Source organism: Lysobacter sp. TAB13 (assembly GCF_052113885.1).
Classification (GTDB): domain Bacteria; phylum Pseudomonadota; class Gammaproteobacteria; order Xanthomonadales; family Xanthomonadaceae; genus Lysobacter; species Lysobacter gummosus.
Genome location: NZ_JBFRDR010000011.1, coordinates 1 through 55,553, shown reverse-complemented (window position 1 = coordinate 55,553; position 55,553 = coordinate 1). Strand labels below are relative to the sequence as shown.

51 protein-coding genes and 1 pseudogene (1 of these 52 running past the window's edge) are annotated in these 55,553 nt (G+C 67.4%); 23 read left to right on the top strand and 29 right to left on the bottom strand.

What is annotated here, in order from left to right:
- The 8 genes from AB4Y92_RS14515 to AB4Y92_RS14480 form a co-directional block, all read right to left on the bottom strand.
- Positions 1-1,094 carry the 5' portion of an FAD-binding oxidoreductase gene (locus tag AB4Y92_RS14515; RefSeq protein ID WP_441820307.1) on the bottom strand. 379 nt of this gene lie to the left of the window's left edge, so 1,094 of the gene's 1,473 nt are visible here — the first part of the coding sequence; it begins with the start codon at positions 1,092-1,094; its stop codon lies off the left edge, out of view.
- Between the two features lie 72 nt (positions 1,095-1,166).
- Complete coding sequence (locus AB4Y92_RS14510) at positions 1,167-1,892, bottom strand: class I SAM-dependent methyltransferase (protein WP_441820306.1); 726 nt, start codon at positions 1,890-1,892, stop codon at positions 1,167-1,169.
- A 76-nt stretch (positions 1,893-1,968) separates the two neighbouring features.
- On the bottom strand, positions 1,969-2,772 hold the full coding sequence (locus AB4Y92_RS14505; RefSeq protein ID WP_441820305.1) for a M15 family metallopeptidase: 804 nt from the start codon (positions 2,770-2,772) through the stop codon (positions 1,969-1,971).
- 108 nt (positions 2,773-2,880) lie between these two features.
- A complete protein-coding gene (locus AB4Y92_RS14500; RefSeq protein WP_057942254.1) occupies positions 2,881-3,060 on the bottom strand; it encodes a hypothetical protein in 180 nt (59 codons plus the stop codon).
- The gene (locus AB4Y92_RS14495) at positions 3,057-3,239 is read right to left on the bottom strand and encodes an Arc family DNA binding domain-containing protein (protein WP_441820304.1); all 183 of its coding nucleotides are present in this window, start codon (positions 3,237-3,239) and stop codon (positions 3,057-3,059) included. Before AB4Y92_RS14495 ends, AB4Y92_RS14500 begins: the two co-directional genes overlap by 4 nt.
- Positions 3,236-3,628 (bottom strand): hypothetical protein, encoded by a 393-nt coding sequence (locus AB4Y92_RS14490; protein ID WP_441820303.1) that lies wholly within the window; start codon positions 3,626-3,628, stop codon positions 3,236-3,238. The genes AB4Y92_RS14495 and AB4Y92_RS14490 overlap by 4 nt, the downstream gene beginning before the upstream one ends.
- Positions 3,629-3,638: 10 nt before the next feature.
- Complete coding sequence (locus AB4Y92_RS14485; RefSeq protein WP_441820302.1) at positions 3,639-4,502, bottom strand: SPFH domain-containing protein; 864 nt, start codon at positions 4,500-4,502, stop codon at positions 3,639-3,641.
- Positions 4,503-4,721: 219 nt separating this feature from the next.
- Entirely contained in the window at positions 4,722-5,729 is a 1,008-nt protein-coding gene (locus AB4Y92_RS14480) for a hypothetical protein (protein WP_441820301.1), read from the bottom strand.
- A 103-nt stretch (positions 5,730-5,832) separates the two neighbouring features.
- Between AB4Y92_RS14480 and purT the strand changes: the two genes are divergently transcribed.
- The 3 genes from purT to AB4Y92_RS14465 all read left to right on the top strand — a co-directional run bounded on the left by purT (position 5,833) and on the right by AB4Y92_RS14465 (position 7,965).
- Complete coding sequence (purT, locus tag AB4Y92_RS14475; protein WP_441820300.1) at positions 5,833-7,032, top strand: formate-dependent phosphoribosylglycinamide formyltransferase; 1,200 nt, start codon at positions 5,833-5,835, stop codon at positions 7,030-7,032.
- A gap of 45 nt (positions 7,033-7,077) precedes the next feature.
- Positions 7,078-7,497 (top strand): hypothetical protein, encoded by a 420-nt coding sequence (locus AB4Y92_RS14470; protein ID WP_441820299.1) that lies wholly within the window; start codon positions 7,078-7,080, stop codon positions 7,495-7,497.
- 108 nt (positions 7,498-7,605) lie between these two features.
- Positions 7,606-7,965: an ADP-ribosylation/crystallin J1 gene (locus tag AB4Y92_RS14465; RefSeq protein WP_441820298.1), complete on the top strand. Its 360-nt coding sequence runs from the start codon at positions 7,606-7,608 to the stop codon at positions 7,963-7,965.
- A gap of 109 nt (positions 7,966-8,074) precedes the next feature.
- On the opposite strand, the gene AB4Y92_RS14460 is transcribed toward AB4Y92_RS14465, so the two are convergent.
- The 4 genes from AB4Y92_RS14460 to AB4Y92_RS14445 all read right to left on the bottom strand — a co-directional run bounded on the left by AB4Y92_RS14460 (position 8,075) and on the right by AB4Y92_RS14445 (position 11,346).
- Complete coding sequence (locus tag AB4Y92_RS14460) at positions 8,075-8,422, bottom strand: hypothetical protein (protein WP_441820297.1); 348 nt, start codon at positions 8,420-8,422, stop codon at positions 8,075-8,077.
- Positions 8,423-8,478: 56 nt separating this feature from the next.
- Positions 8,479-9,726 (bottom strand): endonuclease/exonuclease/phosphatase family protein, encoded by a 1,248-nt coding sequence (locus AB4Y92_RS14455; protein WP_441820296.1) that lies wholly within the window; start codon positions 9,724-9,726, stop codon positions 8,479-8,481.
- Between the two features lie 327 nt (positions 9,727-10,053).
- A complete protein-coding gene (locus AB4Y92_RS14450; RefSeq protein ID WP_441820295.1) occupies positions 10,054-10,488 on the bottom strand; it encodes a hypothetical protein in 435 nt (144 codons plus the stop codon).
- Positions 10,489-10,611: 123 nt separating this feature from the next.
- The gene (locus AB4Y92_RS14445; protein WP_441820419.1) at positions 10,612-11,346 is read right to left on the bottom strand and encodes an arginyltransferase; all 735 of its coding nucleotides are present in this window, start codon (positions 11,344-11,346) and stop codon (positions 10,612-10,614) included.
- A gap of 210 nt (positions 11,347-11,556) precedes the next feature.
- Here AB4Y92_RS14445 and AB4Y92_RS14440 point away from each other — a divergent pair, with 210 nt between their 5' ends.
- Together AB4Y92_RS14440 and AB4Y92_RS14435 are read left to right on the top strand one after the other, a co-directional pair.
- Entirely contained in the window at positions 11,557-12,189 is a 633-nt protein-coding gene (locus tag AB4Y92_RS14440) for an EF-hand domain-containing protein (RefSeq protein WP_441820294.1), read from the top strand.
- A 600-nt stretch (positions 12,190-12,789) separates the two neighbouring features.
- Complete coding sequence (locus AB4Y92_RS14435; RefSeq protein WP_441820293.1) at positions 12,790-15,087, top strand: prealbumin-like fold domain-containing protein; 2,298 nt, start codon at positions 12,790-12,792, stop codon at positions 15,085-15,087.
- Positions 15,088-15,221: 134 nt separating this feature from the next.
- Here the strand turns inward: AB4Y92_RS14435 and AB4Y92_RS14430 are convergent, their stop codons facing one another.
- Positions 15,222-16,529, bottom strand: a complete 1,308-nt coding sequence (locus AB4Y92_RS14430; RefSeq protein ID WP_441820292.1) for an RNA polymerase sigma factor — start codon at positions 16,527-16,529, stop codon at positions 15,222-15,224.
- A 348-nt stretch (positions 16,530-16,877) separates the two neighbouring features.
- Between AB4Y92_RS14430 and AB4Y92_RS14425 the strand changes: the two genes are divergently transcribed.
- Positions 16,878-17,462: a hypothetical protein gene (locus tag AB4Y92_RS14425; protein WP_441820291.1), complete on the top strand. Its 585-nt coding sequence runs from the start codon at positions 16,878-16,880 to the stop codon at positions 17,460-17,462.
- A gap of 162 nt (positions 17,463-17,624) precedes the next feature.
- Here the strand turns inward: AB4Y92_RS14425 and AB4Y92_RS14420 are convergent, their stop codons facing one another.
- The 4 genes from AB4Y92_RS14420 to AB4Y92_RS14405 all read right to left on the bottom strand — a co-directional run bounded on the left by AB4Y92_RS14420 (position 17,625) and on the right by AB4Y92_RS14405 (position 21,736).
- The gene (locus tag AB4Y92_RS14420; protein WP_441820290.1) at positions 17,625-18,476 is read right to left on the bottom strand and encodes a hypothetical protein; all 852 of its coding nucleotides are present in this window, start codon (positions 18,474-18,476) and stop codon (positions 17,625-17,627) included.
- 1 nt (position 18,477) lies between these two features.
- Complete coding sequence (gene tesB / locus AB4Y92_RS14415; protein ID WP_441820289.1) at positions 18,478-19,377, bottom strand: acyl-CoA thioesterase II; 900 nt, start codon at positions 19,375-19,377, stop codon at positions 18,478-18,480.
- A gap of 93 nt (positions 19,378-19,470) precedes the next feature.
- Positions 19,471-20,850: a hypothetical protein gene (locus tag AB4Y92_RS14410; RefSeq protein ID WP_441820288.1), complete on the bottom strand. Its 1,380-nt coding sequence runs from the start codon at positions 20,848-20,850 to the stop codon at positions 19,471-19,473.
- A 313-nt stretch (positions 20,851-21,163) separates the two neighbouring features.
- Entirely contained in the window at positions 21,164-21,736 is a 573-nt protein-coding gene (locus tag AB4Y92_RS14405; RefSeq protein ID WP_441820287.1) for an N-acetylmuramoyl-L-alanine amidase, read from the bottom strand.
- 40 nt (positions 21,737-21,776) lie between these two features.
- Between AB4Y92_RS14405 and AB4Y92_RS14400 the strand changes: the two genes are divergently transcribed.
- From AB4Y92_RS14400 to AB4Y92_RS14375, 6 genes are all read left to right on the top strand, one after another.
- Positions 21,777-22,289 carry an MOSC domain-containing protein gene (locus AB4Y92_RS14400; protein ID WP_441820286.1) on the top strand — a complete coding sequence of 171 codons (513 nt, stop codon included), beginning with the start codon at positions 21,777-21,779 and terminating at the stop codon, positions 22,287-22,289.
- 444 nt (positions 22,290-22,733) lie between these two features.
- Entirely contained in the window at positions 22,734-23,261 is a 528-nt protein-coding gene (locus AB4Y92_RS14395; protein WP_441820418.1) for a hypothetical protein, read from the top strand.
- A 13-nt stretch (positions 23,262-23,274) separates the two neighbouring features.
- Positions 23,275-25,584, top strand: a complete 2,310-nt coding sequence (gene rlmKL, locus AB4Y92_RS14390) for a bifunctional 23S rRNA (guanine(2069)-N(7))-methyltransferase RlmK/23S rRNA (guanine(2445)-N(2))-methyltransferase RlmL (protein WP_441820285.1) — start codon at positions 23,275-23,277, stop codon at positions 25,582-25,584.
- A gap of 43 nt (positions 25,585-25,627) precedes the next feature.
- A complete protein-coding gene (locus tag AB4Y92_RS14385; RefSeq protein ID WP_441820284.1) occupies positions 25,628-26,221 on the top strand; it encodes a class I SAM-dependent methyltransferase in 594 nt (197 codons plus the stop codon).
- A 427-nt stretch (positions 26,222-26,648) separates the two neighbouring features.
- The gene (locus AB4Y92_RS14380) at positions 26,649-27,503 is read left to right on the top strand and encodes a pirin family protein (RefSeq protein ID WP_441820283.1); all 855 of its coding nucleotides are present in this window, start codon (positions 26,649-26,651) and stop codon (positions 27,501-27,503) included.
- Between the two features lie 250 nt (positions 27,504-27,753).
- Positions 27,754-28,014 (top strand): hypothetical protein, encoded by a 261-nt coding sequence (locus AB4Y92_RS14375; protein WP_057942279.1) that lies wholly within the window; start codon positions 27,754-27,756, stop codon positions 28,012-28,014.
- 88 nt (positions 28,015-28,102) lie between these two features.
- On the opposite strand, the gene aqpZ is transcribed toward AB4Y92_RS14375, so the two are convergent.
- From aqpZ to mfd, 7 genes are all read right to left on the bottom strand, one after another.
- Entirely contained in the window at positions 28,103-28,816 is a 714-nt protein-coding gene (aqpZ, locus tag AB4Y92_RS14370; RefSeq protein WP_441820282.1) for an aquaporin Z, read from the bottom strand.
- Between the two features lie 211 nt (positions 28,817-29,027).
- A complete protein-coding gene (locus AB4Y92_RS14365; RefSeq protein ID WP_441820281.1) occupies positions 29,028-29,393 on the bottom strand; it encodes a hypothetical protein in 366 nt (121 codons plus the stop codon).
- A 212-nt stretch (positions 29,394-29,605) separates the two neighbouring features.
- Positions 29,606-30,466 (bottom strand): pirin family protein, encoded by an 861-nt coding sequence (locus AB4Y92_RS14360; protein ID WP_441820280.1) that lies wholly within the window; start codon positions 30,464-30,466, stop codon positions 29,606-29,608.
- 284 nt (positions 30,467-30,750) lie between these two features.
- Positions 30,751-31,173, bottom strand: coding sequence for a hypothetical protein (locus tag AB4Y92_RS14355; protein WP_441820279.1), 423 nt, complete (start codon positions 31,171-31,173; stop codon positions 30,751-30,753).
- Positions 31,174-31,260: 87 nt separating this feature from the next.
- Positions 31,261-31,773: a SixA phosphatase family protein gene (locus AB4Y92_RS14350; protein WP_441820278.1), complete on the bottom strand. Its 513-nt coding sequence runs from the start codon at positions 31,771-31,773 to the stop codon at positions 31,261-31,263.
- A 74-nt stretch (positions 31,774-31,847) separates the two neighbouring features.
- The gene (locus AB4Y92_RS14345; protein WP_441820277.1) at positions 31,848-32,261 is read right to left on the bottom strand and encodes a GlcG/HbpS family heme-binding protein; all 414 of its coding nucleotides are present in this window, start codon (positions 32,259-32,261) and stop codon (positions 31,848-31,850) included.
- Between the two features lie 773 nt (positions 32,262-33,034).
- The gene (gene mfd / locus AB4Y92_RS14340) at positions 33,035-36,490 is read right to left on the bottom strand and encodes a transcription-repair coupling factor (protein ID WP_441820276.1); all 3,456 of its coding nucleotides are present in this window, start codon (positions 36,488-36,490) and stop codon (positions 33,035-33,037) included.
- Positions 36,491-36,794: 304 nt separating this feature from the next.
- Here mfd and AB4Y92_RS14335 point away from each other — a divergent pair, with 304 nt between their 5' ends.
- Positions 36,795-37,064 (top strand): hypothetical protein, encoded by a 270-nt coding sequence (locus tag AB4Y92_RS14335; RefSeq protein ID WP_441820275.1) that lies wholly within the window; start codon positions 36,795-36,797, stop codon positions 37,062-37,064.
- Positions 37,065-37,224: 160 nt separating this feature from the next.
- Here the strand turns inward: AB4Y92_RS14335 and AB4Y92_RS14330 are convergent, their stop codons facing one another.
- Positions 37,225-37,821 (bottom strand): GNAT family N-acetyltransferase, encoded by a 597-nt coding sequence (locus tag AB4Y92_RS14330; RefSeq protein WP_441820274.1) that lies wholly within the window; start codon positions 37,819-37,821, stop codon positions 37,225-37,227.
- A gap of 965 nt (positions 37,822-38,786) precedes the next feature.
- On the opposite strand from AB4Y92_RS14330, the gene AB4Y92_RS14325 reads away from it, so the two are divergent.
- The 3 genes from AB4Y92_RS14325 to AB4Y92_RS14315 all read left to right on the top strand — a co-directional run bounded on the left by AB4Y92_RS14325 (position 38,787) and on the right by AB4Y92_RS14315 (position 41,321).
- Entirely contained in the window at positions 38,787-39,701 is a 915-nt protein-coding gene (locus tag AB4Y92_RS14325) for a cation diffusion facilitator family transporter (RefSeq protein ID WP_441820273.1), read from the top strand.
- Positions 39,702-39,840: 139 nt separating this feature from the next.
- Positions 39,841-40,842 carry a YwqG family protein gene (locus AB4Y92_RS14320; RefSeq protein ID WP_441820272.1) on the top strand — a complete coding sequence of 334 codons (1,002 nt, stop codon included), beginning with the start codon at positions 39,841-39,843 and terminating at the stop codon, positions 40,840-40,842.
- On the top strand, positions 40,842-41,321 hold the full coding sequence (locus AB4Y92_RS14315) for a GNAT family N-acetyltransferase (RefSeq protein ID WP_441820271.1): 480 nt from the start codon (positions 40,842-40,844) through the stop codon (positions 41,319-41,321). The genes AB4Y92_RS14320 and AB4Y92_RS14315 overlap by 1 nt, the downstream gene beginning before the upstream one ends.
- Before the next feature lie 115 nt (positions 41,322-41,436).
- Here AB4Y92_RS14315 and AB4Y92_RS14310 read toward each other — a convergent pair whose 3' ends face one another.
- Entirely contained in the window at positions 41,437-41,631 is a 195-nt protein-coding gene (locus AB4Y92_RS14310) for a hypothetical protein (RefSeq protein WP_441820270.1), read from the bottom strand.
- A 536-nt stretch (positions 41,632-42,167) separates the two neighbouring features.
- Here AB4Y92_RS14310 and AB4Y92_RS14305 point away from each other — a divergent pair.
- Together AB4Y92_RS14305 and AB4Y92_RS14300 are read left to right on the top strand one after the other, a co-directional pair.
- Positions 42,168-42,797 carry a hypothetical protein gene (locus tag AB4Y92_RS14305; RefSeq protein WP_441820269.1) on the top strand — a complete coding sequence of 210 codons (630 nt, stop codon included), beginning with the start codon at positions 42,168-42,170 and terminating at the stop codon, positions 42,795-42,797.
- Entirely contained in the window at positions 42,794-44,233 is a 1,440-nt protein-coding gene (locus tag AB4Y92_RS14300; RefSeq protein ID WP_441820268.1) for an XVIPCD domain-containing protein, read from the top strand. Before AB4Y92_RS14305 ends, AB4Y92_RS14300 begins: the two co-directional genes overlap by 4 nt.
- Before the next feature lie 61 nt (positions 44,234-44,294).
- Here AB4Y92_RS14300 and AB4Y92_RS14295 read toward each other — a convergent pair whose 3' ends face one another.
- Positions 44,295-45,155: a 23S rRNA (adenine(2030)-N(6))-methyltransferase RlmJ gene (locus tag AB4Y92_RS14295; protein WP_441820267.1), complete on the bottom strand. Its 861-nt coding sequence runs from the start codon at positions 45,153-45,155 to the stop codon at positions 44,295-44,297.
- Between the two features lie 191 nt (positions 45,156-45,346).
- Between AB4Y92_RS14295 and creB the strand changes: the two genes are divergently transcribed.
- Entirely contained in the window at positions 45,347-46,018 is a 672-nt protein-coding gene (creB, locus tag AB4Y92_RS14290; protein WP_215056559.1) for a two-component system response regulator CreB, read from the top strand.
- A 7-nt stretch (positions 46,019-46,025) separates the two neighbouring features.
- Positions 46,026-47,468 carry a two-component system sensor histidine kinase CreC gene (gene creC, locus AB4Y92_RS14285; protein ID WP_441820266.1) on the top strand — a complete coding sequence of 481 codons (1,443 nt, stop codon included), beginning with the start codon at positions 46,026-46,028 and terminating at the stop codon, positions 47,466-47,468.
- A 17-nt stretch (positions 47,469-47,485) separates the two neighbouring features.
- Here the strand turns inward: creC and AB4Y92_RS14280 are convergent, their stop codons facing one another.
- Entirely contained in the window at positions 47,486-49,507 is a 2,022-nt protein-coding gene (locus AB4Y92_RS14280) for a DUF4034 domain-containing protein (protein WP_441820265.1), read from the bottom strand.
- Positions 49,508-49,539: 32 nt separating this feature from the next.
- A complete protein-coding gene (locus AB4Y92_RS14275; RefSeq protein ID WP_441820264.1) occupies positions 49,540-51,411 on the bottom strand; it encodes a DUF1266 domain-containing protein in 1,872 nt (623 codons plus the stop codon).
- Between the two features lie 239 nt (positions 51,412-51,650).
- Here AB4Y92_RS14275 and creD point away from each other — a divergent pair.
- From creD to AB4Y92_RS14260, 3 genes and pseudogenes are all read left to right on the top strand, one after another.
- Positions 51,651-53,015, top strand: a pseudogene (creD, locus tag AB4Y92_RS14270) (cell envelope integrity protein CreD); the annotation flags it as partial.
- A 278-nt stretch (positions 53,016-53,293) separates the two neighbouring features.
- Complete coding sequence (locus AB4Y92_RS14265; RefSeq protein WP_441820263.1) at positions 53,294-53,902, top strand: GNAT family N-acetyltransferase; 609 nt, start codon at positions 53,294-53,296, stop codon at positions 53,900-53,902.
- A complete protein-coding gene (locus AB4Y92_RS14260) occupies positions 53,899-54,786 on the top strand; it encodes a carbon-nitrogen hydrolase family protein (RefSeq protein ID WP_441820262.1) in 888 nt (295 codons plus the stop codon). The genes AB4Y92_RS14265 and AB4Y92_RS14260 overlap by 4 nt, the downstream gene beginning before the upstream one ends.
- Positions 54,787-55,553 lie beyond the last annotated feature (767 nt).

Here is a 55,553-nt window from a genome sequence, read left to right as displayed (position 1 = left end):
AAGGCCGGCACCGGCACGAAGTATTCCTGCAGCAGATAGGTCGAGTAACGGCGCGTGCGCGGCTCCAGCGAGGCGATGTCCAGGCTGGCTTCGTGATTGCGCCACACCACTTCGCGTTCGCGCAGCATCTGATCGATCGAGTAACGCTTGCGCAGCCACGAGCCGCCGGGCAGTTCCGACACGCTCCAGATCATCTTGCGGTCGTGGCGATAATCGCCGTCGCGCGGCACCAGCCGTTCGCTCAGCGTCAGCGGTTCCTCGCAGCGGGTCCAGGTCACCGCCACCGGCGCGTCGAAGCGCGGCGGCAGCAGGTCGGCGTTGTGCAGCACGCTGGCCGGATCGGCGAGCACGCGCTGGGCGAACCAGGCCGGGTAGTCGTCCAGCGCCACGCGCTCGGCGCGGCGGGCGATGCGGTGGTTGGCGACGAGGTCGAACTCGGCTTCGGTGATCACGCCCAGGCCGCCGTAGCCGCCGACTGCGGCGCGGAACAAGTCCGGGCGATGCTCGCGGTCGAGCTCATGTACCTGGCCATCGGCGTCCACCAGTTGCAGCGTGCGCAGGCTGTGGATCAGGCTGCCCTTGCCGACGTAGCGGCCGTGGCAATTCACCGACAGCGAGCCGCCGATGCTGAAACTGCTGTAGCTCTGCATGATCGACACCGCCAGCCCGTGCGGGTCGATCAGTTCCTGCATCTCGCGCCAGCGCATGCCGGTCTGCACGCGCACGCGCCGCCGCGCGAGGTCGAGCGCGACCGGCCGGTTCAGGCCGCGCATGTCCAGATGCAACGAGTTTTCGCAGGCGATCTGCCCGCCCATGCTGCAGCGCGCGCCGCCGATGGAGACGCCACCGCGGCTGGCGCGCAACGCGGCGGCGACGGCGGCGACCGAAGCCGGCTTGAGCACGCGCGCGACGTTGGTTTCATCGATGCCGCTGATGTCGTGCAGGCGGCGTTCGTCGTGATCGGACGATTCGCGCGCGCATCCGGCGGCGGCGAGGGCGGCGGAGGCGGCCAGGGCTTGCAGCACTCTGCGCCGGTCCGGATCGGCGCAGGAGGCGTGCGAGCGTTCCAAGGTGCGGCGGGTGTCGGCGTCCATTGCCTCTCCGGTGTGCAGCAGGTGTCGGTACGACTGCGATCTTTACGGCGGAGTTTTCCGCGCCGTCGCGGCTCAGCGCGGCTCCGGCGCCGCCGCGACCAGGATCAGCGACGCCGGTTGCTTGGTTTGCGGATGCAGCGGTTCGGACAACTCGCGCAGTTCCAGGCCGCTGCTGCGGATCAGGCTGATCCAGCTGCCGATGGTGCGGAAATACCACGGCGCCGGTTCGCCGAATGCGGCGGCGCCGGCGGACTTGCCGCAACCGGTCCAGTCGCCGTCGCGCCAACCGTCGCGATACGGCGCATCGCCGCCGGCCAGCGGCGGGTGCAGGGTTTGAATCAGCACGCTGCCGCCCGGCGCCAGCAAGCCGGGGATCGCGGCCAGCAATTCGGCGACCACTTCGAAACCCAGCAGCGAGAAATTGCACAGCACCAGGTCGTAGCGGGCATCCAGCGCGCCGCGCGCGATGGCCTGGTAGCTCAGGCAGGCGTAGCGGTCGGCGGGCGCGCCGGGATCGGCCTGACGCGCGGCCTCGACCAGCGCCGGCACCGCGTCCACGCCGTAGGCGCGGATGTCGCACTCGGCCAGCGCGCGGGTCAGCCAGCCTTCGCCGCAGCCCAGGTCCAGGGCCGAGCGCGGCGCCAGACGCAGGGCCGCATCGACGATGGCGTGGTCGGTGACCAGGCGCCGGCTTTCGATCGCCTTGCTGCGCACCGTTTCGGTCCACGGTTCGGCGTTCTCGTGCCAGGCTTCGAGTACGCCGGCGTCGCTGTAGTGTCTGGTATCGGGCGGCATCATGATTCAGGGCGAACGAAAGGGAAGGGAGTGCCTCGGCGCACGGCGCGCGACGGCTGACACGCGCACCGCGGCCGTCTCAGACCGGCTCATAGCGCCAATGCCAGGGTTCGTAGACGATGCCGTGCGGGTTGCCGCGCGGATAACTCATGACGAAGCCGTATCCGCCGGCTTGCTCGCGCAGCCAGGCGAAAGCGCCGGTGTGTTCGAAGGATTCTTCCGCCGGCGGCTCGCCGGGCGCGCCGATGTCCAGCGCCAGCCCGCTGTGATGTTCGCTGTAACCCGGCGCGGCGTTGACGTTGAGGATGTCGCCGACGCTTTGCCCGCGCGCGAGTTTGCGTTCGAAGATGCCCAGTTGGTAATCGTGGCTGCGATAGCCGGAGATCGCATCGAGCACGACGCCGTCGCGCATCGCGGCCTCGCGCAGGTGCGTCCAGGCGCGCGCGGCGGCCGGATGCAGCCACAGCGGGCGGCGGAAGCGGTCGAAGCCGGCCAGGGCGAGGCGATCGGGTTCGGCGATCAGCGCAAGGCCGGTGCGCGACTCGTAGCCGTCCGCGTCCAGGCCCAGCCCGTCGAGGCGTTCTTCGAGCCGGCCCAGCGGCAATTCGCCGACCCGGACCAGGCCTTCGCGCCGGTATTCGACGATGCAGTCCAGGGCGTCGAGCGCGGCGTCGATGCCGTCCTCGCGCATCAGCCGGTGCACCAGCGGCAACAGGCCTTCGGGCAGATCGGCGGCGAGGAAGCGGCCGTCGCGTTTGCGCCGCAGCACATGGCGCGCGCGCGACAGGGCGCGCGCATCGTGATTGCTGCGCGCGCGCAGCAGGCCGCCCGGCCATAGTTCGATCTCGGGCGTGTTGATCAGAAGGTTGCCGTGGCCGCGCATGCAGGCAGGTTAGCCGCTGCGGCGGTGGCATGCCAGATTGGCGGCGCGCGAGAGCGTGCCGCGATTCATGCGCTAACGATTTGTTTACGTGTTTGTTTGTTGCTTTGTCTACGCCGGCTGCTTGAAATACAGGCGCGTGCCGAGAATGGCCGGATCGTGCTCGACCGCGACCAGTTCCCAGCCCTGCGCGCCGCGCTGGTCGAGTTCGGCCTGGATGCGTTCGCGCATCGGCGCCTCGAACAATTGGTAGGTCAGTTCGGTGACGTGGTGTTTCCACTGCGGGCTCATGCGTCTTCCTCGGGCGTGGCGGGGTCCTGGCGCGGCAGCCGGCCGCTCTTGCGCAGCGCGTCGCGCAGCACATATTCGATCTGGGCGTTGAGCGAACGCAACTCATCGTCGGCCCAGCGCTGCGCGGCGGCGAGGACGTCGGCGCTGATGCGCAGCGGATAGGCTTTCTTCTCGCTCACCGGCCGCGCGTCCGCTCGCTGCGAGTTCCCTTCGCGTCGCCTTGCCCGGGTTCGCGGTAGTCGCGCTTGAGCGCGGCCAGCGCCAGCAGCATCGCCACCGCGACCGCGTTGACCGCGACCAGCAGCGCGACGGTGACGATCATCATGTGGTTCTGGTTGCCGTGCGCCCAGTAGTAGCCCAGCGCGGCGGCGAACATCGAAATGGCGACCAGCGCCAGCAGCCGCGCGAAGCGCGCGCAGGCCGCCGCCGGATCGCGCAGGCGCGAGGCGTCCAGGCCGTTGATCAGGTGCAGGTTGCCGCGCGCGACCAGGACCGCGGCGACCAGGATTGGGACGGCGCTGATCACCATCACGCCGGGGACGATGAATGCGTTGGCGGGCATGCTCATTCGCGCGTCCTCAGTACAAGGTGCCGGCGTTGACGATGGGCTGGGCGCCGCGATCGCCGCACAGCACCACCAGCAGATTGCTGACCATCTGCGCCTTGCGTTCTTCGTCGAGTTGCACCACGCCGTTCTTCTGCAGCTCGGCCAGGGCCATCTCGACCATGCCCACCGCGCCGGCGACGATGCGCGTGCGCGCGGCGATCACCGCGTTGGCCTGCTGGCGCTGCAGCATGGCGTGGGCGATTTCCGGCGCGTAGGCCAGGTGGCTGATGCGCGCATCGACGACGTTGATGCCGGCGTCGGCCAGGCGCTCCTGCAGTTCCTGGCGCAGGTGCAGGGAAATCTCCGCGGCATGGCTGCGCAGCGACAGCTGGCCGTCCTGGTGCTGGTCGTAGGGATAGCTGGTGGCCATCGCGCGCAGCGCCGATTCGGACTGGATGTGGACGAAGGTTTCGTAGTCGTCCACGTTGTAGACCGCTTCGGCCGAATCCACGACCTGCCAGACGATCACCGAGGCGATCTCGATCGGGCTGCCGTCGAGTTCGTTGACCTTGAGCTTGCCGCTTTCGAAGTTGCGCACGCGCTGGCTGACCTTGCGCTTGGCGTACAGCGGGTTGTTCCAGCGCAGGCCGTTTTCCTTGACCGTGCCGATGTAGCGGCCGAACAGGCTCAGGACCGCGGCCTGGTTGGGCTCGATCTTGTACAGGCCGAACAGGACGAAGAAGGTGCCGGCGCCGAGCAGCAGCGACAGCACGATGCCCAGGTCGTGGTTGCTGGCGACGCCGCCGAAAAATCCCGAGGCGGCCAGCGCGCCTGCGGCGAGGCATCCCAGCAGCACCGGGATGCCGGGGAGGGACTGGGTCGGGTTCTCTTTCATGGCAGTGGCTCGGTCGTTGTCTGAGATATTGATATCAGATTGATATCAGATGTATTCGACCGCTCGTCGGCATGGCGCCTGAAGTGGGAGGGGCCGCTTTTGTGGGAGGGGCTTCAGCCCCGATGCTTTCCGCTCAGACCTCGCAGCCTTCCGGGTTCGGACCGGAAAGCATCGGGGCTGAAGCCCCTCCCACAAAAGATTCGGGAGCTGCGTCGTGGCCTACGGCGCGATCTGATACAGCGGCGCCGGAATGAACTCGCCCGTCGCATACAGACTGCGGCCGTCGGCGGCCCAGCCCAGGGCTTCGGCCTGCGGCAGCCACGGCAGGTCGCGGACCCGCGGCGTGCCGGCCGCGGCCTGGGCCCAGTTCTGGCGCGGCTGGCGCGGGTACAGCAGCAGATAGCGGTAGGTCATCACCGCCAGGGTGCTGCCGTCGGGCGAAATGTCGGCGGCGGTGATCTGGCCCTGCAGCCGCGCCCGCATCGGGTTATCGCGCTTGAGCTGGGCGTCGGGTTGCGGAACGCCGGCCAGCTCGCCGAGCTTGGTTGCGGTCTGCAGCGCGTTGCCGGCCGGCATCAACGGCAGCGAGAACAGCTCCGGCGGCTGACGCTTCTTGGAAATCAGCAGCACCTGGCGGCGCGCGATGTCCACCGCCACCGCCTCGCAATCGCGCGCGCCGTCGGGCCAGCGGAAGGCGATGGACCACGCCGGCTTGAGCCGCGCGTTCTCGATCTTCTCCGGTTCTTCCACGATATGCAGTTGCAGGGTGCGGCGCAGGCCGCCGTTGTCGCCGGTGTCGGCGATCAGCAGGTAATGGCGGCCGTCCAGGTCGAAGGCGGCGATGTCTTCCCAGTCGGTCTTGGTCACGCCCTCGATGCGCAGCGTGGCCAGGCGGTCGCCGTGGGTGTTGACCGCGAACAGGCGCTCGGGATTGCCGCCGTCATCGTGCATCCACAGCACGTCGGCATGCCGGTGCGAGGCGGCCAGGCCGCTGATCTCGGACAACTGCGGGTCCAGCAACATGCCGCTGAGCTGGCTGCTGCCCGGCTCGGGCGGGCCGGAGCGGCCCGAGCACGACACCGCCGCGACGCCGCCCAGCACCGCCGCGACCAGGGCCGCCAGCGCCAGCGTTCGCCAGCGCCACGGCCGCGCCGCACCTGGCGCGCGCGCGGTTTCGGAGGCGGAAGCGGCGGCACGCGCAGGGTGCCGTACGGGGGAGGAGGGCATGCTTCACAGCATCGCATGCGGGCCGGTGTCGCCATAGCCCGCGGCCGCGGGGCCGTCATGGAAAGTTAGACTAGGCACATCCCCACGCTTCGAGGTTGCACGCATGACCACGCTCGGTACGCCGCTGTCCCCGCACGCCTTTCGCGTGCTTCTGCTCGGTTCGGGCGAACTGGGCAAAGAGGTGGCGATCGAGCTGCAGCGTTTCGGCGTGGAAGTGATCGCCGCCGACCGCTACGCCGACGCACCGGCGATGCAGGTGGCCCATCGCAGCCACGTGCTGGACATGCTCGACGGCCAGGCCGTGCGCGCCCTGATCGCGGCCGAGCGCCCGCACCTGATCGTGCCGGAGATCGAAGCCATCCACACCCAGACCCTGGTCGAGCTGGAGCATGAGTTCGCCGAGCGCGGCACCGACACCCGCGTGATCCCGACCGCGCGCGCCGCGCGCCTGACCATGGACCGCGAAGGCATCCGCCGCCTCGCCGCCGAGACGCTGAAGCTGCCGACCTCGCCGTACCGCTTCGTCGATACCGTCGAGGACTACCGCGCCGCGGTCGCCGAACTCGGCCTGCCGTGCGTGATCAAGCCGGTGATGTCGTCCTCGGGCAAGGGCCAGAGCCTGGTGCGCAATCCCGGCGACATCGACAAGGCCTGGGACTACGCCCAGACCGGCGGCCGCGCCGGCGCCGGCCGCGTCATCGTCGAAGGCTTCATCGACTTCGATTACGAAATCACCCTGCTGACCGTGCGCCACGCCGCCGGCACCACCTTCTGCGCGCCGATCGGCCATCTGCAGCGCGACGGCGATTACCGCGAGAGCTGGCAGCCGCAGCCGATGAATCCGGTCGCGCTGGCGCGCGCGCAGGAGATCGCGCGCACGATCACCGACGATCTGGGCGGCTGCGGCGTGTTCGGCGTGGAGTTGTTTGTCAAGGGCGACGAGGTATGGTTCAGCGAGGTTTCCCCGCGCCCGCACGACACCGGCCTGGTCACCCTGATCTCGCAGGACCTGAGCGAATTCGCCCTGCATGCGCGGGCGATTCTCGGCCTGCCGATTCCGACCATCCGCGAACACGGCGCCTCGGCCTCGTGCGCGGTGCTGGCGCAGGGCCACGGCGTGCCGGTGTTTTCCGGCGTCGATGCCGCGCTGGGCCAGACCGACACCCAACTGCGTTTGTTCGGCAAACCGCGCGTGGAGGGCCATCGCCGCGTCGCGGTGACCCTGGCGCTGGGCGCCGACATCGACCACGCTCGCGCCAAGGCGCGCGAAGCGGCCGCGCAACTGCGGATCGAATTGCGCTGAGCGCGGTCCAATCGAACTGAAGCACCCGTCCCGACCGGAGCGACGATGAACGATACACAGGGGTACGCCGTTTTCTTTTTCCCGCAAGCGCTGGAAGCACTCGGCGAAGCGATTCGTCCTTATCTGCTGGACGGCCCGGCCGGCATGCACGTGCTGTGCAAGGAGATCGACACCGGCGGCGCGTTCACCGAGATGACCCTGGAAGGCCGCACCTCCGACGGTCGCGACCTGTCGCTGGAGTTGATGGTGCCCGGCAGCATGGTGCGCATGATCGTCTCCGCGCACGGCGAAGCCTCGTTCGGCTTCGGCTCGCGCCTGGCGCGCAATGCGACGATCGCCGCGGCCAAGAGCGCCGCCGTGCCCGCCGCGCCGGGCGCACCGCCGGTGGTCGCGCCCGAGGCCGAGCCCGCGCCTGCGGTGCCGGCGACGCCGGAGCCGGTGATCGCGGCGAAAAAGCCGGAGTGATTGGTTGACGATGCATTCGATTCCGGCGATCGCCGGAATCGGTTGCGCGATCGCGGATCGGTAATCGACACAGCGCCGGCCGAGCCGGCGCCCACAAGGATTCGAGAGATGAGCAAGGAAGACACCGTCACCCTGTATCGCCCGGTCGGCCCGAACGAGCTGGCGAAATTGCGCGAGAACGAGTTCAAGCGCTGGCCGGCGCGTCTGCCGGATCAGCCGATCTTCTATCCGGTCACCAACGAGCAATACGCGGCCGAAATCGCCGAGCGTTGGAACGTCAAGGACAGCGGCTACGGCGCGGTCACCCGCTTCGAAGTGCGCGCGGCGTTCATGGATCGCTATCCGATCCAGAAAGTCGGCGGCGCGCATCACACCGAGTGGTGGGTGCCGGCGGAGGAACTGGAAGCGCTCAACGACGAAATCGTTGGACTGATCGAAGTGATCCGCGAGTTCCGCGCGGAGCCGTGAGCTTCGGCGAGCCCGGTAGCTTGCGCTTTTGTGGGAGGGCCTTCAGGCCCGATGCTTTCCGATCCGGCGCGCCGGAACCGCAAATCCCGGCACTCAAGTGTCCGCGCTGTCAGCCGACGGGACAGCCGTCGGCGATCCAGTCGTGCAGATCGGCGCCGACCTCGACGAAATCGTCTGCGCTCATGCTGCCGTGCCCGACCACGAACACAGCCGGCGGCTCAAGCGCGCCGTGGACCACGACCGCGCGACCGCCGCCGTCGTCGCCGATGGTCACGTAACCCGGGCAATACACCTGAGTCTCGTAGGTCTGGTTGCGTTCGACGATTTCGTCGGCGGCATACAGGCGCACTTGGCCGATCTCATCTCCGCCATGCGCGGCGATCGCGGCGCGCAGCGGCTCGCCGATCGGCGAGCCGTACCAGTGTTCGAAGGCGGTGAAAGCCGCGTCCCTAGCCATGCCTTTCTGTCCGTCGCTGTTTTCGTCGCGGCAGGGCAAAGCGATATCACTGCTGGTCAGTTGCTCAAATCCACCCAAACCAAATGATGATCGCTGGCCTCGGAAATCTTCGCCTCTTCGCTATCGGACCTGGGCCAGAAAACGCCGGTTTCGCGCACGGTCCAGCCGCGGGAAGGCAGCACGTAGTCCAGGCGCAGGGTGCCGGCTTTCGGGCCGAAGTCGCCGGTATGTTCGTTGATGTTGCCCTTGCGCGGGAAGCCGTAGAAGGTCGCGCGTTGCGCCGCGCCTTCGCTGCTCGGCACGTGGCTTGAATCGACGCGCGGATGATCCAGCAATTGCTTGATCGAGCCCGGCACGCCGTCGCCGTCGATGGGGTCGGCATTCATGTCGCCGACGATGACGAAGCGCGCGTCGCCGGCCAATCCGCCGCAACGGCCCTGGTCGTCGCACAGCCACGACGGGGTGCCGCCGTCGAGGTAACGCGCCCATAGTGCGATTTCGTCGTGGTTGCGCGCGCCGTTGCGGTCCTCGGGGCCGTCGAATACCGGCGGGGTCGGATGCGCGGCGAGGAAATGCAGCACGCCCAGCGGCGTGCGCACCGGGACGTCCCAATGCGATTTCGACGACAGCCGCATCTGCGGCCAGACCTTCGCCGCGTACCAGGGCTTGCCGGTCTTCGGATCGCGCGGCTGGCGCGCGCCGGGCAGCGCGCTCCACTTGAACTTCTGGAAGCTGCGCACGGCATCGGCGTCGATGGGATAACGCGACAGCACCAGCATGCCGTATTGGCCCGGATGCAGGCCGTAGCCCCAGGCGTCGTTGCCGCGCGCGCGGTCGGCGCGCTGCGCGTCGCCGGACTGGCCGTCGCCGTCTAGGTCCAGTCCGCTCGGCACGCCGGTATTGACCGGGGCGAGATAGCGATAGGGATAACGCAGCGCTTCGCCGCCGCCGGGCTGGGCGACTTCCAGGTAGTCGTGCTGGAACAGATCGGCCGCGCGCTGTTGCGCGTCGTAGTCGAATTCGTTGAGTAGCACCAGATCGGGCCGCACGCGTTGCAGCACCGCGGCGATCTTGCGCGCGTTGCCGTCGCCGGCTTGCAGGCGGCGGATCAGGCCGCCGTCGGCGTCGTCGTAGAGCGAGGTGTTGTAGGTCGCCACGCGCAGGCGCGCGTCGGCGGCGCTTTCCGTGGTGTCGTTCTGGGACTGCGCCCAGGCTTTGGGATCGCCGTGTACGTTCACTTGCGTGCAGGCCGCGAGCAGGGCCGCGATGAGGGCGGCGCAGTAGGGGAGATGGGGTCTGGACATGGGGGCATGATCGCATGGGTGGTGGCGGGCTTCGTGACAACGTTTGTCGGGCGACGCCGCGCCGTTTTTCTGCGTCTGCCGTTGCTGTTCCCCCCTTTGAAAAAGGGGGGCAGGGGGGATTTGCTTTTGTCGCGCCGAACGGCAAATCCCCCGGCGCAGCCAGGTTCGTCTGCAGCGGGGCTGCGCAGGCGCCAGCCCCCTTTTTCAAAGGGGGCGAATTTACGATGACCTGCGCCAATCCCCACAAACAACAACGCCCCGGCAAGCCGGGGCGTCGAATGCTGCCAAACACCGCCGGCTAAACCACCGCCGGCGCCATCGCCGCTATTACAGCGTGCAACCGAACGAAGCGTACTGAGCCTTGCTCTGGTCCAGCGCGGTCTTGCAGGCGGTGGCCAGCGCGGCCTTGCCCTGCGGGGTGGCGGCCGCCTGGGCCCAAGCGTTGCGGCTCTGGTCCAGACCGCTCTGGAACGCGGCGCGCTGGGCTTCGGGCACCTTGTCGTTCAAGCAGGCGCTGATCTTGGTCAGGTAGTCGTCGCACTCGGCGACGCCGACGCTGGCGGCGGCCGGAGCGGCAGCCGGGGCAGCGGCATCGGCCGGCATCGCGGCCGGAGCCGGAGCGTCGGTCGGGGACGGCGGGGTCGCGGCCGGAGCGGCGGCGTCGGCGGCCGGGGCAGCTTCGGCCGGCTTGTCGGCCGGCTTGTTGCACGCGGCCAGGGACAGGGTGATCGCGGCAGCCAGGAACAGGGTGTTCAATTTCATTGCGGACTCCATGTGGCGAAAGGTGATGAGGGTGGCGACTCCATGCCATGCCTTGAGGGGCGCCGTCCCGCACGTCGTGGTCACGACGGGGCTACGAGATACACGACCTGAACGAGACGAGTGTTACAAATGTGTAAAAACGCGCCAATCGCGACCGTCGAATGCCTCCAACGGTCGGTAGCGGCGCTTGTAGTCCATCTTCGGGTGCCCGGCGATCCAGTAGCCGAGGTAGAGATGGCTGCGCCGCTCGCGCCGCGCCCATTCGATCTGGCGCAGGATCGCCAGGGTGCCCAGGCTGCGTTCGGACAGCTCGGGGTCGTAGAAGGTGTAGACCGCCGACAGCGCCTGATCGACCACGTCGGTGACCGCGACCGCGAGCAGGCGGCCGTGGCCGGGCTCGCGCAGCTCCAGGAAGCGGTTCTCGCTCCAACTGCCGATCAGAAATTGGTCGAACTCCACCGCGCCGTGGCTGTCCATGCCGCCGCCGGCGTGGCGCGAGGCCAGGTAGCGCTTGTACAGATCCAGTTGTTCTTCGCTGCGCTCGGCCGTGCATACGCGCATTTCCACGTCGGCGTTGCGCGCCAGGCAGCGGCGCTGGCTGCGGTCGGGCACGAAGCGATCGACCGGAATGCGCACGGCCACGCAGGCGCGGCAACCGCTGCAGTGCGGGCGGTAGACGATGTCGCCGGAGCGGCGGAAGCCCCAGCCCAGCGCGTGCGGATACCAGTCGCGCAGGCGCGGGTCGCGCGGGTCCAGCACCAGATCGCGGGCGGTGCGCTCCGGCCAGTAGCCGCAGGCGTGCTCGCCGGTGTGGAACAGGCGGAGGTCGTCGCTGTCAGGCTGCGGTTGCGTGCCCATGGGCTCAGCATAGCGCTGCGTTCGTGTGTTGCGCATGCAGGCGGCTCCGGTTTCGGCGATCGGGGCGGAAAGGCAGGCGGCGGGGTGAACCCGGCGTTCACCGCGCCTGTCGCGGCGATGAATATTCCCACCGCCTTGTCAACCGCCACGTGGCCAGGGCGTTGATCCGGACATCGGCGCCACGGTGGCACCGACCGCAGGAGTCAACGCATGAACCGTTCCCCCTTCTATGTCGCCGCGCTGGCCGCGGCCATGTTCGCCGGTGCGGCCATCGCGGCGCCGCAGGACGACGCCGCTTCGCAGCAGCGCCCGCGCATGAAGATCGACACCAACCAGGACGGCGTGATCACGCGCGAGGAAGCTTCCAAGTTCCCGCGCCTGGCCGAGCACTTCGACACGCTCGACAAGAACCACGACGGCAAGCTCGATGCCAGCGAACGCCCGCAGCGTCGCGGCGGACGCGAGCACGGCGGCCATCGCGGCGGTCCGGGCGGCGCGGCCAAGCTCGACAGCGACGGCGACGGACGAATCAGCAAGGCCGAGGCCGCCAAGTCGCCGCGGTTGAGCGAGTCCTTCACCCAGATCGACGCCAACCACGACGGCTACATCGTGCGCAGCGAACTGCGCGGTTACTTCGAACGCGAGCGTCCCAAGCGCGAAGCCGAGCGCGCCAAGCGTTTCGACGAGAAGTTCGCTCAGGCCGATCTCAATCACGACGGCAAGCTGAGCAAGCTGGAAGTGCAGGAAAAGATGCCGCGCCTGGCGAGCGAGTTCGCGTTCCTCGATGAGGATCGCGACGGTTTCCTGACCAAGGCCGACCTCAAGCCGGGCCCGCATCACTAAGCGCGGGCGATCGGTTTAACCGCGCCGGAACCCGGCGCGGCGCATGCCGGACGAATGGCGCGGATGCAGGCCGGGAGCGCCCGTCCGGTGTCCGAGGCAGTTACAGGCAACGAACCCAGGCGCAAGTCGGCGATGACAGCACAAGCCGACGCGCCGGATTTTCCGGAACAAGCATACTGAGGCGTGTGCTTGTTTTCCCCTAGCGGGCGCACTGATGTGCGCCTTTTTTTGTGGTCGATGCCGAGCGGCGCGAGCGCGTCGGTGTCATCGATTTCGACATGTGCGTATTGGCGCGTTCTGGTCGATAGTTACGCACCAATTTTGCGGAATAGTCCTCGCGATGCCGGCGCGATTTCGCGCGCAACCCGTTTCGATGCCGGACGTGACGGCGCGTAAATCCCCGCGATTGAAGGCATATCCGCGACTTTTGCATCGTTACTACTTACTTAGTGTGTACTTCGTACACGCTTAGTGCGGACAACTATTTTATTTTCGAAAACGGCCGTGCACAGGCTTTTGTTTTCTATGTTTTGCGGATAAGAGTGGTGCCGTGGCATCGCAAAATCGTGATGCCAAGATGTTGCATAAGGGGAATGCACCATGGCGCCGTGGCACACAGGGAATGAGTGTTCCGCAAGACCAGATCGCCTGCCGGTCTGGCGCCGCGCCGGCCTCATCGCGATGCTGGCCTTGTGCGGGTCGCTGCTGGCGCCGCAGGCCCGCGCCGATCGCGCTTTCGCCCCGCGTTATCAGAACCCGGCGACCAACGGCGACATCGTCGGCATCGGCAACATCAATCTGCATTGCGGCGGCAACGCGGCTCTGTGCGCGCAGGCGCGCAACGGCAGCGGGACCGTGGTGAACCAGGACCCGGCCATCGCGATGGTCTACGTCGATGTCGATACCGATGCGACCACCTTCAACTCCAGCAGCGCCACCCTGGCCTTGCCGGCCGGCTCGACCGTGTTGTTCGCCGGTCTGTACTGGAGCGGCGTCAGCGCGTCGTTGTCGCGCAACGCGGTGCGGCTGCGCACACCGGGCGCGGCGGCCTACAGCGCGCTCAGCGCCGACGAACTGCTGACCAATTCCGCCGGCGCGTTCGGCGACTCGGCCTACCAGGGATTCGACGATGTCACCGCGCTGGTGCGCGCCGCCGGCAACGGCGCCTACACCGTCGCCAACGTGCAGACCACGCCGCGCGCTCTCGGCTCGGGCGGCAGCAGTTGGGGCGGATGGGCGCTGGTCGTGGCGTATCGCGATCCGGCCCAGACCGCGACGCGCAACCTCAACATCTACGACGGCCTGCTCAGCGCCAGCGACGCCTCGGTGCCGGTGGATATCGCCTTCAGCGGCTTCGTCACGCCGGCCAGCGGGCCGGTCAACACCACCCTGGGACTGCTCGGCTGGGACGGCGACGCCACCGTCGACGGCAGCGCCGGCCTGCAGTACGGCCGCAACGTGGCCACGCTCAGCAATGTGTTCAACGCGGTCAATCCGGTCAACAACTTCTGGAACAGCACGATCAGCCGCAACGGCGCACTGCTCACCGCGCGCACGCCCAACTATGCGGACACGCTGGGCATGGATCTGGATTTCACGCCGCCCAACGTGCCCTTGCCCAACAGCGCGACCTCGGCGCTGATCCGCGCGCGCGGCAGCAGCGATGAGGTGTTGATCTTCGGCATGATCAGCCGCGCCACCGACGTGTCGCGGCCCAATCTCAAGGATCAACTGCTCAAGAGTTCGACCGATATCAACGGCGGCAGCCTGCTGCCGGGCGAATTGCTCGAATTCACCATCGCCAGCCAGAACATCGGCAGCGACGCGTCGCTGCAGAGCGTGCTGACCGATGCGATTCCGGCCAACACCACCTTCGAGCCGGGCAGTCTGAGCATCGTCAGCGGCGCCAACGCCGGTGGCAAGAGCGATGCCGCCGGCGACGATCAGGCCGAATTCGATGCGGCCAACAATCGCGTGGTGTTCCGCCTGGGCACCGGCGCCAACGGCGCGAACGGCGGCACCATCGCGCCGGGCGAGAGTTTCAGCCTGCGCTTTCGCGTGCGGGTCAACGCCGGGACCGCCGCCGGCACGGTGATCAACAACACCGCCAGCGTGGCGCATCGCGCCGCGACCATGGGCGACAACCTGCTCGACGTGTCCGACGCCGATTTCGCCACGCCCGGCGATCAGCCCACGCGCAATGTCGTCGCCGCGTTGCCGCGGATCGCGCTCAACAAGATCAGCCTGCGCGGCGTGGACAGTTTCGGCTTCACCCTGAGCAACACCGCGCAGGCCGCCGGCACCGTCACCACGGTGACCGCGGGAACGCCGGTGCAGGTCGATGGCGACAGCAACAGTGCCGGCCTGCAGCCGTACACGGTGAGCAGCCTGGGCACCGACGTGACAATCGCCGAGACCGCGCTGGCGGCCGGCTACAGCCTCAGCGCCGCGGTCTGCCGCAATGCCGGCGGCAGCGTCGTCGGCACGCTGGCGGGCACGGTCTACACGATTCCCGCCGCGAGCCTGGTCGCCGACGACCTGCTGACCTGCACCTTCACCAACAGCCGCAATCAGGCGGCCTTGTCGATTACCAAGGACGACGGCAGCGCCAGCTATACGCCCGGCGGCGCGGCCAGCTACACCATCACCGTGCGCAACGACGGGCCCGATCCGGTCAGCGGTGCTTTGATAGAGGACAACCTGCCCAACGGCGCCACCCTCGCCGCGGTCTGGAGCTGCGCGATCAGCGCCGGCACCGGCGCGTGCACGCCGGCCAGCGGCGGCGCGATCGGCGGCGCGGCGGTGAATCTGAGCGTGGATCTGGTCAGCGGCGCGAGCGCGACGATCACGGTGCCGGTGAACTTCGCCCCGGCGCCGGAGGCTTATCCGCCGCCTTGATCGGATTCGCGGCGGGCGGTGCGTGTGCAATCGGGGAGCAGAGCAAGGCGCGGGGGCGCGCCACGCCGCGGCGGCGGGCCAGGGGACGCCGCCGCGGCGTGGTTTTTGCGATGCGCGCGGCAGCGAAGCCGCGATCAGCCGAAGCGGCCTTCGCGCCAGAGGATGAAAGCCATCGCCGCGACCAGAATCACCATGCTGTAGACCAGCGCCTGCGGTCCGACCAGCCAACGGTAGGCGCAGCTGTCGCGCGGGTCGTAGCCGTGGTTGCGGCGGATGCGCTCGACGCTCGGCGCCAGCGCGCGCGGTATGTAGGTCAGCCATTGCCAGGTGGTGACCGCCACGGTGAGCGCGGTGCACGCGACCGGCAGCACCCAGCCGCGGCTGGCCTCCAGGCTGACCAGGACTGAGGCCGCCATCGCCGCGCCGCTGATCGAGACCATCCGGATCATGCGGCGGATCGCGCGGCGTTCGGCGTCGTTGCCGGCGTAGGACATCAGATAGCGGTTCATCAGCATCATCGTCACCGCGCCGCCGACGATGCCGCCGATCACGCCGCTCAGGCCGTAGGCGCCGGTGTACTGCGACAGCAGGTGGATGCGCGCGCTCAGCGAGGCGCCGTCGATCGGATCGCCGCCGATCGCCTGCGACATCGGCGACAGCACGCGTTCGGCGAAGAAGGCCAGCATTCCACCGAGCACGCCGCCCGATGCGCCGGCCGCGCCCATGCCGCCGGCGCCGAGCTTGCTGGCCAGACCCGAGCCTAGCGAACCGGCGCCCAGGATCGCCGCGCTGGTTGCGCTGGGCGTGATCACGCCCAGCGCGCTGGCGACCATCGTGGTGAAGCCGACCGTCGGCGCGCTGGCGGTGGCGAAGGCGGCGAAGCGGTCCATGAGTTCCTCGCGCACGCTGCTGCGCGCGCGCGACAGGCGCTTGCGCACGGCGGCGTCGCTGAGGCCGAGCAGGGCGGCGACCTGCTGCGAACTCTGGCCTTCGCGGTAGTACAGCAACAGCACCTCGCGGCTTTCGTCGGGCAGGGCCGAGATCAGCTCGGCGGCGACTTGCGCGCGTTCGCCTTCGATCAGGCGCTCGATCGCGCTGGGCTGCGGATCGGCGGCCGAGGCGATCGCCGCTTCCATGTCGTCCACGCCGCGCGGCAGGCGCTGGCGCGCGCGCAGATGGTCGCGTGCCAGATTGCGGGTGATCTGGCGCAGCCACGGCAGGAAGCTGGACGGGTTCTGCAGCTTGCGGATGTTCTGCCAGGCGTTGAGGAAGGCCTCCTGGGCGATGTCCTCGCTGGCGTGGACGTCGCGCACCATCGCCAGGGCGATGGCGGTGACCGAGTTCTGGCAGGCACCGACGATGCGCGAATACGCCGCGGTGTCGCCGCGCGCCGCCGCCGGCAGGTCGTGGCCGATCAGCGAGTTGAGGGCTTCGGCGTTCATCGCGCGCAGTGTCCGGCCGAGGGGCGGTGGCGGAGATCGGGACGGTAGCGCATATGTGCGGTTCCTGGTGCGGCATCGGGCGAGGTCTGTGAACCATGACGGCGCGTGGCGGCGGATGTGACCGGCCCATGCCGCCGCGGGCGAGGGTGCCGGAACCGCCGCGCGGGGATAGGACGAATACGAAAACCGGCGCACTGCGATGGCCTTGGCGAAAATCGCTCGCTCCGGGCGGGGCGGCCGATGCCGGGAGAGCCGGGTTTGCGAGTAAATGATCCGCCTTCGCCGACGCGCGAAGGCGGCGGCTGCATCGCCGCGGCCGTCTAATCGGATCACTACAGGAAAACTTCCATGACCGCGAAATCGTTTCTTGCCTCGGCGCTGCTGTCGGTGCTCGTGCTGGCACCGGCGTCGGCGCCGGCCGCAGATAGCGACCCGATCGTCGTCCCGGCCACGACGCCCATTTCCCAAGCCTATGAAGGCCTCTACGTCCAGCTTTTGCAGCGAGTCGTGCGCGATGGCTCCGGTTCCACGACGCAGAGCCATCTGGTGATCTCCAACGACGAACTGGGCTGCGAGTCTGTCGTTTACGACAAGCGCTTAAGGGGGTGGCGCTATCCGCGAGAGCAAGGGCCTTGGGTAAGCTGCGCCGAATCCAATGGCGCCATCAACGAGATTTTTTTCGTGACCTCGTTCGACGGAATCAGGCTGCCTCCGGCTGGAAAGGTGTTCGTCATGCCCATCACCCGCAAGCTCAGGCCGGGCGAGACCGCGCCGCTGCAAGGGCTGGTAGCGAGCAACGATTCGCTGGGTTGCTTGCTGGTCGTGGCAATGAGGCGGATTTCGCCGGACTGGAGCGCAGATATGTCGGGCCGCATCTGCACGGAAACCCAGGCCACACTGGTGGTCAACGGCAGAGTGATCGGACGCTCGTGATCGGCCTGCGCTCAGCGCGCCGGTCGAGCCGGTAAAGCGGCTACGTCGCGATTGAAGCCGCGCGACTGCGGCGGCAGCTTCCAAAACAATCCGGCCGCGATCTTCGCGGCCGGATTGCCGCGGCGAAACTTCGGTTCGCGATGGGTTCCGCCGCGCGTGCGCTCAGCCCATCGAGCGCACGGTCTTCACCGTCTTCACCACCGTCCACTTGCCGCCGACCCGCTTGACCTCCAGGGTCTTGTAGGCCGCGGCCAGACGGTGGTGGTAGGCCGAATATTCGATCGTGCCGGCGTCTTTCGAGGTCGGACGGAACGCATGCACCTCGATCAGCTCGGCCGGCGCGCCGTCGCGGGCGATGCTGCCCTTGTCTTCGTCGGCGACTTCGACGCACTGGCTGTAGGGCAGCAGGCGCAGGCCGTTGCGGGCGAGGGCGTTCAGCAGTTTGCGCGGCGCGTCGCGGCGGTCCACGCGCAGGCACTGGGTGGTCTGGTCGGCTTCCGCCAACTGCTGCGCGAACACCGTCTGCGCCAGCGCTTCGGGCGTCGCCGCGACGCCGCCGTCGAACTTGTGCGTCGCCAGCGCGGCCTCGGCCGGATCGACCGGCACCGCGGGCGCCGGACGGTTGCGCAGCCCCTGGAACAAGGCCAGGCCCAGCACCACCGCGATGCACACCAGCAGGCCGACCTTGATCCGCAGCGCGCGCTTGTCCGACGGCATGCGGCTGGCATCGACATCGGAGCGGAAACGATACGGCGCCTGCGTCGCCTGTTCGCCGCGGGTGCTGTCGATCAAGCCGGCTTCGCGCAACAGATCGCGCGCGCGCAGTTGGTCTTCCGAACGGATCACCCACACCGTCGGGCGTTCGCCGGGTTGTTCGCGATAGCTGAAACTCGAACGCCGGTTGCCTTTGTAGGAGCGGTCGTTGGTGACCCGGATTTCGATCCCGGCATCGCGCAGCAACTGCGCCACGCCTTCGACGTTTTCCAGACGCGGACTGCTGAAAACCTGCCTCATGTCATTCCTTCGCCGGCACTGCGCCGGCCGCGGCTTGATCCTTGACCACGCGGATCAAGCCTTCCTGTGTGCTGCTAGCCACCAGATGGCCGTGGCGGTCGAAAATCTGCCCGCGCGCCAGCCCGCGCGCGCCGTGCGCGCTGGGGCTGTCGATCGAATACAGCAGCCAGTCGTCGGCGCGGAAGGGGCGGTGGAACCACAGCGCGTGATCGAGCGAGGCCATCTGCACGTTGGGCTGGTAGTAGCTGATGCCGTGCGGAAAGGTCGTAGTGCCCAGCAGATGGAAATCCGAGGCATAGGCCAGCAGCGCGCGATGCAGCTCCGGCGCGTCGCCGACCGGCTCGCTCAGGCGGAACCACACCTGCTGGAAGGGCGGGCGCTTGGGCGGATTGAGCTCATCGCGCGGATACACATGGCGGAATTCGAACGGCCCCTGCCGCGACAGCCAGCGCTGCACCTTGTTCGGCAGCGTGGCCATGACCTCGGCCGGCACCGCCGCCGCCGGTTCGATGTCCTCCGGTTTGGGCACTTCCGGCATCGACAGCTGGTGCTCGGCGCCGTCCTGGTCCTCGTGGAAGGACGCGGCGAGGAAGAAGATCGGCTGGCCGTGCTGGATCGCGGTGACCCGGCGCACCGAGAAACTGCCGCCGTCGCGGGTGCGGTCGGCCTGATAGACGATCGGCGCCTCGATGTCGCCGGCCTTGAGGAAATACGCATGCAGCGAATGCGCCGCGCGCGCGGTGTCCAGAGTGGCCTGCGCCGCCGACAGCGCCTGGCCCAGGACCTGCCCGCCGAACACGTATTTGGTGCCGATATCGCGGCTTTGGCCGCGGAACAGATTGTCCTCCAGCCGCTCCAGCGACAGCAGTTCGATCAGTTCGGAGACGGGGGAGGAGGTCATGGGCGGGCCCGGAAAACGAGGCCGGCAGTATAGCGAAGGGCGCGCGGCGGCTTGGCGGAGCAAGGGCGCGGCGGTCCGCGCCCTTGCCGGCGTTCAGCGGACGCAGGTCGAAGGCAGAGACCCGGGGCCTTCGCCCGGGGTGATGTCGGCGACGTACACGCCGCCGGAGGTGATGCCCGGCAGCAGGTTCGACGACCACGAATCGAACGCCACGCGCAGCCCGTCGGCGCTGGACGAAGCACGCTGGCTCTGTCCGTTCTCCGGGATGGCCCGGCCGCCCGGGTTGTAGCCCGAGGTGAGCAGGCTCGAGGCGCCGCCGTCCAGGTCGCGCCGGTACAGACCGGTGAAGGCGTCGCCGCTCTGGTAGTCCATGTTCTGCGAGGTGTAGACCAGTTTCCTGCCGGAAGCATCCAGCGCGGGCATGCGCCCCCAGTGATTGATGTCGTTCAATCGCACCGCGGTCAGAGTCTGCGTCCAGGTATCGCGAACGAAGACATTCCATTGGCTTGCGTTGCCGACCTCCGGCAGCAGATCGGTGGCGTTGCTGGAGAAGGCGACATAGCGGCCGTCGGCGCTGATCGCCATTTGCGGCTCGCTTTCCGGCTTCGGCCGACCGTTGCTGCCGACCGTGGCGCCGTTGGGCGGCAGCGCGCCTGGAGCGCGATCGACCAGATCGGAGGTGCCGGTTGTGCGGTCGTAGACATAGGCATGCGGCGAGCCGCGTACAGGATTGGGAATCAGATCGGACGACGAGCTCAGGAACACGACGCGATTGCCGTCCGCGCTGATCCGGGGATACAGGTTGCTGCCCGAGGGCAATCCGCCATCGACGCGATTGCTCAGGCGCACGAAGGTGCCGGTGGCGATTTCGTACAGATAGACCTGAGCGCTGGTGTTGCTGGGGCCGGCGACCAAGCCGCGATAGTTGGAATGGAAGGCCACGAAACGGCCGTCCGCGCTGACCGAAGGACTGCCGGAGTACGCGTTCTTGTTGTATTCGACATCGGATGCAGGCAGCGCGGCGGGCGGGCCGATGCGCCTGAGCATGCGGGTGCTGCGATCGAACAAAAACACGTCGGGACGGCCGAGGTTCGGGTCGTCGGGCATCAGATCGGCCCAGGACGCGAATGCCACGTAGCGGCCGTCGCCGCTGATCGACGGTCCTTCGTAGGTGGACTTGGTCGCCTGTGCGCCGTTCCAGGCATCGCTGACCCGCTCCACGCTGCCGCATGCGAGGTCTTTGACGAACACGTCGCTGTAGAGGTTGGTGTCGGGCTGGGCAGTGAGATCGTTGGCCGGCGAGACGAAGGCGACATGGCGGCCATTGGCGCTGATGGCCGGATATTCGGCGTTGCGCGAGGCGTTGGGATTGGCGTAGGCGTGACTGACTAACCTGATCTGCACGGTGTCCGCGGCGGCGCTGGCCGCGAACGGAAACGCGAGAGCGAGCGCGAATGGAATCGAGCGTGTCATGAGAGCGTCCTTGAACGAGAGGGCCATGAGCGGAATGCGCTCGGCGCAGACACTTGCTGCGCGAGGCAAGCCGGACTGTGCAACGGTCCCGACGCGCCGGCTGCGACGCAGCGCACGGGATTGTCGCGGGCGGTGGCGACGCATTTGCGCCGGCTGAGCCGCTTGTTCCTTTCTCGCAGAGTGGGGGCGAAAAGGATCATCTGTTTGCACGCGGCCGCTGCGATGCGGCCTTAAGACGTGCGCAGGTGATCAGCGTCCCGGCTTTGGGTGTCGCTGTTTGGACGCGGGCCTTCTTCGACGCCGACGGACGTCGTCAGCCGGCCTGTGGCCGCATCCGCTCGAGCGGGCAAGCCGCCAACACCCGAGCCCACGGAAACCACGGTCCCGGATCGAGCTTGCGTTGCACCAGCACGCCCGGATCGTCGTCGGCTTCCACTTGGGTGGTGTCCAGATCCTCATGCCCGGCGATGAGGCGCAGCGAGGGCAGGCGCCGGGCCAGATCGTTCAACAAGGCGATCAGCGCATCGATCTGCGCCGCGGTGTAATCCTCGTTCATGGCCTGATGGCGCGAATCCAGCCAATGCGGATAACGCCCGGTATTGACCAGCTCGATCCCGATCGAGCGCGGGTTGTAGCCGCGCACGTGATGGGCGATGCGTTCCTCGCCGATGTAGCGCAAGACCGAACCGTCGCGGTCGATGTAGTAGTGGCCGCTGTTGCCGGTGCCCGATTCGGCGTACAGCACCCGCTCGCCGTATTCGCGCGCGGTGGCCAGGTCCGGCAGCTCGGTGCAGTGGATCACCACCAGGTCGATGGAGGCGGGATCGCGCGCCTGCAGCCGGGTTTCATAGGGCAACGGGGCGGGCGTGAGGTTCAGGGGCGGCATGCCTGCGGATGCTACCATTCGGCCTCACACGGAGCCCGATATGACCCTGCCGCCCGCCGATTCGGCGCTAGGAAAGCTGATGGCCACGCTGCCCAGGCCCGGCCGGGTCGAGTGGATCGGCGTGCGCCCGGCGCGCGGGGTGGCGATGCAGGCGCTGGACGAAGTGGTCGCCGTGGCCGGCGCCGGTCTGGACGGCGATCGCTATGCCGGCGGCAGCGGCAAGCGCGGCATCACCCTGATCCAGGCCGAACACCTGCCGGTGATCGCGGCCCTGGCCGGGCTGGACGCGGTGGAGCCGGCGCGTGTGCGCCGCAATATCGTGGTCTCGGGCCTGCCGCTGATCGCGCTCAAGGGCCGGCGTTTTCGTCTGGGCGAGGCGTTGCTGGAAACCACGGAAGAATGCGACCCGTGTTCGATGATGGAAGCCGCGTTGGGCCCGGGCGGTTACAACGCGATGCGCGGCCATGGCGGCCTGTGCGCGCGGATCGTCGAAGGCGGCGCGATCCGGCGCGGCGACGCGCTGATCCCGGTGATCGATGCGCCTGCCGATTGAGCCGCCGATCGGCGCGCGCAGCCGCATCCGCGCGCGGCCCGGTGGTGCGATGCCGCGGCGATGGATGAAGGTTCGCCTCCGTTGATCGCATGTTCGCCGCGCGATACCGCCCGCTTCGCATCGGTGAGGCGATCCCACATTACCGGATGTTCATTTGACACGCGGATTCGGCGGGAGATGCTGGGTTCGGTGCGCTTGATGGGTTGTGATTCGACGATGGCGCGGTTTGGAAATGATCGCTGCCGCGGGTTTGTTTTCGGATTTTCGCAGTGATCTGCGACTGTTTCACCTCGGCTCAAAGATGATCACTCCAGACCATTGCATCTCTGGAGTTTCGAAGCGACCTGCTCCTACTACACCTCGGTTCTAAGATGATCGCTCCAGGACATTGCATCTCTGGAATTTCGAAGTGATCTGCTACTACTACACCTCGGCTCTAAGATGATCGCCCCAGGACATTGCATTCTCTCTCATGGCTTCGAAAGCGGCCCCGACGCCACCAAGGTCACCGCCTTGGCCGAAGTCGCGCAACGCCATGGCTGGACGCATGAGCGCCCGGATTACAGCGATCTGGACGCCAAGCGCGAGATCAGCGATCTGGGCGACGTCTACGCGCGCATCGAGCGCCTGCTCGGATTGGCGCGCGCGGCGGCCGAACGCGGGCCGTTGGTGCTGGCCGGTTCCAGTCTTGGCGCGTACATCTCCGGCGCGGTGTCGCTGCAAGTCAAACCCGCCGGCATGTTCCTGATGGCGCCGCCGATCGCGATGGGCCCCGCGCCCAGGCTGCAGGCTGCCGACGTGCCGATCAGCATCATTCATGGCTGGGACGACGAACTGATCCCCGCCGCCGACGTCGTCGCCTGGGCTTATCCGCGCCGCGCGCGCTTGCTCCTGGTCGACGACAGCCATCGCCTCTCCGCGCACGTGGAAGGCAGCGCCGACGCCTTTTCGCGTCTGCTGCAAAGTCTGTGAGTAACACATTCGCATGAGCAAGTTCTACGCAAGTTGCGGCAAGGGCCTGGAATACCTGTTGGCCGACGAACTGGTCGCGCTGGGTTGCCAGCGCGCCACCGCCGCCACCGCCGGCGCCAACGTCGAAGGCAGCCTCGCCGACGCCCAGCACGCGGTGCTGTGGTCGCGTCTGGCCAGCCGCGTGCTGTGGCCGATCGCCGAGTTCGACTGCCCCGACGAACACGCGCTGTACGCCGGCGTCGCCGCGCTGGATTGGCCGTCGCACATGGAGAGCGTGCACACGCTGGCCGTGGATGCGCACGTCTCCGGCGAGGCGATCACCCACGCGCGCTACGCCGCGCAGCGGGTCAAGGACGCGGTGGTCGATGTGATGCGCGCGCGCACCGGCGCGCGGCCCGATGTGGACACCGAAACGCCGGACCTGCGTTTGAATCTGGTCGTGCGCAAGGGCAAGGCGATCGTCTCGATCGATCTGGGCGGTGGTCCACTGCATCGCCGCGGTTGGCGGCAGAAGCAGGGCGAAGCGCCGCTGAAGGAAAATCTGGCCGCCGCGGTATTGCTGCGCGGGCAGTGGCCGAAGGTTTATGCGCAGGGCGGATCGTTGTTGGATCCGATGTGCGGCAGCGGCACTTTGCTGATCGAAGGCGCGCTGATGGCCGCCGACGTCGCGCCGGGCCTGTTGCGTCACGGCAACCTGCCGCCGACGCGCTGGCGCGGTTTCGATTTCGCCGGCTGGCGCGCGCAATGCGAGGCCGCGCGCGCGCGCGAGTTCGCCGGACTGGCCGCGCTGCGTCCGGCGTTCGCCGGCAGCGATATCGATCCGCATGCGATTCGCGCCGCGCGCGAGAACGAGGCGATGGCGGGGCTGGCCGGGGCGATCGAGTGGAGTGTGGCGAGCGTCGAGTCGCTGCAGTCTTTGTCGCTTGCACAGGACCGTCATTCCCGCGAAGGCGGGAACCCAGCGACTTTAGTGTCGGATAGCGACAAGGCACTGGATTCCCGCGTTCGCGGGAATGACGGTGTTGAAACGGATGCGCCGTCTGAAACCTCCGCAAGTTCCGATACGAACGGGGACACTCCCGGACTCGTCGTCTGCAACCCACCCTACGACGCCCGCCTCGCCGCCGACGCCGCGCTCTACCGCGCTCTGGGCGACGCACTCAAGCGCATAGTCCCGTCCTGGCGCGCCAGCCTGCTGTGCGGCGACCCGGCCCTGGCCCAAGCCACCGGCCTGCGCGCGAGCAAGAAATACCAGGTGTTCAACGGCGCGATCGAATGCGCGCTGATCGTCTGCGATCCCATCGCCCGCATCGGCCACGCCGAGCAGAAAGCCAAGGCCGAGGACGCCGCGCCGCAGCCGCTGAGCGAAGGCGCGCAGATGGTCGCCAATCGCCTGCGCAAGAATCTGCGCAAGCTCAAGAACTGGCGCCAGCGCGAAGCGGTGACGTGTTTCCGCGCCTACGACGCCGATCTGCCCGAATACTCCGCCGCCATCGACGTCTACCTCAGCGACGAAGCGCAGCCGCGCACCTGGCTGCACGTGCAGGAATACGCCGCGCCCGCCGATATCCCGGAAGCCGATCAGCGCCGCCGCCTCAACGAGCTGCTGGCTGCGGCGCGCGAAGTATTCGAAGTGCCGCGCGAGCGTCTGGCGGTGAAAACCCGCAGCCGCGGCAAGGGCGGCAGCAAGTACGGACAGCTCGATCAGCGCGGCGAATTCGTGGTCGTGCGCGAAGGCGCCGCGCGCTTGCGGGTGAATCCTTTCGATTACCTCGACACCGGCCTGTTCCTCGATCATCGGCCGATGCGCCTGCGCATCGCGGAAGAATCGCGCGGCCGGCGTTTCCTCAACCTGTTCGGCTACACGGGCGCGGCGACCGTGCATGCCGCGGTCGGCGGCGCGCAGGAAACCACCACGGTGGATCTGTCCGCGACCTACCTGCAGTGGTGTTCGGACAATCTGCGCGAGAACGGCCTGGGCGGCGCCCAGCACCGGCTGGCGCAGGCCGATGCGATGCAGTGGCTGGAAGCCGATCGCGGCCGCTACGATCTGATCTTCTGCGATCCGCCGACCTTCTCCAATTCCGCGCGCGCCGACGACTTCGACATCCAGCGCGAACACGTGCGCCTGCTGCGCGCGGCGGTCGCGCGCCTGGCCGACAACGGCGTGCTGTATTTCTCGAACAACTTCCGCCGTTTCCGCCTGGACACCGATGCGATCGCGCAGTTCGCCCGTTGCGAGGACATCAGCGCGCAGACGATTCCGCCGGACTTCGAGCGAGACGCGCGCATCCACCGCTGCTGGCGGCTGGAGCCGCGCTGATGACCGTCGATCCGATCGGCGGCCGCGGCGCGGGACCTCGCGCATGAAGTCGCATCGCAAGCCCGGGACCTGGACCTTCTTCCGCCAATGGCTGAAGAACCCGCTGCGGGTGGCGGCGGTGGCGCCGTCCAGCGCCGAACTGGCCGCGGCGATGATCGCCGAACTGCCCGACGACGTGCAGCGGGTGATCGAACTGGGCGGCGGCACCGGCGCCATCACCCGCGCCTTGCTCGACGCCGGCGTGCGCGACGAAGACCTGCTGGTGCTGGAGCTCAACGAAGAACTGCATGCGCATCTGCACATGCGTTTCCCGCGCGTGCCGGTGCTGCTGGGCGACGCGCGGCTGCTGCCGAAGCTCGCGCGCGAGCAGGGCTATCTGGACGCCGGCAAGGCCGATGCGATCGTCTCCGGCCTGGGCCTGTTGACCATGCCGCATCCCTTGCAGCGCGACATCCTCGGCGCGGCGTTCGAATGCCTGCGCGAGGACGGCGTGTTCGTGCAGTTCACCTACGGCCCGGCCGCGCCGGTCGCCGACGCGGTCGCGCGTTCGCTGCGCCTGCAGGTGCGGCGCGGCGATTTCGTGCTGCGCAACGTGCCGCCGGCGACGGTGTACGTCTACAGCCGGGTGCGACGCTGAGTTTGCGAAGTCGGTTGCGCGAACGCGCCGACTTCCCCTTCAAGCCCAGGCGCTGCTTTCCCTCTCCCGCTTGCGGGAGAGGGTAGGGTGAGGGCGGTTCCAGCCGGCGCGATCACTCCTGAGAGTCCGCGTGCCCTCACCCCAGCCCGCCCCAGCTCAAACGCTCCGCGTTTGGGCGTTCTCGGACGCGCGAGCCAAGGCGCTCGCAAGCCGCGCCCGCTCACCCCGCAAGCGGGAGAGGGAGTCAAAAGCGGTGGCGGGCGGTCCGGAACCGGGCACGGACCCCGGTGCCGAAACGCAGGCGCGAGAACGCCGGCCATCGTTCTATTGGTGTAATAGATGATTGCGCTGCGAACACTATCGTTCTGAAAATGTGATGCGATCCTATGCCCATCGCCAATCCGGCGTACCCATTGGAGAGAGGATCATGGCCACCCCCACCGCTTACGCCCGCGTCGGCCGCAAGCTGCGCGGACAGCCCACATCCGACGGCGCCGGGGTCCGCCTGACCCGCGTCATCGGCGGGCAACAGCTGCCCGACCTGGACCCGTTCCTGCTGCTCGACGAATTCGGCACCGACCGACCCGAGGACTACCTCGCAGGGTTCCCGGAGCATCCGCACCGCGGGTTCGAAACCGTCACCTACATGCTCGACGGCCGCATGCGCCACAAGGACAACCACGGCAACGAAGGCGTGCTCGTGCCCGGCAGCGTGCAGTGGATGACCGCCGGCCGCGGCCTGGTGCACTCGGAAATGCCCGAGCAGGAAGAAGGGCGCATGCGCGGCTTCCAGCTGTGGGTCAATCTGCCGGCGCGCGAGAAGATGACCGAGCCCAAGTACCAGGAGTTCGCGCCCGATCGCATCGTGCAGCTGCGCCCGGCCGACGGTGTGCAGGTCAAGCTGATCGCCGGCCGCATCGGCGATTTGCGCGGCCCGATCGCGCAGCCGGCGACCGATCCGGTGTATCTCGACATCGCCCTGGAGGCCGGCGCGGGCTGGGAGTACGAACTGCCCGAAGGCCACAACGCGTTCGCTTACGTCTACGAAGGCGGAATCGAAATCGGCGACGGCGAGGACGCGCGCGCGCTCGACGCGCAGGAACTGGCGGTGTTGTCCGGCGGCTCCGTGCTCAAGCTGCGCGATGCCAAACAGGGCAGCCGTTTGATCGTGGTCGCCGGGCGCCCGCTGCGCGAGCCGGTCGCGCGCTACGGCCCGTTCGTGATGAACACCAAGCAGGAAGTGATGCAGGCTTTCGTCGATTTCCAGGAAGGCAAGTTCTGAAGCAAGCGTGTCGATGCAGCGACACTGAAGGCCACGCTCACGCGTGGCCTTCGCGTTTTCGTTCCCGCGTTTCGTCCGCTCACGCCGGCGATGTTGCATGCGCGCATCGTGCCGGCGATGGCCGTGGCGGCGCGGCGCGCGCGTTGTTTGCTATCGCAAGACGCATCATCGCTGCAAGCCCGCGGCGACGGGCGAAGACGCGCGTGCCGTCGCGCAAGCGGCGGCGCACGTCCACAAGGAGCGTAAGCACATGGCTACCAGAATCGATCCCAAGCAGTTCACCATCGTCGCCACCTTCGTATCGGCCGGCGTGGCCAATGGCGCCGGCGGCTGGGTGATCGTCGGCGGCAAACTCAAGAAAGTCCCGCCGCGCGGCATCAAGCAACTGCAGGCGGTGTACCAGATGCTCGAAGCCGCCGAAGGCGTCGGCAACACGCGCCTGGCGGCGCAGTTGCAGCAGACCGCGATCGAAGTGGCGGAAGCGGCGGTGAGCCAGAGGACCGCGCGCTGAAATCGGCGCGAGGCGGCCGGCGCGATCCGGCCGCCGCAACGAAAAAGCCGCGCATCAGCGCGGCTTTTTCGTTACCCGGCGCGGACGTTCAGTCGTCCTTGCCGAGCCAGCGATACACCGCGCCGCCGAGCAGGCCGCCGATGATCGGCGCGACCCAGAACAGCCACAGCTGGCCGATCGCGGCGCTGCCGGCGAACAAGGCCACCGCGGTCGAGCGCGCCGGATTCACCGAGGTATTGGTCACCGGGATGCTGATCAGATGGATCAAGGTCAGGCCCAGGCCGATGGCGATCGGCGCGAAGCCGGCCGGTGCGTTCTTGTGCGTGGCGCCGAGGATGATCACCAGGAACATCGCCGTCATCACCACTTCGGTCAGGAACGCGGCGGTCAGCGAATAACCGCCCGGCGACATCAAGTCGTAGCCGTTGCTGGCGAAGGTGCCGGCGGCGTTGGGATCGATGCTGAAGGCGCCGGTGCCGCTGGCGATCTGCAACAGGACGAAACCGGCGAGGATGCCGCCGAGCACCTGGGCGACGATGTACGGCAACAGGTCCTTGGCCGGGAAACGGCCGCCGGCCCACAGGCCGAAGCTCACCGCCGGATTGAAGTGGCCGCCGGAGATGTGCCCCAACGCGAAAGCGCCGGTCAACACGGTCAGGCCGAACGCCAGCGATACGCCGAGCAGGCCGATGCCCAGTGGATTGCCGGCACCGCCGAAGTTCGCCGCCAGCACGGCGCTGCCGCAGCCGCCGAGCACCAGCCAGAACGTACCGATGAACTCTGCACCGAGTCGCTTGATCATGATCGTCTTCCTTTTGAGTTGTGGGGCAGGCAGGCCCTACGGATCGACGATCACCCTGTTCAGCATTGGAACCGGGCAGCTCGACCCTGTTCAGCCAGGCCATTCTTATGCTGGCCGATTCTTTAAAAATGAGCAATCCATCACAAATCATGTGCCGAGACAGCAAAAAGCGATCACGCCCAGGGGGCGTGATCGCTGCGTTTGCGGCGTGTTACTTGTTGACGCTCAATCGGGTCGAAGGAAATCGCAGGCCCTCGGTCTGGCCGAGTACCTCCTTCAACTGTTCCGGCGAACTGGCTTGCATCCAGATGTGCGCCATCTTGCCGTTGCCCACTTCCAGCAAAGTCTCGCGGACCTGCACGTTGGGCTTGCCGGCGAGTTCGCCGCGATACCAGTGAATCGGCTTGCCGTCGATGGTGGCCGCTTCGGCGCGATCGCTGCGCTTGGGCTCGAACGGCGACTTGCTGGCGATGTAGAGACCGAACGCCTCCGACCCATCGGCACGCAAGGCGCGGCAGAAGTCCGAATCGGCGCTGCCCCGGTACTCCCAACGCAAGCCGGTGTCGGCCGGCAGCATCGGACAGTTGCCCTGAGCTGGTGCGGCCTGTTGTGCGTTAGCGGACAAAACGAATAAAAAACTCAGCCACGGCAATGCGCGGTGGCTCTTTCCCCATGACTTCACGACACTTCCCCCTGCAACCGGATGTATGGTTAAGCGGTGTTGCGAGCCTTATCAGATGTGACCTTAGTCCAGTTCGCGGGGATTGACAAACGCCAGATTCGGAAAAGTCAGCGTTCAGGTAGCGGAATGTATTCGTGCTCGCCCTGGATCTGCCCGAAACGGCCTTCGGCCCAGTCCTGCTTGGCCTGTTCGATCCGCTCGCGCGAGCTTGAGACGAAGTTCCACCACAGGTGACGCGGGCCGTCGAGGGGTTCGCCGCCCAGCAGCATGGCCTTCAGCGCGGTCTTGGCGCGCAGCCGCGGGCGGGTGCCCGGATCGAGCACGACCAGATGCCGTTCGGGCAGGTCGGCGCCGTCGAGCTGGGCCTCGCCTTCGAGCAGATACAGCGCGCGCTCGGCGTGGCTGTCTTCGATATCCAGCTCGGCGTCCGGGTCCAGGTCGATCGCCACATACAGCGTGTCGGCGAATACGCGCACCGGCGATTCCTCGCCGAAACCGCGGCCGGCGACGATGCGCAGCCAGGCGCCGTCGCGGCGTTGCTGCGGCAGGGTCGCGGCGGGGTGGTGATGGAAGGCCGGCGCGGTTTCCTCGAACGAGCGCGGCAGCGCGACCCAGGTCTGCATGCCGTGCAGCGCCTGGCCGTCGGCGCGCGGCTTCTGCGGCGTGCGCTCGGAATGGGCGATGCCGCGGCCGGCGGTCATCCAGTTCACGTCGCCCGGGTTGATGTCCTGGACGCTGCCGAGGGTGTCGCGGTGGCCGATCGAGCCGGCCCACAGAAACGTCACGGTGGCCAGGCCGATATGCGGATGCGGGCGCACGTCGATGCCCTGGCCGGGCGCGAACACCGCCGGTCCCATGTGATCGACGAACACGAACGGCCCGACCGAGCGGGCCTGAATGCTGGGCACGGCGCGGCGGACCTGAAATCCGCCGAGGTCGTGAACGCGCGGGGCGATGATCGTGGTCATGGCGGGCACTCCTGCAGGGCTGATGCCGGCAGATTGGCACGACTTTTCTGCAATCGGGTTATCGGTCCTGCAACTCGGTGTTGCAGCGGGCGCGCTTGAGCGGCGGCGGTGTGGACTCGATCGGCGGGGGGCGATGAGCGGGCGGTGCGGGGGCCGTAGTGGGGACCGGCGCGGTGCGGGTGGGTTTGCGCGCTCGCGCTTTCGTTGTGCGTGCGGCCGCTTATGCCGCTGTTCGTTAACTCACAGCGACGACGACGCGATCGCGCCGTCGCGCAGCGGCGCGCTTACTTCGCGTTGACCAGCAGCTTGGCGGTCGGCGGATCGGCGAAATCCAGCGATTGCAGTTCGAACGTCCAGGCGCCGGCGCTCTTGCTGGGGGCGTTGCCGCTGTTGAACGACAGCGCGCTGCTCTGGCCGTCGGCGCCGGTCCACTGGAATTCCAGCACCGCCTCGCCGGCCCAGATGCATTGCACGTTGGGCTTGCAGCGCGAGTCGGAGGTCACCGCGACGAAGCGCAGTTGCGAGCGATCGGACAGGACCACGCTGTGGCCGGGCTGCAGCGACACCGACTGGCCGGCGCGCACGGTCTCAGACGCTCCGCCGGAGGAACCGCCGGTCGCGGCGGAAGAGCCCGCGGGGCCGGCATGCGCGCATGCGGTCAGGGCGAGGACACACGACAGCAGCGGCAGGACGATCAGCAGCTTCATCGGACGGCTCCATTCGGGCATGTTCGCATGCTGGGCGATCGGCGCGTGCGCGTCCAGACGCAAAACCGCGGCGTAACGCGCCCCCGGTCACCGATCGCGCGTCTGAGTGAGTTGCGCGCGGCCGCTGGCGTCGATATCGATGCGCATGCGCCGGTCGAACTCGGTTTCCGGCATCGGCTCCACCGTGCAGCCGCACAGCGCCGCGGCGATCAGCGGCGCGGTGTTGCTGTGGCCGACGATAAGGGTGGTGCCCTGCGGATGATCGCGACGCACTTGCGCTGCGAATTCCTCGGCCGGCTGCTTGGCGTCGTAAGTCGTCGTGCTCAGGCCGTGCGCAAGCGCCGCCGGTTCGCCGGTCTGCTGCGTGCGCCGGTAAGCGGTGGCGTAGACCGCGCGCAGCGGCTCGTTCTTAAGCCAAGTCGCGAGGCGCTGCGCGCGGGCGCGGCCGGCGTCGGTGAGATTCGGATCGCGCGGATCGTCGCTGGCCTTTTCGGCGTGGCGCACCACCACGTAACTCGCACTCGGCGCTGGCTGCGCACTGGCGCAGGCGGCGAGCGAAACGCACAAAGCGATGGCGGCCAGACGCGGGATCGGATGCATGGTGGAGTCCTGTGAACGGATTTGTTCGCTGAGGCGACGGCCTGAGCTTACTGCGGCCGGTTCGCCGGCGCGGCTTATTTCAGCAAATCCGCGCCGGCCTGGGCGATTTCGCCGTCCTGCGCGGCCTGCGCCCCGGACACGCCGATGCCGCCGATCACCTGATCGCCGTGCAACAAGCGCACGCCGCCTTCGATCGGCGTGATCCCCGGCAGCCCGAGCACGACGTTGTTGCCCTCGCTGAGCAGCTTCTGGTGGAAGGCGGTGTCGCGGCGATAGTTCACCGCGTGCACGGCCTTGCCGATGGCGACCTCGACGCTGGAATTGGGCGTGCCGTCCATGCGCTGGAAGTGCATGAGCCGGCCGGCGTCGTCGACGATCGCGATCGACACGCTCAGTCCTTGCGCGCGCGCCTTGTCCTCGGCGGCCTGGGCGATCTGCTTGACCGCGGCGAGATTGAGCACGGTGCGTTGCGTGAGTTCGATTTTCATGGTGGCCGTTGCGGTAAAGGCGATGCCGAGGAGCAGCGGCGTCAGCCACGCGAGAGCGGAGGAGCGTGCGTGACTGGACGGCATGAGCGGCTCGGCGGGATGAGGAGGCGTCGATGGTAGGGCGAATGCGGTGGAGGTGTGAGTGTGGAATGTCAGGGGAACCGACGCTGCGAACGCCGCCCGAGAAGCGCTGCTCCTCACTCAAGGCGCGCACCTCCAAACGCCCAGCGAATCAGTTCCCCCCTTTGAAAAAGGGGGCTAGGGGGGATTTGCTTTTTCCGCCCGGTCACCGCGAACAAGCAAAAAGCAAATCCCCCGCGCGACCGCTCAACCAGACATCGCGGCCGGCGCCAGGCGCCGCCCCCTTTTTCAAAGGGGGCAATGTTCCGCGCTCGGTATTCGTATCGCACCAGCCCCAGCGAACCAGTTCCCCCTTTGAAAAAGGGGGGGCTAGGGGGGATTTGCTTTTTCCGCCCAGCCACCGCGAACAAGCAAAAGCAAATCCCCCGCGCGACCGATCAACCAGACATCGCGGCCGACGTCAGGCGCCGCCCCCTTTTTCAAAGGGGGCAATGATTCGCGCTCGGTATTCGTATCGCCCCAGCCCCAACGAATCCGTTCCCCCCTTTGAAAAAGGGGGGCTAGGGGGGATTTGCTTTTCGGCCCAGTCGCCGCGAGCAAGCAAAAGCAAATCCCCCGCGCGACCGCTCAACCAGGCATCGCGGCCGGCGTCAGGCGCCGCCCCCTTTTTTAAAGGGGGCAATAGTCCGCGCTCAGTGCTTGGTATCGAGCAACGTCAACAACCCCTTCGCCGCCGCCAATCGCGCCACCGCATCGGGCAAATCCAGCTTGATCTTCAACTTGTCCGGCCCATCCATCTGATAAAGCTTCGGTTGGCCCTGGATCATCTTGATGATCGACATCGGGTCCACGTTCGGCCGTTCGACGAATTGCAGACGCCCGCCCTTTTCGCCCAGATCCAGCTTGCGAATACCCAGCTCGGTCGCGGCGAGCTTCAGCTCCGCCACCGCGAACAGATGCTTCGCCGCATCCGGCAACAGGCCGAAGCGGTCGATCATCTCGACCTGGAATTCGCGCAGCTCATCGACGCTGCGCGCGCCGCTGATGCGCTTGTACAAGGTCAGGCGCGTATGCACGTCGGGCAGGTAGTCGTCGGGAATCAGCGCCGGAATATGCAGTTCGACCTCGGCGCCGCGCGACTCGGTGGAATCCACGTCGGGCAGTTTGCCCTGGCGGATCGAACGCACCGCGCGTTCCAGCAACTCGGTATAGAGGCTGAAGCCGACCTCGGCCATCTGTCCGCTCTGATCCTCGCCCAGCAACTCGCCGGCGCCGCGGATTTCCAGATCGTGCGTGGCCAGGGTGAAACCGGCGCCGAGTTCGTCCATCGATGCGATCGCTTCCAGGCGCTTTTGCGCGTCGGCAGTGATCGAGCGCTTGTCCGGCACCACCAGGTACGCATAAGCGCGATGGTGCGAACGCCCGACCCGGCCGCGCAGCTGATGCAACTGCGCCAGGCCGAACTTGTCCGCGCGATTCATGATGATGGTGTTGGCGTTCGGGATGTCGATGCCCGATTCGATGATGGTCGTGCACAGCAGCACGTTGAAGCGCTGCTTGTGGAAGTCGAGCATCACGCTTTCAAGCTCGCGCTCGGCCATCTGGCCGTGGGCGACGCCGATGCGCGCTTCGGGCACCAGTTCCTCCAACTGTCGCTTCATGCGGCCGATGCTCTCGACATCGTTGTGCAGGAAGTAAACCTGACCGCCGCGCGACAACTCGCGCTGGAACGCTTCGCGCAGTTGCATGTCGTCCCAGGGCACGACGAAGGTCTGCACCGCCAGGCGATGCGCCGGCGGGGTGGCGATGATGCTCAGATCGCGCAAACCGGCCATGGCCATGTTGAGCGTGCGCGGGATCGGCGTGGCGGTCAGGGTCAGCAGGTGCACGTTGGCGCGCAGCGCCTTCAGCGCTTCCTTCTGGCGCACGCCGAAGCGCTGTTCTTCATCGACGATGACCAGACCCAGATCCTTGAAACGCACATCGCCCTGCAGCAGGCGATGGGTGCCGACCACGACATCGATCTTGCCTTCGGTCAGCTTTTCCAGCTCGGCCTTGATTTCCTTCGTGCTCTTGAAGCGCGACAGCACTTCGACCTTGAGCGGCCAGTCGGCGAAGCGGTCGCGGAAATTGCGGTAGTGCTGCTCGGCCAGCAAGGTGGTCGGCACCAGCACGGCGACCTGCTTGCCGGCGGTGGCGGCGACGAAGGCCGCGCGCACCGCGACTTCGGTCTTGCCGAAGCCGACGTCGCCGCAGACCACGCGGTCCATCGGCTGGCTGCTGCCCAGGTCGCGGATCACCGCTTCGATCGAGGCATGCTGATCGGGCGTTTCCTCGAACGGGAATCCGGCCGCGAACGGCTCGTACATCGAGCGGTCCACGTCCAGCGCCAAACCGGCGCGGGCCTGGCGCTTGGCCTGGATTTCCAGCAGTTCGGCGGCTACGTCGCGAACTTTTTCCGCGGCTTTGCGCTTGGCCTTGGTCCATTGCTCGCCGCCCAGCGAATGCAGCGGTGCGGTTTCAACCGACGCGCCGGAGTAGCGGCTGATCAGATGCAACTGCGCGACCGGCACGTACAGCCGGTCGCCCTTGGCGTATTCGATTTCCAGGTATTCGCCGGGCTGGCCGCCGGCTTCGAGCACGATCAGGCCGCGATAACGGCCGACGCCGTGATCCTCGTGCACGATCGGCGCGCCCTCGGACAACTCGCCCAGGTCGCGGATGATCGCTTCGGGCTCGCGGCCCACGCGCTTGCGCCGGCGCGGTTGCGAGGCGCGTTCGGGAAACAGCTGGCGCTCGGTCAGCACCGCGAGCGCGGGCTCGGTCAGAGCGAAACCGTCGTCCAGCGGCGCGACCGCGATCGCGAAGCGGCTGTCGCCGTCGCGGAACGCGGTCCAGTCGGCGACCACGTTCGGCGTCAGCGCCGCGGCCTGCAGCACTTCCAGCAACGCCTCGCGGCGGCCGGCGGTGTCGGCGGCGATCAGCACGCGGCCGGGATAGCTGCCCAGGAACGACTTCAGCGCCTGCGCCGGCGCGGCGTCGCGCGCGGCCACCGGCAAGGTCGGCGCGGGTTGATCGCCCAGCGCGACCGCTTTGCCGCGTTGCGCGTGTTGCTCGCCGCACAACTCGATGCGCGGCGCGTCGTTGAGTTTTTCGCGCAGGCCGACCGGAGTCAGGTACAACGCGTCGGGCGGCAACAGCGGCCGTTCCAGATCGTGGCGGCGTTGCTCGTAGCGCTCGCCGGTGTGGGTCCAGAACTGATCGGCCGCTTCCATCGCGCCGTCGGCGATCACCGGCAGGACTTTGTCGCCCAGGTAGTCGAACAAGGTCGCGGTGTGTTCGAAGAACAGCGGCAGGTAGTACTCGATGCCCGACGGCGCCAGCCCGGCCTTGAGATCCTGATACAGCGCGCTGCGCCGGGTATCGAGATCGAAGCGCTCGCGCAGCGCGTCCAGCGCGCGCTTGAGCGAGGCGTCGTCGAGCGGCACTTCGCGACCCGGCAGCAGATGCACGCCCTGGATCTTGTCGAGCGAGCGCTGCGATTCGGGATCGAAGGCGCGGATGGTTTCGATTTCATCGTCGAGCAGCTCAACCCGGAACGGCGAATCCGCGCCCATCGGGTAGACATCGAGCAAGCCGCCGCGCACGGCGAAATCGCCCGGGTCGAGCACTTGCGGCACGTGCCGGTAACCGGCCGATTCCAGCCGGCGCTTTTCGCTGTCCAGGTCAAGAAGTTGACCCACATGCACATCGAAACTGCCGCCGACCACATGGCGCAGCGGCGCGACGCGTTGCAGCAGCGTCTGCACCGGCACCACCACGATGCCGCGCTTGAGCGAGGGCAACCGGTGCAATGCCGACAGGCGCTGCGAGACGATGTCCGGATGCGGACTGAAAAGATCGTAGGGCAGGGTTTCCCAATCCGGGAACGGCAGCACCGGCAGCGCGCCGTCGAGCGCGCCGGCCGGGCCGAGCAAGGTGCGCAGATCCGATTCGAGTTGATGCGCGCCCTGATTGTCGCGCGCGACCGCCAACAGCGGGCCGTCGTATTCGCCGGCGGCGCGGGCGATGGCCCAGGCGAGCGCGGAAGGCGAGGCCGGCGCGCGCCACCAGGCGCGCTGCTGGCCGGTTTTGGGCAGCAGGGACACGGATTCTTTCGTAGGTGGCATAGGGGGCGGCTAGTGTAAAGGGATACGTCGCGCAGGGTTTGCGCGCTTTGCGCATGCGGTCGCGGAAGTGGGGAACCTTACGCGCTATACCGGGCATGGGCGGTCCGCAATGGTCCGCGGGGAAGCTTCGCAGGGATGCCGGGGATCGCACGCTATGGAAAGCCTGCAACTGCAAAGTCCGGCGCGATCGCACAAGGCCCTGTCGCCGCCTCTTTCAATGGAGGCGCCAGGCGCCGAATCAACCGCCGCGCGGCTGCGCGGCATCTTCCAGGAGAAACCCATCATGATGAGAAAGGTTCTGCGCGATGCGCGCGTGCGTCGCGGCGCCTTCGCCGTGTCGCTGCTGGCGTTGACGATGTTCGCCTCGACCGGCTCGGCCGGGCCGGTGATTCCCAACGGCAAGCTGCTGATCACCACCTTCTGGCTGGAAGGCGAGGCGGTCGGCGGCGATGTGCAGGGCGTGTGCGCGCCCGGTGCGCCGATGCCGCTGCCGTGGGGCATCCGCACCAGTCAGAAGACTTATTCGTACATGGATTGCGCGGCGCCGCCGTAAGCGACGACGGCGATGAGCGGGGTTGCGGCGAAGCGAGTGCCTCGTCGCAGCTTCACCGCGTCGATGTCTTAGCTGCGTTCGCAACGATCAGGGCGCGGCGCTCGCGCCCCATGCATCGCGACCGGCAGCGAGGCGCCGCCGATCGGATGAATTCAGGCAATCAGCTTTCGCTCTTGGCCGCGGCCGGATCGTCGCCGCCGGCCGCGCGCGCGGTCTTGCTGCGCAGATCCAGCGACACCCGGATCAGGCCCGGCGCGTCCTGCTGGAACTCGCGTTCGAACCCCAGCGATTGCGCCAGCGACAGCATCGGCGTGTTGTGTTCGAACACATCGCCGTACAGCCGGTGGACCTTCTTGCCGCGCGCCCACTTCACCAGCCGGGTCATCAGGTAACGGCCCAGGCCCATGTTGGCGATGTAGCGGCTGACCAGGATCGCGAATTCGGCGTTGTTGGTGCGCTCGTCGAGGGCGACGCGGGCGACCGCGCCGACCAGGGCCTCGCCCGGAGGCAGGGGTTCGGCGGCGACCAGGGCGAATTCGGTACGCGGGTCGATGCGGGTGAAGCGCTCGGCCATCTCCGGCGTGAGTTCCTTGAGCGCATACAGAAAGCGCTGTCGGACCTCGTCGGGCTGGAGCAGGGCGAACCCAGCCCGCAGGGGCTCGGCGTCTTCGGGTCTGACCGGACGGATCAGTACCTCACGACCGTTCGGGAGGCGCTGGCGTTCATGCCAGGGCGGTAAGCGTTCACGCGTGGCCATGATTGGATAGTGGCACATTGTGACGAATTTGGCCCTTCATCTTCGTGATGGGCGATCGCCGGTCCGACCGGCGGCGCTGAACAGCCTGAATCCCGTCCCGCAAGGTGAAGGGTGGGCCCTGCGGGGCCGGTGTTGCGCTTTCTATGACGCAGTCGGCGGTCAAAATGAGAATGGATCGCATGATGGCTGTGTGAACACGGCTTGACAATGCCCCCCGGTCAGCCACAACGCCAGTGCCTGTCTGCACTGGGCTTCAGCCGGCAGGTTTCTGCCCGGGGCCGGGCCCGGGCTGGACCGGGCCGGGCCGGGCCGGCGGCGCGAGGCGGCGGGTGCCGCTGACGGCCGGGCCGGGTGGGTTGTCGGGGAACGGCGGGTCCAGCCAGTCGCAACCGGCGCCGCAGGCGCGCCAAGGATCCGACCCCGGTCTGAGGTGTGCGGGCAGATCGAATCGGTTGGGGCGGACGCTGCGCCGACCAAGTCGCGGCCAGGCCGCAGGCGAGGAGGTCGCGAACCGTCATCGCGGCCGGCCTGATCGTCGATGCCGGCAGCGAGTGGCCACCGCATGCGAGCTGCAGCGAATCGTTCCCGTCGGTCGATAACTTGGATTTCTTCCGTCAATCGTTCAAGCCGCGGCAACGCCGGCAATACGCAGTCGGCCTGAAGCAGCAGTAGAGCGCTGCACGACATCGGCGAAAAGAATCGCCAGACCAAGCCGCTCAACCCGGCGCACGCCAACGAAGTTTCGTCCGGGCGCGCGAAACTCGAAGCCATCCACACGCCGCCGGACTACGCGCCACGCGACTGCTTCATCGGCACCGGCCGCAACACGACCGGCACGGCGACGTCCCGATTCCGATCGCAACCCACGTCGCGGCATCGGCCCTGGACACAGGCTTCGCGCCTGACCAACCGCCAGCATCGGCAATGCTAAACTGCGCCGCTCGACCCGAAGGAGCAGTTCAGTCATGGCAGGTGGTGGCGATTCGACCCGCGCGATTTTGTTCGCACTTGGCGCTAATTTCGCGATCGCGGTGGCCAAGGGCGTGGCCGCGTTCTTCACCGGTTCCAGCGCGATGCTGGCCGAAACCGTGCACTCGCTGGCCGACTGCGGCAACCAGGGCCTGCTGATCCTCGGCCTGAAACAATCCAAGCGTCCGCCTTCGCCGGACTATCCGCTGGGCTACGGCAAGGCCATCTACTTCTGGTCGTTCCTGGTCGCGGTGATGCTGTTCACCGTCGGCGGCATGTTCTCGCTGTACGAAGGCATCCACAAACTGCAGCATCCCGAACCGCTCAAGCAGTGGTGGTGGGCGGCCGGCGTGCTGGTGTTCGGCATCGTCGCCGAGGCCATCTCGATGCGCGCCTGCCTGCAGGAAGTGGCCAAGGCGCGCGGCAATCGCTCGCTGTGGCAGTGGTTCCGCGAGAGCCGTCAGGCCGAGCTGGTGGTGATCTTCGGCGAAGACCTGGCCGCGCTGCTGGGCCTGGTGCTGGCGCTGGCCGCGGTGATGATGACGGTGGTCACCGGCAACCCGATCTGGGACGCCATCGGCACGGTCAGCATCGGCGCGCTGCTGATCATCGTGGCGGTGTTCGTCGCCATCGAAGTCAAGGCGATGCTGATCGGCCAGAGCGTGGACCCGCTGCGCCAGCAGCAGATTCGCGAGTTCCTCGATGGCCGTCCGGAGATCGCCAAGATCATCAGCGTGATCACGCTGCAGCTGGGCAACGAGGTCATGGTCTCGGTGCAGGCGCAGATGCGCGAAGAGGCCAGCGTGAGCTCGCTGGTCGAGCAGATCAACACGGTCGAACGGGCGATGAAGCAGGCCTTCCCGGAAGTGCGCTGGAGCTTCTTCGAGCCCGACAGCAAGCTCGGCGACTGAGCCGCGCGCGCGGCGTGCGCCGCTGCGCCGAACCGCCATCGCCAATACACGAAGCCGGGGCGGCGTTGGCCGTCCCGGCTTTTTCTTGTCCATAATCCGCCCAGGACGCGATCGATGCGATCGGTGGGGACGACGGACGATGAAGACGGGCAAGGCGGTGATGGTGTCGGTGGCGCTGGTGGCGGCGGCCGCGGCCGTGCTCGGCGGCGCGGGCTATGCGCTGATGCGCAAACTCGAACAGCCGTACAAGGTCGAGGTCAAGTTGCCCGAGCCCAAGGGCCAACGCACGCCGGCCGCGAACTGTTCGGCGCACGACGAAAACGCCAAGGCCAAGGCGATCCTGGCGCCGGTCGCCGACGCTCTGCAGCGCAGCGAACGCCCCGTCGCGCATATCGCCCTGGTAGCGCTCAAGAGCGACGACGTCCACCTCAGCAAGGTCGGTGGCCGCGCCTATTGGGCCGCCGGCCGCGACTACCCGCGCGATGCCAAGGGCCAGCCGATGTTCCTGCTGGCGCAGATCGATCTGAGCCAGCCGCCGAAGCGCGCCGACTATCCGCAGAGCGGCCTGCTGCAGTTCTTCATCTCCGGCGACGATTTCTACGGCGCCAACCTCGACGACGCCCACGGCAGCGACCGCATGCAGGCGCTGGCGCAGCAGAAGGGTTTTCGCGTGGTGTATTGGCCCGACGCCTCCGCACCCGCGATCGCGCCGCCGCCGGCGCTGGCCGGCAAGGACTCGCTGCCGTTCGATCCAGCTAAGCCGCGGCGCATGATTTTTCGCGCCGATCACGAAGCCATCGGCCTCAACGACGCCGGTTTGAAGAAAACGCTCGGCAGCGACGTGGACAGCGTGATCGAACGCCACGCCGCGCAACACCCGGACGACCGCACGTCCGATGAAGACCTGCACGACGCCGTCGCCGACTATCTGGAACGCACCGGCAGCAAGCTCGGCGGTTATCCCGATTTCACCCAGCAAGACCCGCGCGAAGCCTCGGACCGGCGCGTGCTGCTGCTGCAGCTCGACAGCGACGACGAGATGATGTGGGGCGATTCGGGCATCGCGAATTTCTTCATCGACCCCGACGATCTGGCCCGCGCCGATTTCAGCCGGGTGTCGTACCACTGGGATTGCTATTGATGCATTTGCGCGCTTACACCCCGGCCGATCGCGAGGCCTGCCTGAACTTGTTCGCCAGCAACGTGCCGGACTATTTCGCCCAGATCGAGCGCGCGGATTTCGAACACACGCTCGATGCGATTGCCGATTATCTGGTGCTGGAATTGGAAGGCGAGGGCATCGTCGCCTGCGGTGGTTACGCGGCCGCGCGTCCCGATCCGGCCAGCGATCCCGATCCGAATGCCGGCGTGGCCGTGCTGTGCTGGGGCATGGTGCGCCGCGATCTGCATCGTCGCGGCCTGGGCGAGCGCCTGTTGAGCGAGCGCCTGCGACGGATCGACGCCGATCCCGCGTTCGACTCGGTGCGGATCGAAACCTCGACCTTCAGCCGCGATTTCTTCGCCCGCCATGGCTTCGTCGTCACCCGCGAAGAGGCAGACGGTTTCGCGCCGGGTTACGACCTGGTGGAAATGCGCCGGCCGGTGCCGTGGCCGCGCTGAGCGACGGCGAAGATGGCGGCGTTGGATTCGGCGCAAGCGGACATCGCAGCCGGCCGGTTCGGCGCAGGCCAACGTCCGGAGAGCCGTGACCCTCCGGACGCGGACGATCAAAGGATCAGGGCAACACGCAACCGCAGCGGCGATAACACTGGATATAGGCCAGCTCGCAACCGGCGCCGGTGCAGGTGTCGTGAGCGCGTTCGCAACCCAGCCGGCACGTGTTGTTGCAGGCGGCGACCGCGCTGGTGGCCAGGCCGATACCGAAGGCGAAGGCGCATACGGCAAGAATGGCGACTTTCTTCCTTAACATGGCGAATTCCCTCTCCACGCCCATCATTGGGCGCAGCCGTGATACGCCCGCGCCGGCGCGGCTCGCAAGCCGGTGAGCGCGGAACTGTGACTTCGGGGTGAGGGTTTCGCCACCGCAATGAGCGCGGCGCGGAGCAAGGTGCACGACACCGCGCGCGCCAGAATCGAAGTCGCCGGCGGCGCGGCCATCGCCGGCAAACGCAATCGGCGATGGCGTTCGCCGCGCGCGCGGCGGTCTTATCGTTGCAGTGCAGCGCGAAATCGCGGTGCCGCGCGCGGCCCGGCGCCCGGGCTCAGCATGGGTTGGTGCGGCCTGGATTGAGACGCGTCTGATGTCCGGTCGAATGCTCCCTCGGTACACTCCATAGCGGCCGTGCGCTGCCACCGGCGCGCGGCCATCGGGAACTGATGCAAAGGACCGTGCTTATGCTCCAGCCTTTCTCAATCACGCGTGCAGGCGGCCTTGTGGTCTGCCTCGCACTCATCGGCTGTGCGCAGAAGCCGGCACAGGTCGCGCCTGCGGATAAGGACGCCCAAATGAGCCAAACCAACCAATCCGGCGGCGAGGCCGCTGCGGACGCCGTTGCAGCCCAGCTCGACCGCATCGCCGCTGAGTCCACCACCTCCAACGGCGCGGCGTCAGAAACATCCCGCACGCAGCAACCAGCCCCGCTCGCGGGCCCCACCCTGGCCGTGAGCGACTGGATCGCTCGGACGCTGCAGCTCATCGACAACCTGAAGACGCCGGAGGATACAAAGCCCGCTCACGTCGCGCGGATGCTCGGCCTCCAGTTGACCGAACAAAACACTTCGCACCGCGCGACGGGTTCGCTGGCCGGCGGCGGTAGCTATTCGGTGTGGTCAAACGCGCTGTATCGCGAGTATCCCGACAAGTGGACGCTAAGCCTTTCGCAACGGGCGGCTGAAGGTGCAACCGTTTGCTTGTTCCCGCTCGATACCCTGCGCGCACACGTCTTGCAGCGCGGATTCAAGGCAACCGAAGGTGTGGTCCGGCGTGACGGCAGTGAACACGCGCTCTTTCGATCGCCGATCTCGCCCGAGGGCGTTACGTTCGTTGTGGAAACGGTGATCCAACGCACCGCCGACGAGGCTGCCTGCATTCGCGAAATGGAGATCAATGCAAACACTCGCGATGAAGAAGCATGACCGATGTTCGTGCGGAAATCCGGCCGCTGCTTGAGGAACTGTCGCAGAAAGACGGACTCCCGCCATCGGCTATAGCCGATCTGGAGGCGACCATCGGCAGCTCGCCGTACCTGGCCAACGTCATGTCGGCGGCGATAGAGAGCGGCGCCTTGAAGCACCTGGCGATTGCGAGCAATCCCCATGAAGCGGGCAGATATGAGGCGCTGACCGGCACCATCAATCTCGACCCCGACAACTTCGATTCGGATCAATGGCGCGGCGCGGCCAATCGGCGAGACAACTTGGCCGTGGTCTTGGGACACGAAACCGGGCACGCCCTGCTGGGCAAAGCCCAGATGGAAGAGTCGTATCGCTTTGATTACGACGTCACGACAGCGATACGCGAAGCGTCGCGCGACAAGCTGTCGGCCGACTTGACCGAGCCCGCCGGTCGCTACATGGAATTCATGCGGCGCAACGAGGCGCTGGCGGAACTCGTAGGCATGAACTCGCTAGCGAGCCGTACATCCGGCGGTCGCGCCGAGTCGTTCAATCGGCAGGACTTTCTACACCGCGCCGATCCGTCCACGCCGTGCGTCGACAATGGCGTGCTCGCGAAAGGCATCGCGTTGTCGCAAGGCGGGATTCAATTGACGGGCAAGAAGCTCAACAGCCCTGCCGTGGAGGCCGTTGCGTACTGCTATACAGATTCCGGATCGAGCCTCGGCCAACATGGCGACTCCGGTTACCGGGCCTATTACGGCAGCGGCGTCATGGAGACGATCTACGAAGCCCATCGCGACTATGCCAAAGGCACGTCAATGCACGTGCCTGACATCGAGCTCGACATGGCCAAGCTGCAACTCGACCCGCGCAAGATCGAGCGGGTCGGCCTGGATCTCGACGGCAAGGGCAATTCGTTCAGCTACATTGACATCAGCCACGGCCGATATGAGCGGGAAGCGGTAACGCATACCAGCCCGGACTCGAAACCCTCCCATCAGCCGCGCGAGGCCACCGCATCGGTGGGCCGACCAGCGGATCGACCTGTCCGCGCGGACCAGCCGCAGCACCCCGACTACCAAGCCTTCGACACCATCCGCTCGGCGGTACGCGCCGATGGCCGCTGGAATGAGGAACAATCCGCCAACATCGCGGCGGACCTGCTACGGGCCCACAAGGCCGATCCATTGAGCCCGCGACTGGACCAGGTCTATATCGGAAATCCGACCGGCACGGGTCAAACGAACGTGTTTGCCGTCTATGCCCCGCACGGGAATAGAGATCCAATGTTTTATTCGCATGTGGACGCGGACGTATCGGCGCAAATTCCCGCACAGCGAAGCCTTGATCAAGTCGAGCAGATCAATCGGCAGCAGGCGCAAGAACGCGCTCAGGCACGGCAGCAAGCCGAATCGCAGTCTCAAGCCGGCCCCGGCAGGTCGCACCCGCATTGATTCGCTGAGGCAAGACAATCCGCCCAACCGGGCGGCTTGCGTTCCAGCCCGGCGCCCGGCCTCAGTCGGCCTGCTTGAGCCAGGTGACGGCGGAGCTGGCGTCGGCGGTTTCGCCCAGCGTGCGCGCCAGCACCGGCAGGGTCTCGCTGAGGACGCGGTCGAACTGCCACGGTGGGTTGAGCACCAGCAGGCCGCTGCCGTTCATGCGCAGCGGCGAATCGTCGGCGCGCACCAGCAACTCGGCGGTGAGGATGGATTTGGCCGGCAAGGTCGCGGCGCGGCGGTAGAACGGTTGCAGCGCGCGCCGGCGCTTGATCGGATACCACAGCACGTAGCTGCCCTGCGGCCAGCGCGCCTGCGCCTCGCGCAGCGCGCCCAGGGCGGTGTCGAATTCTTCCAGTTGCGCTTCGAACGGCGGATCGATCAGGACCAGGCCGCGGTTGTAACGAGTGGCGCCGAACTTGGGCGGCAGCAGCGCCTTCATCGCCGCGTAGCCGTCGCGCTGGTGCACGGCGATGCGCGCGTCGCGTTCGAAGTTGTGCTTGAGCTGCTCGGCTTCCTCCGGCTGCAGCTCGCAGGCGGCGATGCGGTCGTCGGCGCGCAGGGCATGGCTCAGCAGCCAGGGCGAGCCCGGATAGGCCGAGGGGCCGTGTTCGGTGCGGCAGGCGCGCACCGCGGCCAGATAGCGGCCGATCGCCGGCTGCTTGGGCGCTTCGGCCAGCAGGCGGCCGATGCCGCCCTCGGCCTCGCCGGTGCGCAGCGCCGAGTTGCCGTCCAGCGGATACAGGCCGCGGCCGGCATGGGTGTCGAGCGCGAACAGCGGCGCCGGCTTGGCGGTCAGCGCGTCGCACAGGGCCAGCAAGGCGACGTGCTTGAGCACATCGGCGTGGTTGCCGGCGTGGAAGGCGTGGCGATAGTTCATGGGCGACGGGATTCGGGATGGGGGGATTCGGGATTCGCCAAAGCGGGGCGAGGCGAGCGGCGCATTATGCGGGCGGTTCGGGGCAATGCCGGCGCCGGCGCGGAAATTCGGGATTTCCCAGCCTACCCCCATAATGGCCGCGCACCGCGCTTTTGCGAATCCCCGATCCCGAATCCCCAATCCCGGCCCTAATGCGCATCCTCCTGGTAGAAGACGAATCCGCCATCGCCGACACCGTGCTCTACGCGCTGCGCGCGGAGGGGTTCGAGGCCGTGCACTGCCTGACCGGCGGCGAGGCGCTACGCGAGGCCCAGCGCACCGCCTTCGATCTGGCCGTGCTCGATATCGGCCTGCCCGACATCGGCGGCTTCGCCCTGTGCCGCGAATTGCGCCGCGGGCGCGATCTGCCGGTGATCTTCCTGACCGCGCAGAACGCCGAGGCCGACCGCATCCTGGGCCTGGAGATCGGCGCCGACGACTACGTCACCAAGCCGTTCTCGCCGCGCGAGCTGGCCACGCGCGTGCGCGTGGTGCTGCGCCGGGCCGGCGCCGGCAGCGCCCCGGCCGAGCCGGAAGCCGGCTTCGTCCACGACACCGAAGGCAAGCGCATCCGCTTCCGCGGCCAGGCGCTGGACCTGACCCGCTACGAATACGGCCTGCTGGCCGCGCTGCTGCAGCGCCCCGGCGCGGTGCTGTCGCGCGCGCAGCTGATGGACCGGGTCTGGGGCGACGCGCTCGACAGCGGCGACCGCACCGTCGATACCCACATCAAGACCTTGCGCGCCAAGCTGCGCGAAGTCGCCGCCGACAGCGACCCGATCCGCACCCATCGCGGCCTGGGCTATTCGCTGGAACACGACTGAGCCGCGCATGCGCATCGGCCTGCGGATCTTCCTGGGGTATTTCCTGATCGTCGCGCTCGCCGCGACCTTGCTGGCGCGGGTGTTCGTGGCCGAGGTCAAGCCCGGCGTGCGCCAGGCGATGGAAGACACCCTGGTCGATACCGCAAACATCCTGGCCGAACTGGCCTCGGACGATTTCCTCGCCGGCCGCATCAACGACGGCGACTTCGCCAAGCGCGCGCGCGCGTTGGCCTCGCGCGATGTCAGCGCGGCGATCTGGGGGTTCCGCAAGCCGGCGGCGAGCTATCGCGTCTACGTCACCGACGCGCGCGGCATCGTCGTGTTCGACAGCACCGGCCAGGACGTGGGCAGCGATTATTCGCGCTGGAACGATGTCTACCTGACTTTGCGCGGCCGCTACGGCGCGCGCTCCAGCCCGGGCGAGGGCGGCGATCCGGACGACACGGTGATGCACGTGGCCGCGCCGATCCGCGACGACAGCGGCCGCATCGTCGGCGTGTTGAGCGTGGCCAAGCCCAATCGCGCGATCGCGCCGTTCATCGCCCGCAGCCAGTCGGTTGTGACGCGCTGGGGCTTCGTGCTGATGGGCGCGGCCTTGCTGATCGGTGTGGGCGTGTCGTGGTGGCTGTCGCGTCAGATCGGCCTGTTGCGGCGTTACGCGCACGCGGTCACCGCCGGTGGGCGCGCCGCGCCGCCGCGCGCGGCCGGCGAATTCGGCGAACTCGGGCGCGCGCTGGAAACCATGCGTTCGCGCCTGGAGGGCAAGCAGTACGTCGAGCAGTACGTGCACACGCTGACCCACGAAATGAAGAGCCCGCTCGCGGCGATCCGCGGCAGCGCCGAGCTGCTGGAATCGCCGCCCGGCGAAGGCGGCATGTCCGACGCCGATCGCGCGCGCTTCGCCGGCAGCATCCGCGGCCAGGCTGAGCGGCTGGCGCAGATGATCGACAAACTGTTGGCGCTGGCGGCGGTGGAGCATCGGCAGAGCCTGGACAGACCCGAGCCGGTGGCGCTGGCGGCGATCGCGCAGGAAGCGGCCGAGCAATGCGCGCAGCGCCTGGATCGGTCCGGAGCCAAGTTGTTGCTGGATCTGGAGCCTAATCTGGCTCCGGTCCTGGGCGATGCATTCCTGCTGCGGCAAGCCTTGATCAACCTGATCGAGAACGCCGCGGATTTTTCCCCGGCCGGCGGCGAGATCGTGCTGCGCCTGCGCCGCGACGGCGACACGCAACGCATCGAAGTCAGCGACCGCGGCCCGGGCGTGCCGGACTACGCGGTCGGGCGCGTGTTCGAACGGTTCTATTCGCTGCCGCGTCCGGCCGGCGGCAGTCGCAGCAGCGGTTTGGGATTGTGCTTCGTCGCCGAAGTCGCGTCCTTGCACGGCGGCGGTGCGGAGTTGGTCAATCGCGATGAAGGCGGGGCGCGCGCGAGTCTGTCCGTGCCGGGCTGAGCGGCAACGGCTGGCCGCTACAACACCGTATCGTCCTGCCCGGGCAAGCCCTGGCGCTTGGCCTTGCGCTGCGCCATGCCGAATTTCAGCCGGCTCCAGAACGAATCGCCTTCGACGAACTCGCGCACGCGGGCCACGTACTCGTTGTCCGGATCGATATGCCGCGCGGCCTCGACCCAGCGCACCGCCTCGTCAAAGCGATACCCGGCCAGCGTCTTGTCGCCGTACCACCACGCCAGCGAAATCATCGAGTTGATCCGGCCGGCCTGCGCGAACTTCAACACCTGCGGCAGCGCGCGGCGGCGCGCGGACAGCGGCGGCCAGTCGCTGTGCAGCAGCGTGCCGTACAGGTCCTTGACGGTTTCCAGCTGCCCTTCGGTGAATTCGGTGTAGTCGTTGCGCAGGACTTCTTCCGTTCTGGCCAAAGCCTTATCCAGATAGTCCTGGGCCTGCGATGCCTCGGTATCCGCCTGCGCCCCGACGATGTCGCCGTCGCGGATCGGAATCAGCGACAGCGAGGCGACGTTGAACATCGCCACTTCGTGATCGTTGTCGGCGGCCAGGCGGAAGTACTCGATCGCCCGCGGGCGATCCTCGGCGAAATGATTGCCGCAACAGAACTGCGCGGACGCGTCGCCGAGTTCGGCGGCCTTGAGCCACATCGGCAGCAGCGCATCGGGCCCGTAGACTTCCTCGAGCTCGGCCATGGCGTTGAAGGGCGAGTCGCGCACGTTGCTGAGGTCGGGCGTCATCTTCACTGCGCGTTCGAACCAGCCGTCGGCGACCTCCGGCCGCCGCGCGACGCCGGCCCATCCGTTGAGGCACAGCAGGCCGTAGAGCGCGGCGCCGTGCGGCGTGACCAGACGGTTGATCTCGGCGATCTGCCCCAGCCACGGGCCTTTGTCGCCGCTGCCGCACCAGGTCGTGGCCGCGCGCATGATTTCCCATTCCTGGTACTCGTTGTGCGGCGCGCTCAGGGCGTAGTGCGCGCAGGCCGCATCGATCCGGCCGGCTTTCGCTTCCAGATAGGCCAGGTACTTGTGCACGCGTCCGCGCAGGTTTTCGCGCAACGGACGTTCCAGCAGACGCTGGCCCAGGCGCAGGTGATGCTTGAGCACGCGCGGATCGTCGAGCATCACGCTGTCCTCGACTTCCAGCTCATCGAACCAGGCGAAGAAACGCAGGATGTTGCGATCGTGCTCGTCGAAGTGCGCGCACAACGGCGAGTCGGCGAAGGCGAGCATTTCCTCCCAACTGCCGCCCCAGCGTGGCATACGTAGGGACACGTAGGCGACCGCCGCGTCCAGCGCTTGCGGATCCATCGCCAAGGCCACACGCAGCCAGTACTGCAGCGCGGCCGATTCGTCGTTGGGCTGTGCGCGCCGCCAAGCCAGCGCCGGGCCGGTCAACACGTCGGCAAGACGGTCGGGCAGGGCCTGCAGGTACTGCGCGCCGGCTTCGGCCGCGCCCGATTGCGTCAGGCGATCGCCGATATTGTCTCTTGGCTTTCCGTGCGACGGCAGCGATTGCGGCGCTTCGCCTTTCAACAGCCAGCGTTTCCACCACTTGGGTTCGCCGATGGCGGCCACGGTGTACAGCACGCTGGTGATCGCCGGCCACGCCGTTTGCTCTTGCGCCAGCATCCTGATCAGCGCGCACAACAGCGTGTCCTGCGCGGTGCGGGCGCAGGCCCACATCGCCGGGGTCACCTGATCGACGGTTGAGGTACTGCGGTATTGCTCGAACCATGCGGCCCAATAGGCGACTTCCAGCAGGGCGGTGAAGCGGCTGTCGGGCCGCTGCGCCTGCCACTGGCGCAATTGATCGAGCGCAGCGCGGCCGCTGCGCTGGGTGTAGGCGATGAATTCCCGGTAGCCGGTGGCGTAATCGCGCTCGCCGGTTTCGTCGGGCCGTTCGCGCAGCGCGGTCAGCGCGCGCTCCAGATCGTCCCAGCGCTGATCGCGCATCCAGGTGTCGTAATCGATGGAATCGCGTTTCGCGACGGCTTCGTTGACGGTCAGTGCGGCGATTTCGGCCATGGGCGATTCCTGAGCAGATGAGTAGGCCGCCGTCATGCGGTGGCGTAGATGGGGTGCGCGGCGATGGCCTGGGCCAGGTCGAACGCCGACCAGGGCAGGCGTTTCCACGCGCAGTCGTATTCGTCCTGGAAATCCTGCAAGGCGACCTGCGTCGCCTTGGCGCGATGAGCTTCGCGGCCGCTCCAATGCAGCCAGATGGCGTGACCGCGGGCGGCGGCGGAACCGAAGTCGGGCCAATCGAGGAAGCAGTCGCGCACGCGTTGCGCGTTGAGCAGCAACAGCGCCCAGCCGCGGGTTTCGTCCAGCAGGTTCCAGGCCACCAGCAGGCGCAGCAGGTGACTTTGCCGCATGGCGTGCCAGGCGAGCAGGTCGCGCGCGGCATCGGGTTGCGGGTCTTCCTTTGAAGCAGTTTCGTGCGGTTCCTGCTGCGCCGTCACCAGCATCGGATGCGCGAGGTAGGGAACGCGAAAGAAGGTTTCGCAGAATGTCCGGATGGCGGCGTCCGTCTCGCCATCGCTGATGCCGAGTTCGGATTCGATCTGCGCGCGCAAGCGGTCGCCGGTTCCCTGCGGCGCGGCCAAGCGCCCGCGGCGGCTGTCGCCGTCCACGCCGAGGCGATAGAACAACAGCTCGGGAACGGCCAGGGCCCATTGGCGATGCGGTGTCGTCTGGTTCGCCGCCGCAGCGCCGCCTCCCATTAAGAGCCGTCGCAACCATCCACCCTTCGGCGCGACGGTTTCCTGCGCAAGCGCTGGGGCGAGCCACTGCGGAAAGACTTCCATCAATGTCGCCGACAACCGCGCGCGATTCGGCACCGAAGCCTCCTCCGCGTTCATGGCATGCAGCGCCGCCACCACCGGCCCGTGCGGCGCGGCGACTTCGCCGACAACCGCGGCGCCGCCGGCCAGCGCCAGCCACTGCGCGAACGGGTCCGGTTGTGGGTGCTGAGCCAGCAGATGCGGGAACGCGCCGAGCAAGGCATGCCGCCGCGCCGCATCGCGCAGATCGGCGAACGCGACGTAGGCGACCTCATCGCCCTCGTTCTGCGCGACGATGCCCAGGCGCGACAGATCGAGACTGCCGATGTCGCGCGGACGCACGGCGTTGAGCAGACACAGCACGTCGCTTGCGTACTTGGCGTCGGGAATCGTGTTCTGCTTGCCCTTGACCTGATCCAGGCTCCATTCGCCCAGATCCTCGATCAGGCTGACGGTGACATGCGGGCCGTTATTGGGGTCGCGCAGACTGAACAACCGAATCCGGCCTTGTTCGCAGCCATGCGCATAGTGCTCGCCGTACCCGCCTTCGAGCCGGTCGCGCTGGGCGAACTGGCCCAGGCAGTGCTGCATGTGGAACGATTCATAGGCCAATTCCCCGCGCAGCGTTTGTCCGATGGCGCGCAGTTCGACGAAGCGGCCGTGCGGCGTGGCGACCACTTCGGCCAAGGCATGCGGTTGACTGGGCCACCATCCGCGCTTACTGCGGCGCTGCATGCGTTCGTGGTCTTTGCTCCAGGCCGCCTCCGCGTCGGCGAAGGTGATGCGATGGAATTTGCCCGCCAGGCGCGAGCCCAGGCGGGCGTGAAAGAACTCGACCATGCGCGCTTCGCGATCGCGCAGCAGATGGTGTTCGGGGTCGATGTAAATCATCGGCGCGCCCGCGGCGGCCAGTTTGCTCAGGAACCACGCCGGCGGCGACGGCTCGCCGATGCAGGTGCGCCAGCCCTCGATGCTGCGCACCGGCAGGACGTGTTCGAAGCTGTTGATCGCCCAGCGGAAGAAATGGGTCTGCAACCAGCGCGCGATGTCGGCGTGGTCGTGGCGGCCGCGGCTGCGCCGGGCGATGGCGGCGCGGATCTTGTCGGCATTGATGACGTCGCGCGCGGCCGCGGGCGTGGCGTTCATGGACAGTCCGTTTCGTAGCGACAAGCGGGGGCGAGTGGGGGATTTGCTGCGTTGGTTCGTCGCCGATCGCGATGCCGCGAGCGGGCTTCGACAACGCAACGAGAATACCGTTCAACGCGCCGCGCGTCAGTCCTCGCGCCCCGCTTCACCCTTGCTTCACCGATGCCGCACGCATGAGCCATCGTCGCTCCGCACAGCGCCTTCAACCTGCCGTCCACATCGCGGACAGGAGCAAGGACATGCGTGTTTGGCTGAAAATGTTGATGGTGCTGGGGATGACCCTGGCGATATTGATCCCGTTGTTGATGATCGGCGGGATCATCAGCGACCGGCAGATGTACCGCGCACAGGCGGTCTCCACCGTCGCGCGCAGTTACGCCGGCGCCCAGGCCTTCTCCGGCCCGGCGCTGGTGGTGCCCTACGAGGACACCTGGATCTCGGAGGAAAAGGACGACAAGGGCAACATCAAGCGCGTCGCCCATCGCGAGCCGGGGCGCTGGACTTACTTCCCGAACAAGCTCGCGGTGGAAGGCGATATCGCGCCCAAGGTGCGGCCGCTGGGGTTGTACAAGGTGCTGGTGTACGAATGGACCGGCAAGGCCAAGGCGGATTTCACCGCGAGCATCCCGGCCAATCCGGTCGCCGAGCCCGGCATGACCGTATCGGGCATCACCCGCACCATCGGCAAACCGTGGCTGAGCTACGGCTTCGCCGACGTGCGCGGCCTGCGCGATCCCAAGCTGCGCCTGGACGGCATGGACGTGGCGATCGAAGACGGCCTGGGCGCGCGCGACGGCGGCGGCATCCACGCGCGGCTGGCCGCGCCGGCGCCGGGCACGACCTTGCGCCTGCAGACCGATCTGGACTTCGTCCTGGGCGGCACCGAATCGCTGGCGCTGGTGCCGCTGGGCAAGGACAGCCGCTTCTCGCTGCGTTCGAGCTGGCCGCATCCGAACTACGGCGGCAGCTTCCCGCCCAGTTCCGACAGCATCGGCGACAAGGGCTTCCGCGCCGACTGGCGCGTGTCCTCGGTCGCGACCAACGCCCAGCGCCAGTACCTGACCGGCGCGATCCTGCCGTCGGTGGCGGTGGTCGGCAACGACGCGGCGGACAGCACGGTGGGCGGCGAAATCAACGCGGTGCAGATCACCTTGAAAGACCCGGTCAACGTCTACTCGCAGGCCGATCGCGCGACCAAGTACGGCTTGCTGTTCGTGCTGCTGACCTTTGTCGGCTTCTTCATGTTCGAGCTGATCAAGCAACTGCGCATCCACCCGATCCAGTACGGCCTGGTCGGTCTGGCGCTGGCGATCTTCTTCCTGCTGCTGGTGAGCCTGAGCGAACACATCGACTTCGGCCTGTCGTACCTGATCGCGAGCGTGGCCTGCATCGGCTTGCTGGTGTTCTACCTGAGCGCGGTGCTCGGCGGCGTGGTGCGCGCGCTGGGCTTCGGTGCGATGCTGGTGACCTTGTACGGATCGCTGTACGGCCTGCTGATCTCGGAAGACAACGCGCTGGTGCTCGGCGCCGGCCTGTTGTTCCTGATCCTGGCGACGATCATGGTGGTGACCCGCAAGGTCGATTGGTACCAGCTCGGCGGCGCCGCGCCCAAGCGCGAGCCGGCCAACCCGCGCGCGATGCCTGCCCGTGGGCGCGATCGAAGCGACGAAGCGGCGGTCTGAACCGGCGCGGCGACGGCGGCGGGCGAGCGCCCGCCGCCGTCGTTTTCGCGCCGCCGCGGCCGGCGCCTGGGGCCGGCCCGGATGGCGCGCCGCGCGGCGGCGATGGAAGATATCCGCGCCGCGACGGATCGACGGTTCCCGCACATGCGACAGTCGCCGCGCAGCACGGCGGCGGCCCGCGCCTTGTCTAAGATGGCCCCATGAAGAAGCCCATGCCCGTGATCCGCAGTCTCGCCGGCGCCGAGATCACGCCCTACCTGGACGCGATCGCGGCCCTGCGCATCGCCATCTTTCGCGACTGGCCGTATCTGTACGACGGCGACGCCGCCTACGAGGCCAAATACCTGCAGACCTATCGCGATTCGTGGCGCAGCGTGGCGGTGCTGGCCTTCGATGGAACCCGGGTGGTCGGCGCCTCCACCGGGTTGCCGCTGGCGGATGAAATTCCCGAGTTCCGCGCCGCCTTCGACGGCCATCTGGTCGATGTCGATCACGTGTTCTATTGCGGAGAATCGGTGTTGCTGCCCGAATACCGCGGGCTCGGCGTCGGTCACCGTTTCTTCGACGCCCGCGAGGCGCATGCGCGCGCGTTGGGCGGATTGCGCTGGACCACGTTCTGCGCGGTCGAGCGCGAACCCGACGATCCGCGCCGGCCGGCGTTCCATCGCGGTAACGAAAGCTTCTGGAAAAAGCGCGGTTACACCTATCGGCCCGAGCTGAAAGCGCGGCTGCCGTGGAACGAAGTCGGCCGCGGCGAACGCGACCACACCCTGGGATTCTGGCTGCGGCCGCTGGAGCGTGCGCGATGAAAGTGGCGGTGGCCAAGTACACGATCGGCGCGCCGCGCAGCTTCGCCGAGTTCGCCGACAAGCAGACGCAATGGCTGAGCCAGGCGCGCGCCGGCGGCGCCGAGCTGGCGGTGTTGCCCGAATATCTGTCGCTGGAACTGGGCGCGACCTTCGGCGCGGGAACGCAAGGCGACCTGCACGCCTCGCTGGTGGCGATACAGGCCTATCACGGCGCGTGGCTGGACTTGTTCGGGCTATTGGCGCGCGAGTTGCGGATGCATGTGGTCGCCGGCAGTTTTCTGTTCGATCCCGGGCACGGGCGTTATCGCAATCGCAGCTACGCGTTCGCGCCGGACGGCAGCCGGCTGTGGCAGGACAAGTTGCAGCTGACCGGTTTCGAGAAGCAGGCCGGAGTGATCGAAGCCGGCGACGCGCTCAAGACCTTCGCTCTGGGCGAGCAGCGGGCCGGCATCGCCATCTGCTACGACATCGAGTTCCCGTTGCCGGTGCGCGCGCAATGCGAAGCCGGCGCGCGCCTGCTGCTGGCGCCCAGTTGCACCGACACCGCGGCCGGCGCGACGCGGGTGCGGGTGGGGTGTCTGGCGCGGGCGTTAGAGAACCGGTGTTTCATCGCGCAGTCGGTGACGGCGGGCGAGGCCTTGTGGAGTCCGGCCCTGGACACCAACACCGGCGAGGCGGCGATCTATGCGCCGATGGACGTGGGCTTACCGGCCGACGGCGTGCTGGCGCAGACGCGCGGCGGGCAGCGGTGGGCGTTCGCGGATCTGGATTTTGCGGCGTTGGAGGCCAGTCGGGGGCGGGCGCAGGTGGCTAACGATCGCGATTGGATGGGGCAGTTGCGGCCGGGGATGTTGAGGGCGCGGGTGGAGGGGTTTGAGGGGTGAGGTGAGTGGGGTGCGTGGCGTTGGCACGCTTTCTGGACTGACTTCGACCTTGCTCTAGCTCCCATTGCCGCTGTTGATTCTGCAGTTGCAGTTGCAGTTGCAGTTGCGGTTGCTGCTGCTGCAATAGCCGTTGCTGTTGCTGTTGCTGTTGTTGCTTGTGTTTCCGCCTGTGTTTTTGCTGTTGCCGGGCGCCGCTAGTAACTCGCGAGACCGATGGACACCCGAAGGGCGGCGCACATGGACGTGCGCCGGGTCCCACCTTGGGCAGGATGCCCAATGTGGGACCTGCCTGCGTCGGCATCGCACTCGTGGCTTTTGATTCGAAACAGCTAAAGCCCTTTCTTTGGTTACTTTCTTTGTGGCTTTGGACAAAGAAAGTGACCCGCCGCTCCATGGCGGAAGCGTTTAGCGTTTGATCTTTCTTGTAGCGTTTGATCTAGCTTGAAGCTTCTAAGGAACCTGAAAGCCCCTGATCGAAACAACCAGACCTGCGCACTCCCTCCTACCGTCATTCCCGCGAACGCGGGAATCCAGAGACTTCAAACGTTCTCGCACGAAAGGCCCTGGATTCCCGCGTTCGCGGGAATGACGAGCAAAAACGCAAAAGCCTCAAGCAAGAGCAAGATCAAACGCTAAACGCTTCCGCCATAAAGCGGCGGGTCACTTTCTTTGTCCAAAGCGACAAAGAAAGTAACCAAAGAAAACGCTTTGGGCTGTTTCGAGTCAAAAGCCACGAGTGCGTAGCTTGCGCAGGCAGGTGCCACATT

Excerpts from the sequence above, each read along its gene's own strand:
- AB4Y92_RS14510 (WP_441820306.1), bottom strand. The coding sequence starts at position 1,892 with ATGATGCCGCCCGATACCAGACACTACAGCGACGCCGGCGTACTCGAA.
- AB4Y92_RS14505 (WP_441820305.1), bottom strand. The coding sequence starts at position 2,772 with ATGCGCGGCCACGGCAACCTTCTGATCAACACGCCCGAGATCGAACTA.
- AB4Y92_RS14500 (WP_057942254.1), bottom strand. The coding sequence starts at position 3,060 with ATGAGCCCGCAGTGGAAACACCACGTCACCGAACTGACCTACCAATTG.
- AB4Y92_RS14490 (WP_441820303.1), bottom strand. The coding sequence starts at position 3,628 with ATGAGCATGCCCGCCAACGCATTCATCGTCCCCGGCGTGATGGTGATC.
- AB4Y92_RS14485 (WP_441820302.1), bottom strand. The coding sequence starts at position 4,502 with ATGAAAGAGAACCCGACCCAGTCCCTCCCCGGCATCCCGGTGCTGCTG.
- AB4Y92_RS14480 (WP_441820301.1), bottom strand. The coding sequence starts at position 5,729 with ATGCCCTCCTCCCCCGTACGGCACCCTGCGCGTGCCGCCGCTTCCGCC.
- purT (WP_441820300.1), top strand. The coding sequence starts at position 5,833 with ATGACCACGCTCGGTACGCCGCTGTCCCCGCACGCCTTTCGCGTGCTT.
- AB4Y92_RS14470 (WP_441820299.1), top strand. The coding sequence starts at position 7,078 with ATGAACGATACACAGGGGTACGCCGTTTTCTTTTTCCCGCAAGCGCTG.
- AB4Y92_RS14465 (WP_441820298.1), top strand. The coding sequence starts at position 7,606 with ATGAGCAAGGAAGACACCGTCACCCTGTATCGCCCGGTCGGCCCGAAC.
- AB4Y92_RS14460 (WP_441820297.1), bottom strand. The coding sequence starts at position 8,422 with ATGGCTAGGGACGCGGCTTTCACCGCCTTCGAACACTGGTACGGCTCG.
- AB4Y92_RS14455 (WP_441820296.1), bottom strand. The coding sequence starts at position 9,726 with ATGTCCAGACCCCATCTCCCCTACTGCGCCGCCCTCATCGCGGCCCTG.
- AB4Y92_RS14450 (WP_441820295.1), bottom strand. The coding sequence starts at position 10,488 with ATGAAATTGAACACCCTGTTCCTGGCTGCCGCGATCACCCTGTCCCTG.
- AB4Y92_RS14445 (WP_441820419.1), bottom strand. The coding sequence starts at position 11,346 with ATGGGCACGCAACCGCAGCCTGACAGCGACGACCTCCGCCTGTTCCAC.
- AB4Y92_RS14440 (WP_441820294.1), top strand. The coding sequence starts at position 11,557 with ATGAACCGTTCCCCCTTCTATGTCGCCGCGCTGGCCGCGGCCATGTTC.
- AB4Y92_RS14435 (WP_441820293.1), top strand. The coding sequence starts at position 12,790 with ATGGCGCCGTGGCACACAGGGAATGAGTGTTCCGCAAGACCAGATCGC.
- AB4Y92_RS14430 (WP_441820292.1), bottom strand. The coding sequence starts at position 16,529 with ATGAACGCCGAAGCCCTCAACTCGCTGATCGGCCACGACCTGCCGGCG.
- AB4Y92_RS14425 (WP_441820291.1), top strand. The coding sequence starts at position 16,878 with ATGACCGCGAAATCGTTTCTTGCCTCGGCGCTGCTGTCGGTGCTCGTG.
- AB4Y92_RS14420 (WP_441820290.1), bottom strand. The coding sequence starts at position 18,476 with ATGAGGCAGGTTTTCAGCAGTCCGCGTCTGGAAAACGTCGAAGGCGTG.
- tesB (WP_441820289.1), bottom strand. The coding sequence starts at position 19,377 with ATGACCTCCTCCCCCGTCTCCGAACTGATCGAACTGCTGTCGCTGGAG.
- AB4Y92_RS14410 (WP_441820288.1), bottom strand. The coding sequence starts at position 20,850 with ATGACACGCTCGATTCCATTCGCGCTCGCTCTCGCGTTTCCGTTCGCG.
- AB4Y92_RS14405 (WP_441820287.1), bottom strand. The coding sequence starts at position 21,736 with ATGCCGCCCCTGAACCTCACGCCCGCCCCGTTGCCCTATGAAACCCGG.
- AB4Y92_RS14400 (WP_441820286.1), top strand. The coding sequence starts at position 21,777 with ATGACCCTGCCGCCCGCCGATTCGGCGCTAGGAAAGCTGATGGCCACG.
- rlmKL (WP_441820285.1), top strand. The coding sequence starts at position 23,275 with ATGAGCAAGTTCTACGCAAGTTGCGGCAAGGGCCTGGAATACCTGTTG.
- AB4Y92_RS14385 (WP_441820284.1), top strand. The coding sequence starts at position 25,628 with ATGAAGTCGCATCGCAAGCCCGGGACCTGGACCTTCTTCCGCCAATGG.
- AB4Y92_RS14380 (WP_441820283.1), top strand. The coding sequence starts at position 26,649 with ATGGCCACCCCCACCGCTTACGCCCGCGTCGGCCGCAAGCTGCGCGGA.
- AB4Y92_RS14375 (WP_057942279.1), top strand. The coding sequence starts at position 27,754 with ATGGCTACCAGAATCGATCCCAAGCAGTTCACCATCGTCGCCACCTTC.
- aqpZ (WP_441820282.1), bottom strand. The coding sequence starts at position 28,816 with ATGATCAAGCGACTCGGTGCAGAGTTCATCGGTACGTTCTGGCTGGTG.
- AB4Y92_RS14365 (WP_441820281.1), bottom strand. The coding sequence starts at position 29,393 with ATGCTGCCGGCCGACACCGGCTTGCGTTGGGAGTACCGGGGCAGCGCC.
- AB4Y92_RS14360 (WP_441820280.1), bottom strand. The coding sequence starts at position 30,466 with ATGACCACGATCATCGCCCCGCGCGTTCACGACCTCGGCGGATTTCAG.
- AB4Y92_RS14355 (WP_441820279.1), bottom strand. The coding sequence starts at position 31,173 with ATGAAGCTGCTGATCGTCCTGCCGCTGCTGTCGTGTGTCCTCGCCCTG.
- AB4Y92_RS14350 (WP_441820278.1), bottom strand. The coding sequence starts at position 31,773 with ATGCATCCGATCCCGCGTCTGGCCGCCATCGCTTTGTGCGTTTCGCTC.
- AB4Y92_RS14345 (WP_441820277.1), bottom strand. The coding sequence starts at position 32,261 with ATGAAAATCGAACTCACGCAACGCACCGTGCTCAATCTCGCCGCGGTC.
- AB4Y92_RS14335 (WP_441820275.1), top strand. The coding sequence starts at position 36,795 with ATGATGAGAAAGGTTCTGCGCGATGCGCGCGTGCGTCGCGGCGCCTTC.
- AB4Y92_RS14330 (WP_441820274.1), bottom strand. The coding sequence starts at position 37,821 with ATGGCCACGCGTGAACGCTTACCGCCCTGGCATGAACGCCAGCGCCTC.
- AB4Y92_RS14325 (WP_441820273.1), top strand. The coding sequence starts at position 38,787 with ATGGCAGGTGGTGGCGATTCGACCCGCGCGATTTTGTTCGCACTTGGC.
- AB4Y92_RS14320 (WP_441820272.1), top strand. The coding sequence starts at position 39,841 with ATGAAGACGGGCAAGGCGGTGATGGTGTCGGTGGCGCTGGTGGCGGCG.
- AB4Y92_RS14315 (WP_441820271.1), top strand. The coding sequence starts at position 40,842 with ATGCATTTGCGCGCTTACACCCCGGCCGATCGCGAGGCCTGCCTGAAC.
- AB4Y92_RS14310 (WP_441820270.1), bottom strand. The coding sequence starts at position 41,631 with ATGTTAAGGAAGAAAGTCGCCATTCTTGCCGTATGCGCCTTCGCCTTC.
- AB4Y92_RS14305 (WP_441820269.1), top strand. The coding sequence starts at position 42,168 with ATGAGCCAAACCAACCAATCCGGCGGCGAGGCCGCTGCGGACGCCGTT.
- AB4Y92_RS14300 (WP_441820268.1), top strand. The coding sequence starts at position 42,794 with ATGACCGATGTTCGTGCGGAAATCCGGCCGCTGCTTGAGGAACTGTCG.
- AB4Y92_RS14295 (WP_441820267.1), bottom strand. The coding sequence starts at position 45,155 with ATGAACTATCGCCACGCCTTCCACGCCGGCAACCACGCCGATGTGCTC.
- creB (WP_215056559.1), top strand. The coding sequence starts at position 45,347 with ATGCGCATCCTCCTGGTAGAAGACGAATCCGCCATCGCCGACACCGTG.
- creC (WP_441820266.1), top strand. The coding sequence starts at position 46,026 with ATGCGCATCGGCCTGCGGATCTTCCTGGGGTATTTCCTGATCGTCGCG.
- AB4Y92_RS14280 (WP_441820265.1), bottom strand. The coding sequence starts at position 49,507 with ATGGCCGAAATCGCCGCACTGACCGTCAACGAAGCCGTCGCGAAACGC.
- AB4Y92_RS14275 (WP_441820264.1), bottom strand. The coding sequence starts at position 51,411 with ATGAACGCCACGCCCGCGGCCGCGCGCGACGTCATCAATGCCGACAAG.
- AB4Y92_RS14265 (WP_441820263.1), top strand. The coding sequence starts at position 53,294 with ATGAAGAAGCCCATGCCCGTGATCCGCAGTCTCGCCGGCGCCGAGATC.
- AB4Y92_RS14260 (WP_441820262.1), top strand. The coding sequence starts at position 53,899 with ATGAAAGTGGCGGTGGCCAAGTACACGATCGGCGCGCCGCGCAGCTTC.